This is a genomic window from Nocardioides salarius (assembly GCF_016907435.1).
GTDB classification, from domain to species: Bacteria; Actinomycetota; Actinomycetes; order Propionibacteriales; family Nocardioidaceae; genus Nocardioides; species Nocardioides salarius.
This window is the reverse complement of record NZ_JAFBBZ010000001.1, coordinates 2425889-2483559: the sequence shown is the minus strand read 5'-3', so window position 1 is coordinate 2483559 and position 57671 is coordinate 2425889. Positions and strand designations below refer to the sequence as shown.

The following is a 57671-nucleotide window of genomic DNA, read 5'->3' as shown; positions in this document are numbered from 1 at the left end:
GATCACCGGCACCGGCAGCCGCCGCCAGGCCCAGCAGGCCTCCTGGAAGGTGTTGGTGCCGCGCCAGGGCCGCGGCACGAAGGCCAGCGCCACCCGGCCCGGCGTGCGCATCACGGTGGCGAAGTCGAGACCGGCGCAGAACGCGTCGCCCTCGCCGGAGAGCACCACCGCCCGGATCGACCGGTCGCGGCGCAGCATCCGCGCCGTCGAGACCAGCTCGTCGAGCACGTCGAGGGTCAGCGCGTTGAGCTTGTCGGGGCGGTCGAGGCGCACGTGGGCGATGCCGCCCTCGATGGTGCAGGCGACGTGTCCGGGCCGGTGGGTCATGCGCTCATGATGCATGATGCACAGATGAGCCACGAGCGTGCCGGGACCACCGCCGAGCCAGCCGACCTCATCGACGTCGCGCAGGTCGTGACCGCGTACTACACCGGCGTCCCCGACCCCGAGGACCCCGACCAGCAGGTCGCCTTCGGCACCAGCGGGCACCGCGGCTCCTCGCTGCGCACCGCCTTCAACGAGACCCACATCCTGGCCACCACGCAGGCGATCTGCGACTACCGCCGCGAGCAGGGGTACGACGGCCCGCTGTTCATCGGCCGCGACACCCACGCGCTCTCGGAGCCGGCGTGGTCGACGGCGCTGGAGGTCCTGGTCGCCAACGACGTCACCGTGCTGGTCGACGACCGCGACGGCTACACGCCCACCCCGGCGGTCTCCCACGCGATCCTGCGAGCCAACGGGTCTCGACCGGCGGGGTCGGGATCGGGGCTGGCCGACGGCATCGTGGTCACCCCCTCGCACAACCCGCCCGCCGACGGCGGCTTCAAGTACAACCCGCCCCACGGCGGCCCGGCCGACTCCGACGCCACGAAGGTGATCGCGGCGCGGGCCAACGAGCTGATCCGCGGCGGCCTCGACGGCGTGCGGCGGGTGCCGTTCGCGCGGGCCCGGGCGGCAGCGACGGCGTACGACTTCCTGGGCACCTACGTCGACGACCTGCCCACCGTGGTCGACCTCGAGGCGATCCGCCGGGCGGGGGTGCGCATCGGCGCCGACCCGCTGGGCGGGGCGTCGGTGGCCTACTGGGGCGAGATCGCCGATCGGCACGGCCTCGACCTCACCGTGGTCAACCCGCTGGTCGACCCGACGTGGCGCTTCATGACCCTCGACTGGGACGGCAAGATCCGGATGGACTGCTCGTCGCCGTCGGCGATGGCCTCGTTGGTGGCCCAGAAGGACGCCTACGACATCGCCACCGGCAACGACGCCGACGCCGACCGGCACGGCATCGTCACCCCCGACGCCGGGCTGATGAACCCCAACCACTTCCTGGCCGTGGCGATCGGGCACCTCTTCGGCGGCGCCCGCCCCGGCTGGCCGGCCACCGCGCGGATCGGCAAGACGCTGGTCTCGTCGTCGATGATCGACCGGGTCGCGGCCTCGCTCGACAAGCCGCTGGTCGAGGTGCCGGTGGGCTTCAAGTGGTTCGTGCCGGGGCTGCTCGACGGCTCGTTCGGCTTCGGCGGCGAGGAGTCGGCGGGGGCCTCGTTCCTGCGCCGCGACGGATCGGTGTGGACCACCGACAAGGACGGCCTGCTGCTGTGCCTGCTCGGCGCCGAGATCCTCGCCACCAGCGGGTCGACGCCCTCGCAGCAGTACGCCGCACTGGTCGCCGAGCACGGCGACCCGGCGTACGCCCGGGTGGACGCCCCGGCGACCCGGGAGGAGAAGGCGGCCCTGGCCGCGCTGAGCCCCGACGCGGTGAGCGCCACCGAGCTCGCCGGCGAGCCGATCACCGGCCGGCTCACCGAGGCGCCCGGCAACGGCGCCGCGATCGGCGGGCTGAAGGTCACCACCGAGTCGGCCTGGTTCGCCGCACGCCCCTCGGGCACCGAGGACGTCTACAAGATCTACGCCGAGTCGTTCCGCGGCGCCGACCACCTCGCCCAGGTGCAGGCCGAGGCCCGCGAGGTCGTCGGCGCCGCCCTGGGCGACTGAGGGGCCCGTCGGGCCGTCAGCTCATGCCCATGACGAGCGCCGCGCCCAGCGCCATGCCGACGATCGTGGTCACGATGGAGCCGATGCCGACGTAGAGCCCGAAGGGCTTGTCGCCCTTGGAGTGGGCCACGAAGCCCAGCACGGCGCCGATCGGGCCGAGCACGATCGGAAGGACCACCAGCGCGAGGACGCCGAGGACGGCGCCGATGATCGACAGGGTGCGCCCGGGCTTGGTGCCGGCGGTGCTGGTCTGGGTCTGGGACATGGGTCTTCCTCTCGTCGGCGGTGGCGCCCGTGGGCGCCGCGTCCTGGCAGGCATGCCCGGTCGCGCCGACGTCTACACCTCACCCCCAGTCGCCTGGGGAGGGCGCGTCAGGTGCTGATGTCGGGGTAGGGCATCGAGACGTGCGAGAGCCGGGCCGCGTAGTCGAGCTGCATGCCGAGCGGCTCGTCGAAGTCGCGCTCGAACATCGCGATCCACAGCGTCAGCGTGAGGAACGGGTGCGCCCCCATCTCGAAGAGCCGCACGTGGTCGTGGGTGGCCAGCGCGTCGCGCTCCTCGTCGGTGAAGCGCAGCCAGGTGCTCTTCTCGGCGTCGATGCAGCTGAGGATCCGGTTGGCCTCCTCGGCCTCCCACCAGGCCACGGTGCCGGCCGGGTCCTCGCGGTAGCGCTCGGTCAGCGCGGCGTCGCGGTCGATGGTGAAGAGGAACTTGTCGACCAGGTACTTGCTCACAGCAGGGACCCCCTCGAGGTCAGCGGCGGGCCGTCCAGCAGGTCCGGCTCGGGATACCAGGTGAAGTAGGCCTCCATGGTGTGGAACAGGCTGAGGTTGTCGGCGTAGTCGGCGCGGGCGTGGCCCGCGATGCCCATCATCAGCATGAAGTCCATGAAGCCGTGGGTGGCGTTGCCCGGCTCGTGCAGGCTGTCGAGGCTGACCCCGGCCAGGCAGCCGTCGATGTCGCCCTGCGCGATCCACTCGACGGCCTTGGCGTCGAACTCGGGGTCCGGTCCGGTCGGGCCGAACTGGCGCGGCCCGCCCAGCTCGAGCGAGAGGTGACCGGTGCCGATGACCGCGACCCGCAGGTGGCTGGGCCAGGCCTCGATGACCTCGCGGATGGTGCGGCCCAGCTGCACGAAGCGCTCGGGACGGGGCAGGGGCGGGGCGAAGATGTTGGTGTAGATCGGCACGATCGGCAGGTCGTTCTGCGGACGCACGGTGAAGATCGGGCAGGTGATGGAGTGGTCGACGCGCAGCTCGTTGGAGAAGGCCAGGTCGAAGCCCCGGTCGATCCCCTCGCGCAGCATGTAGGCCGAGAGCTCCTCGTCACCGCGCAGCAGCAGCTTGGGCATCCCGAACTCGCGGACCTCGTTCTCCCAGTTGCCGTCGTAGAACGGCGCCTTGCCCACCAGGAACTGCGGCATGTTGTCGAGCCACAGCTGGTGGAAGTGGTCGGAGCCGACCATCACCAGCACGTCGGGCCGCGCCCGCGTCAGGGTCTCGCGGTAGGCCTCCACCCGGCGTACCCACTCGGCCGCGAAGGGCGGCGCCTCCTGCGGCGCCAGCTGGCTGGTGCGGTAGTAGAACGGGTGGTGGGTCGTGGCCAGGATGGCCACCAGCTTCGCCATCTCAGGCGCTCCTCTCGGCCGGCGTCCGCCGGGATCGTGTGGATCGTGTGGATCGTGTGGATCGAGTCGTACAGGTGTCCGCATGACGGTGCGGAAGGGCCGATCCTGGCCTCCTGAGCGTCCGCTGTGCGAACATCATCGGCACAGAGCTCGGGACACCAAGCACAGGAGGACGGTCGTGGCAGGTCGTGGCAGTGGACCGGACTTCGTCGAGGCCCTGGCCCGCGGGCTCGACGTGCTCAGCTGCTTCGACGCGCGGCACCGCGAGCTGACGCTCGCCGAGGTCGCCGCGGCCACCGACCTGACCCGCCCCACGGCCCGACGCCTGCTGCTCACGCTCGAGGAGCTCGGCTACGTGCGCGCCGGCGCGGGCCGCTTCGCGCTGACCCCCCGGGTGCTGCGCCTGGGCTCGGCCTACGCCAGCTCCCTGGGCCTGTGGGAGATGGCGCGACCGCACCTCGAGGCGCTGGTCGCGCGCACCGGGGAGTCGTCGTCCATGTCGCAGCTCGACGGCAGCGACATCGTCTACGTGGCCCGCGTGGCGGTGCCCAAGATCATCGCCCTGCGCGTCGACATCGGCACCCGCTTCCCGGCGGTCCACGCCTCGCAGGGCAAGGTGCTGCTCGCCGCCCTCGACGACGACCAGCGCGCCCGCGCACTGGCCGAGCCGACCCGCTCGGGCCTGCCCGAGCCGGCGTACGACGCCGCCGCCCTCGCCGACGAGCTGCGCACCGTCCGGGCGCGGGGCTGGGCGCTGGCCGACGAGGAGCTGGCCCGCGGGGTGCGCTCGGTGGCGGTGCCGGTGCGCGACGGCGAGGGGGTGGTGCGCGCGGCCATGAACGTCACCGTGCACGCCGCCGAGACCAGTCTCGAGACGCTCACCGACGAGCACCTGCCGAGGCTGCTGCACACCGCCAGCCAGGTGGCCGCCGACTGGGCGCTGTGGCAGGCCCGCCCCCAGGTCGGGGGCTAGGCGCGCGCGGAGGTCCATCGCCGGCTCAGCGGGTGTGCGTGGAGGAGTCGGCGTACTCGGTGTAGGTGTAGGGGTTGTCGAGGACCTTGGACTCGGGGATCTCGGGGTTCATCCCGGCGGCCCACTCCTCCTCCCCCAGGCTGGAGCGCAGGTGCTCGACGGTCTCCTCGATGACCCGGCGGGCCTTGCCCAGGTCGGCGCCGACCAGCTTGTGCTCGTGCTTGACCACGCGCCCGTCGACCAGCACGGTGTGCACGTCGCCGCGCTGGGCCTGCAGCACCACGTGCCCGAAGGGGTTGAGGATCGGGAACATCACCGGCGAGTCGTCGTTCTTGACCAGCACCACGTCGGCCTTCTTGCCCACCTCGAGGCTGCCGACCACGCTCTCCATGCCCAGCGCCCTGGCACCGCCGCGGGTGGCCCACTCGACGACGTCGGCGGCGCGGACCGCCAGGTGGGTCACGGTCTGGTTGGCCGACTGCGCCTCGTGGTGCTCGCGGGTGTGGTCACTGCCCAGGGTGGAGCGCATCGCGGAGAAGATGTCGGCGCTCTGCCACACGCTGGTGTCCATCGACAGCGAGATCGGGATGCCGTGGCGGCGCAGCGCCCAGCTCGACGGGTAGCCCTGCCCGCAGGTCGACTCGCTCTCCGAGGCCACCGAGGCCGTGCCGCCGGTGGCGGCGATGCGCTGGTAGGAGTCGTCGCTGAGGCTGGCGGCGTGGACGTAGACGGTCTCGGGGGTCATGAACCCGTGCTCGTGCATCAGCCGGATGCCGTCGTCGTTGGTCGCCCCCCACACGCCGGCGTGGGTGGTGACCGGGGCGCCGAGCTCGCGGGCGACCTCGAAGGCCGCCTTCTCGGGGAACGCCGGGTCGCCGGTGACGTCGAAGGCCATCTGGAAGCCGAGCATGTCGCTGCGGGTCATCCGCCGCTCGACGAAGTCGCGGAACTGCGGCGAGGCCGACCACTCCCACGGCCCGGCCTGGATGTTGCCGTAGGCGAAGACGAAGCGGCCCGGGACCTCCTCGAGCGCGTCGACGGCGGCGTCGGCGTGGTCGACGGTGTGCAGGTTGTGCGACCAGTCGACGCTGGTGGTGACGCCGGCCTCGAGCGCCTCGAGCCCGCTGAGCAGGTTTCCGGCGTAGACGTCCTGGGGGCGGAACTTGCGACCGTGCTCGAGATAGTTCCACACGAAGTACTGCGTCAGGGTCCAGTCGGCGCCGTAGCCGCGCACGGCGGTCTGCCACATGTGGCGGTGCGTGTCGATCATGCCCGGCATCACGATGCCGCCGGAGGCGTCGATCTCGACGGTGCCCTCGGGCACGGGCAGGGCGTGGCCGATCGCCTCGATCCGCTGCCCGACGACCAGCACGTCGGCTCCCTCGAGCACGGTGCGCTGCGGGTCCATGGTCAGCACCGTGCCGCCGCGCAGCACCACCGCGGGCGCCGCCGCGAGGTCGGCCTCGGAGAGGTGCGTGGACGGGCGGGCGGACGGGGTGGCTGACGTCATCTCGGGTGACCTCCGTGCTGGGTGCGGACATCTGTCCGTTGTGCCGCCAGCGTGGAGTAACGTGGGTCACGTGTCAACCCCCTCCGGGTACCTGGTCGCCACCCCTTGACACCAGCGCGACCGTCAGGACAGATTGGCGGACACATGTCCGCTAGACGGCAAACTCAGGAGCCACCGTGACGACCACCCGCACCGACACCCCGGGCGAGACGCCCCCGACGGGCCCGCTGGCCGGGCTCCTGGTCGCCGACTTCTCGCGGGTCCTGGCCGGTCCGTACGCGACCATGCTGCTCGCCGACCTGGGCGCCGAGGTGGTGAAGGTCGAGAGCCCGGCCGGCGACGACACCCGCCACTGGGTGCCGCCGCGGCGCGGCGACGTCGGCACCTACTACCTGGGCGTCAACCGCAACAAGCGCTCGATCGTGCTGGACCTCAAGGACGACGACGACCTGTCGGTGGCCCAGGAGCTCTCCCGCCGCGCCGACGTCTTCATCCACAACTTCAAGCCCGGCGGGCTCGACCGGTTCGCCCTGGGCTACGACGACGTCGCGGCGCGCAACCCCGCCAGCGTCTACTGCTCGATCAGCGGCTTCGGCTCCGCCGGCGGCGCCTCGCTGCCCGGCTACGACCTGCTGGTGCAGGGCATGTCGGGTCTGATGAGCCTGACCGGCAGCCCGGAGGGCGAGCCGTACCGCGCCGGCATCTCGGTCTTCGACGTGATGACGGGGCTGCACTCGGTGATCGGCATCCTCGCGGCGCTGCGCCACCGCGAGAGCACCGGCGAGGGCCAGCACGTCGAGACCAACCTGCTCTCGACCGCGATGTCCTCGCTGGTCAACCAGACCTCGGCGTACGTCGCCGGGGGCGTGGTGCCGCACCGGATGGGCAACTCCCACCTGAGCCTGTTCCCCTACGAGCCGCTGGCCACCGGTGACGGCGACCTGATCGTGGTCGCCGGCAACGACGGGCAGTTCCGGCGCCTGGTCGAGGCCATCGGCGCCCCCGAGCTGGCCGACGACGAGCGCTTCGCCAGTGTCGGCGACCGCAACGAGCGGCGCGAGGAGCTGCGCCCGCTGCTGCTCGAGCGCCTGGCCACCCGCTCGGCCCAGGAGTGGTTCGCGCTGCTGTCGGAGGCCGGCATCCCCTGCGGGCCCATCAACGACGTGCAGGGCGGCGTCGAGCTGGCCGAGTCGCTGGGCCTGGAGCCGGTGGCGATGGCCGGCGACGTGCCGACGGTGCGCAACCCGATCCGCTTCAGCGCCAGCCCGGCGCGCTACGACCTGCCCCCGCCGGGGCTCGACGAGCACGGCGAGGAGGTCCGCGCCTGGCTCGGCTTCGGACCCCACCCCCACCAGACCCCGCCGGCCGACCCGCCGGTCCCCTCGGCCTGAGGAGCTGACGTGAGCGACCCGACCCTCCCCTCCTTCCCCACCTCGCTGGGCACCTCCGAGGGCACCACCATCACGCTGATGGGCCAGGACCTGGCCACCGAGCTGATGGGCGAGGTCTCCTTCGGCGAGCTGGCCTACCGCCTGCTGACGCTGGAGGTGCCCACCCCGCAGCAGTCCCGGCTCTTCGAGGCCGTGCTCATCGGCCTGGCCGACCACGGCTTCACCCCGACCGCGATCGCGGCCCGGCTGACCTGGCTCAGCGCCCCCGACTCGATCCAGGGCGCGCTGGCCGCCGGCCTGCTCGGCGGGGGCTCCCGCTTCCTGGGCGTCACCGAGGACACCGGCCGCTTCCTCGGCGAGGTGCTGGCCGGGCTCGAGGAGCACCCCACCGACGAGGCCGGCTGGGACGCGGTCGCCGAGGCCGCCGTACGCCGCCGCAAGGAGGCCGGCCGCTTCGTGCCGGGCCTGGGCCACCCCGTGCACAAGGACGGCGACCCGCGCACCCCGCGGCTGGTGCAGATCGCCCGCGAGGAGGACCTCTACGGCCCGCACCTGGCGCTCTTCGAGGCGGTCGGGCGCACCCACGAGACCGTCCTGGGCCGGCGGCTGCCGCTCAACGGCGCCGGCGTCAGCGGCGCGGCCCTGGCCGACCTGGGCATCCCCCAGGAGCTGCTGCGCGGCACCGTGCTCCTGGCGCGGTGCGCGGGCCTGCTGGGCCACATCGCCGAGGAGATCCGCCGCCCGATCGCCAACGACATCTACATGAGCGTCGACCGCAACGCGGTCTACGTCGACCCCACCGAGACCGCACCGGAGGCCTGATGCGCGCCGCGCAGCTGCACACCTGCGGGGAGCCCCCGCACGTCGTCGACGCCGAGGCGCCCACCCGGGCGCCCGGCCAGGCGCTGGTGGCGGTCGGCGCCGCGCCGATCACCCCGCTCGACCTGCTCTGCGCGAGCGGCACGTCGTACTTCGGGCGGCCGGACACGCCCTACGTGCCGGGCGTGCAGGGCGTCGGCGTGGTGCGGGAGTCCGACACGCTGGCGGCGGGCACGCGGGTGTGGTTCCCGACCACCGCGGGCATGGCGCCCGGCGACGGCGCGATGGCCGAGCTCGCGGTGGCCGCCGACGACGAGCTGGTGCCGGTCGGCGACGCGGTCGACGACGTGCACCTGGCCGCGCTGGGCCTCTCGGCCATCGCCGCCTGGACCGCCCTGCTGCTGCGCGGCGGCCTGCGCGCCGGCGAGCGGGTGCTGGTGCTCGGCGCCAGTGGCGTGGTCGGCCAGGTCGCGCTGCAGGCCGCGCGGCTGCACGGGGCCGGGGCGGTCTTCGGGGCCGCGATGGAGGAGGGCGCCGACGACCGCGCCCGCGAGCTGGGCGCCGACGGGTTCGTGCGGCTGCGCCGCGACGACGACGCGGACGACCTGACCGGGCGGATGCGGGAGGTGGTCGGCGAGGTCGACCTCGTCCTCGACCCGCTGTGCGGGGTGCCGGCGAGCGCCGCCCTGGCCTGCCTGGCCCCGCACGGGCGCCTGGTCAACCTCGGCAGCAGCGCCGGCGCCAGCGCCACCTTCTCCTCCGCCCACCTGCGCAGCGGCAGCCGCTCGGTGCTGGGCTACACCAACAACGACCTGACCCCCGAGCAGCGCCGCGAGGCGCTGGCCCAGATCGAGGAGCACGCCGCGGCCGGCCGCCTCGCGGTGCCCTTCGAGGCCTTCGCCCTCGACGAGGCGGCGACTGCCTGGGCCCGCCAGGCCGCGGGCGAGGTCCGCGGCCGCGCCGTGCTCGTGCCCGGCGCACCGAGGGGCTGAGCCGTACCCGGCGCCGGTCGGGGAGAGTGGGCCCCATGACCCAGCAGACGATCCTGACGATGGGCGGGGGCGGCTTCTCGATGGCCGACGACCCCGCCGTCGCGACCCCCCTCGACGACTTCCTGCTCTCGCTGGTCGAGCGCCCGCGCGGCGCCGGCGGGCTGCCGCGGGTCTGCTTCGTGCCGACCGCGAGCGGCGACGCGGCGTCGTACGTCGACGGGTTCACGACCGCCTTCGCCGGGCGCGCCGAGACCAGCGTGCTGCCGCTCTTCTCCTACGACCAGATCCCCGGCGGCGACCTGAGGGCGCACGTGCTGGCCCAGGACGTCGTCTACGTCGGCGGCGGCTCCACCGCCAACCTGCTGGCGCTGTGGCGTCTGCACGGCCTCGACGAGGTGCTGCGCGAGGCGGCGGCCGCCGGCACGGTGCTCGCCGGCATCAGTGCCGGCATGAACTGCTGGTACGACGGCTCGGTCACCGACTCCTACGGCCCCCTCGCCGCCCTGCCCGACGGCCTGGGGCTGCTGCCCGGCAGCGCCTGCCCGCACTACGACGGCGAGGCCGAGCGCCGCCCCACCTACCTCGACCTCGTCGGCACCGGCGCCCTGCCCGCCGGCTACGCCGCCGACGACGGCTGCGCCCTGCTGTGGCGCGACGGCGAGCTCGTCGAGGCGGTCTCGGAGCGCGAGGGCGCCGGCGCCTACCGGGTGCACCGCGCGGGCGACGCCCTCGACACCGGCGACGCCGTGGAGTCCCTCGAGGTCGCCGAGAGCCCCCTCGAGGTCCGCCTCCTCCCCTGACCCCACCGCTGCGCGAGCAGCGAGGAGCCCCAGCGAGCCACCGCTGGTCGAGCAGGGAGGAGCGCCAGCGACGAGCGACGCCGAGACCCAGTGAGGACCGCGGCCGCCGTACGCCATGGAGTCGCCGGGTTTCGAGACGGTTGCTGCGCAACCTCCTCAACCAACGGCTCCGTTGGTCGAGCAGGGAGGAGCGCCAGCGACGAGCGACGCCGAGACCCCGTGAGCTGCCCACTCGTCGTACGCCATGGAGTCACCGGGTTTCGAGACGGTTGCTGCGCAACCTCCTCAACCAACGGCTCCGCTGGTCGAGCAGGGAGGAGCCCCAGCGACGAGCGACGCCGAGACCCCGCAAGCACCACGCCCGCCGTACGTCGCCGGACCGGGCCGACAGCAGAGTGGTCACTCCCGACAGTTCGTGCCCACCCGGCGGTGTCGTTCGTGACCACTGCACCGCCCGCGACCGCTCGCCGTACGCCATGGAGTCGCCGGGTTTCGAGACGGTTGCTGCGCAACCTCCTCAACCAACGTCGGCAACCACCGTTGGTCGAGCAGGGAGGAGCGCCAGCGACGAGGGACGCCGAGACCCCGTGAGCTGCCCACTCGTCGTACGCCATGGGCTCACCGGGTTTCGGCGACGCTCGAGCCTTCGGCCCTCGCTGCTCAACCAACGGCGGAGCCTTCGCTGCTCAACCAGCGGTGGGGAGGACCACCACGGGGTCGCCGGGGTGGGCGAGGCCGGGGCGGACGACGTGGCCGTCGACGCCGAGGGTGGGGGTGCCGCGCAGCGCGGTGAGGGCGGCGAGGACGCCGGGGCCGCGGGTGCCGGTGGCGGGGTCGAGGTCGAGCACCGCGCAGCGCGGCGTACGGGACGCGACCCGCACGACGGCGGAGCCGACGGCCACGTCACGACCCACCCAGCCGTCCTCGACGAACGCGCCACCGGCCTCGACCACGAGGTTGGCGCGCACGCGCGCGGGGTCGAGGTCGCCGAGCGCGGCGACCGACTCCGCGCCCACCAGGCTGACCGAGCCGCCGTAGACGACCCCGCCGACCGGCGCCCGCGCCAACCGCACCGACACTCCGAGGTGGACGGAGGCGGCCTCGGCGAAGGGCCCGTCGACCAGCTCGAGCGCCACCTCGCGGCCCCAGTAGTCACAGGTGACCGACTCCCCCGGGAACGACGCAGGAGCACGCAGAGGAGCACGACCCGGCACCTGCAGAGCCAGGTCGTCACCGACCTCGTCGAGCACCATCCCCACCAGCCCCGGGTGCGCCACGGTGCGCAGCACCCGCCGCGCGGCGACGTCGACGAAGCACCAGCGCCGGTCGCCGACCACGCCGTCCGCGGCGAGCACCAGGCGCTCGCGCGCGAGGTGGCGCGTGCCCTTCGCGGCGGCGTACCCGACCCTGCTCACCCTCACCCGGGCGAGCCTGCCAGACCCCGGGCTCGTCCAGACCAGTGCGGACTGGTGAGGTACGCATGTGACCCAGGACTCCTACGCCGCCGGCCCCACCGAGCCGGCCCTCCCGGACACCACCATCGGCGCCGACCTGTCGCGCACCGTCGCCGCCCACCCCGACCGCGAGGCGCTCGTCGAGGTCGCCAGCGGACGCCGCTGGACCTGGCGCGAGCTCGAGGACGACGTCGACCGGGTCGCCAAGGGCCTGATGGCCGCCGGCATCGCGGTCGGCGACCGGGTCGGGATCTGGGCGCCGAACTGCGCCGAGTGGACCCTGGTGCAGTACGCCGCCGCCCGCACCGGCGCCGTGCTGGTCAACGTCAACCCGGCCTACCGCACCCACGAGCTGTCCTACGCGATCAACCAGAGCGGGCTGTCGCTGATGGTGGCCGCGACGTCGTTCAAGTCCAGCGACTACACCGCGATGCTGCGCGAGGTCGCGCCGCAGTGCCCCGACCTGCGCCGAGTGGTGCACATCGGCACCGACGACTGGGACGCCCTGGTCGCCGGCGGCGCCGACATCACCGACGAGGCGCTGCGCGAGCGCGCGACCTCGCTGCACCCCGACGACCCGATCAACATCCAGTACACCTCGGGCACCACCGGCTACCCCAAGGGCGCGACGCTGACCCACCGCAACATCCTGGGCAACGGCTTCATGACCACCGAGCTGATCGGCCTGGGCCCCGACGACCGGCTGTGCATCCCGGTGCCCTTCTACCACTGCTTCGGCATGGTGATGGCCAACCTGGGCTGCACCTCCCACGGCACCACGATGGTGATCCCGGCGCCCGGCTTCGACCCCGAGACGACGCTGCGCACGATCGCCGAGGAGCGCTGCACCGGCGTCTACGGCGTGCCGACGATGTTCATCGCGATGCAGTCGCACCCCACCTTCGCCGAGCACGACCTGTCGTCGCTGCGCACCGGCATCATGGCCGGCTCGGTCTGCCCGGTCGAGGTGATGAAGCGCTGCGTCGACGACATGCACATGAGCGAGGTGGCCATCGCCTACGGCATGACCGAGACCTCGCCGGTCAGCTGCCAGACCCGCGTCGACGACGACCTCGAGCGGCGTACGGCGACCATCGGGCGGGTGCACCCGCACCTGGAGATCAAGGTGGTCGACCCGGTCAGCGGCGAGACCCTGCCCCGGGGCACCGCCGGGGAGTACTGCACCCGCGGCTACTCCGTGATGCGCGGCTACTGGGACGACGCCGACCGCACCGCCGAGGCGATCGACGCCGACGGCTGGATGCACACCGGCGACCTCGCGGTGATGCGCGAGGACGGCTACTGCACGATCGTGGGCCGCATCAAGGACATGGTGATCCGGGGCGGGGAGAACATCTACCCCCGCGAGATCGAGGAGTTCCTGCACACCCACCCCGACGTCGAGGACGTGCAGGTGATCGGGGTGCCCGACGAGCGCTACGGCGAGGAGCTCTGCGCGTGGCTGAAGCTGCGCGAGGGCGCCGAGCCCCTCGACGCCGCCGCTGTGCGCGCCTTCTGCGAGGGCCGCCTCGCGCACTTCAAGATCCCCCGCTACGTGCTGGTCGTCGAGGAGTTCCCGATGACGGTGACGGGCAAGATCCGCAAGGTCGAGATGCGCGAGGAGACCACGCGCCTGCTCGAGCTGTGAGCCCCGCGCCTGGCCTCAGCCGCTCGACGCCGCCGGCGGGGTGGGGCGCACCGAGCCGCCGAAGTACATCGCGGCGATCTCGGGGTCGTCGATGATCGAGGCGGCGGGGCGCTGGGTGACCACGCGCCCGCTCTCCATCACGATGCCGTCGGTGGCCATCCGCATCCCGAAGCGCACGTTCTGCTCCACGATCAGGATGGTCTTGCCGCTCTCCTTGAGCGTCATCACCGACTCGTAGAGCACCTGCAGCGCCTTGGGGTCCAGGCCCAGCGACGGCTCGTCGAGCAGCAGCAGCACCGGGTCGAGCATCAGCGACCGGGCGAACTCGACCATCCGGCGCTGGCCGCCGGAGAGGTTGCCGGCGTTCTCGGCGGCCCGGTCGGCCACGATCGGGAACAGCTCGGCGACCTGGTCGTAGCGACGCTTCACCAGGGCGCGGTCGCGGCGGATGATGTAGGCGCCCAGCATCACGTTCTCGCGCACGCTCATGTTGGGGAACAGCGCGTTCGACTGCGGCACCTGGGAGACGCCCCGCTCGAGGATCTCGGCGGCCGAGCACTGGTGGGTGGGCTGGTCGCCCAGGTGGATCTCGCCCAGCCGGGGGCGCAGCAGGCCGCTGACGGTCTTGAGCACCGTCGACTTGCCGGCGCCGTTGGGGCCCACGATGCAGGCCACCGACCCCTTCTCGACGGTGATGTCGACGCCCTGCAGCACGTCGCCGCCGCCGTAGCCGGCCACGACGCCGGAGATGTGGAGCATGGTGCTCATGAGCTCGCCGCCTTGTCCTCCAGCACGAAGTCGTCGCCCAGGTAGGCGTCGATCACGGCCGGGTCGTTACGGATCTGGTCGGGGGTGCCCGAGGCGATGGCCCGGCCCCGGGCCAGCACGTGCACGGGATCGCACAGGTTGAGCACGAACTGCATGTTGTGCTCGACGATGAGGAAGGTCTTGCCGTAGGAGTTGAGCTCCTCGATCATCTCCCCCATCCGCTCGATCAGCACCGGGTTGATGCCGCCGGCGGGCTCGTCGAGCAGGATCAGCTGCGGGTCGAGCATCAGGATCTGGGCGAGCTCGACCAGCTTCTGCTGGCCGTAGGACAGCGCGTGCGCCCGCTGGTCGCGGAAGGCGCGCATGCCGACGTACTCGAGCAGCTCCTCGGCCGCGCGCGCCTCGGCGCCGCTGACCGCGATCTTGCCGAGCTGGCCCAGCGAGAAGGAGCGCTGCGCGGCCACGACGTTCTCGAGCACCGTCATCTCCCCGAAGAGCCGGGTGATCTGGAAGGTGCGTCCCAGGCCCTGGTGGGCCCGCTTCCACGACGGCAGCGTCTCGATGCGCTTGCCACCCAGCAGGATCTCGCCGGAGTCGGCGCGGATGGTGTCGTCGATGAGGTTGAAGAGCGTCGTCTTGCCCGACCCGTTAGGCCCGATCAGCCCGGTGATGGAGCCCTCGGGCACGGTGAAGGTCGCGCCGTCGACGGCCCTGACCCCGCCGAAGCTCTTGCGCAGGTCGCGCACCTCGAGCAGCGCCCGGTCGGGGATCTCGGAGCGATCGACCAGCTGCACGCGGTCGGTGAGCGAGGCCAGGCTGCCGCCGCTGCCGATCCGGGCGCCGACCAGGCCGGCCTTGCCCGACGTACGCCGCCGCGAGAGCAGCGCCTCGAGCGAGGGCAGCAGGCCCTTGGGCAGGAAGATCACGACCAGGACCAGCAGCCCGCCGAAGAGGAAGAGCCGGGTGTTGCCGCCGCCGAGGTTGTTGTTGGCGTACTCGTTCATCAGCTCGATCAGGAACGCGCCGAGCACCGGGCCCCACAGGGTGGCCTTGCCGCCGATGAGCAGCGAGAGCACGATCTGCACGCTGAGCAGGATCGAGAACATGCCGCGCGGGTCGATGAAGGTCAGGTAGTAGCCGTAGGCGGCGCCGGCCATGCCGACGAAGACGGCGCTGGCCACGAAGGCGATGATCTTCTCGACCGGCAGGTTGATGCCGATCGTGGCCGCCTTGGTCTCGTCCTCGCGGATCGCGATCAGGCCCATCCCGAGCTTGGTGCGCCGGATCCACCAGGTCATCAGCAGCTGCATCGCCAGCACCGCGACCAGCACGTAGTAGAAGGGCCAGTTGATGATGTCGCGGTCCCACGAGGGCAGCGGCAGCGACAGGCCCGCGGTGCCGCCGGTGACCGAGACCCAGTTGACCGCGATCACCTGGACCAGGAAGAGGAACGCCACGGTGATGATCACGAACGCCGGCCCGCTCGAGCGCAGCGAGACCAGCCCGAGCAGCAGCGCGACCAGGGCCGCGACCAGGCCGGCGACGGGCAGCCACCACCAGGGGCTCACCGACTCGAACCGGCCGGCCAGCACCCCGATGGTGTAGCCGCCCAGCCCGATGAAGGCGCCCTGGCCCAGCGAGACGTACCCGGCGAAGCCGGTGATGATGTTGAGCCCGCTCGCCCCGATCGCGAAGACCAGCGAGAGGATGATCATGTTCTGGTAGTAGATGTCGTCGCTGAGGATCGGGAAGATCAGCAGCAGCAGCGCGGCGACGGCGGCGACGCCGCGACCGATCCACAGGGTCGAGGGCGTACGCCGGGCCGCGGGCGCAGCCTCGGCGGGCTCGGTGGTGGTGGCGGGGGCACTCATGCCATCACCGTGTCCTCTCTCAGGCGGGTGCCCAGCAGGCCCTGCGGGCGGATCAGCAGCACGGCGAAGACGATGGCGTAGGGCACGGCCGTGGCCCACGACGGCGAGACGTACGCCGAGGTCAGGGTCTCGGCGACGCCGAACATCAGCGCGCCCAGCACCGCCCCGTTGAGGCTGCCCATGCCGCCCAGCACGACGATCGCCAGCAGCCGGGCGATCCACTGGTAGTGCGAGCCGGGCACGAACGGGTAGAGCACCCCGGTGATCGCCCCGCCCGCGCCCGCGGCGGCGATGCCGAGGGCGAAGACGAGGGCGGCCACCGAGCTGACCTTGATGCCGACCAGGGCGGCCGACGAGGGGTTGATCGCCGCCGCGCGGATCGCCCGGCCCAGCCAGGTGCGGTTCAGGATCACCCACAGGGCCAGCAGCACGACGATCGCGAGGATGCCGCCGTACAGCTGGGCCTTGGGGATGAAGAGCGAGCCGACCGTGAAGGACTCGTCGGTGTACGACGGTCGCAGCGACGTCGAGTTGTTCCCCCAGATCTCCCCCATCGCACCCTCGAGCACCAGGGCCAGGCCGAAGGTCAGCAGGACCGTCGACGACATCGGTGCGGTGCGGATGGGCTTCACCAGCAGGTGGTAGGTCACCCAGCCGAGCCCGAAGATGACCGGGGTGGTGATGAGCACCCCGAGCAGCGGGTCGATGCCGAGCGAGCTCCACAGCGTGTAGGTGATGAAGGAGGCCAGGACCAGGAAGGCGCCATGGGCGATGTTGATCACCTTCATGACTCCGAAGATCAGGGTCAACCCGCTGGCTGCCAGGGCGTAGACCCCGCCCAGCAGCAGCCCGAGGAGGAGGTTCTGGAGGAGCTGGGTCATCAGCCGGCGCCGCCTGGCTTCCAGCCGAGCTCGATGTCGGAGGTCGCGGCGTCGGGGGGCAGCACGATCTCGGGCTGGCCGTCCTGCCACTGGCCGATCAGGAACTCACCGGTCGGGCTGCCGTCCTCGTTCCACGACAGCGGGCCCAGGATGGTCTCGACCTCGTTCTCGCGCAGCCAGTCGGCCATCGCGTCCTGGTCCTCGACGTTGCCGATCGCCTCGACGGCGGCCTGCATCACCTGGGCGGCGGCGTAGCCGTCGGCGGCGTCCTCGGGGACCTCCTCGGAGCCGTACATCTCCTCGTACTTGGCCACGAACTCGGCGTTGCCGGGGGTGTCGGCGTTGGGCGAGTGGCTCACCGCGTAGAGGACGCCCTCGGTGTTGTCGGCGCCCACGCCGTCGGCGTACTGCGAGCCGAAGGAGGGGGCGTTGGTCTCGTAGAACATCTCGGGCGCGAAGTCGGCCTTGAGCATCGAGCGGGTCAGGCCGATGCCGTCCTCGAACTGTGCGCCGTGCACGACGAGGTCGGGGTCGGCGCTCTTCATGGCGTTGACGATGGTGTCGAAGTTCTTGGTGTCGATCGCGTAGGTCTCCTCGTAGACCGTCTCGATGCCGGCCTCCTCGAGGATCGCCTGGATGCCCGCGACGTTGGGCGCCGCGAACGGGTCGTCGAGGGTCGGGAACGCCGCGGTCTCGGGGCGCTCGCCCTCGGGCAGCGCGGCGACCCACTCGGCGAAGACCTTGCCCTGCTTGTCGGAGGTCGCCTGCTGGGCGAAGAAGAGGTACTCGTAGCCGCGGTTGAACATGTCGGGGGAGCCACCGGCCGGCTCGACGAAGAGCATCCGGTTCTTCTCCGCGACCGCGGAGGCCGGGAGGTTGAGCAGCGAGGAGAAGGTGCCCAGCAGCATGTCGACCTTGTCCTGGCTGATCAGGGCGTTGTAGTCGGAGACGATGGTGTTCTGGTTGGAGGCGTCGTCCTTGATGACCAGGTCGACGTCGCGGCCCAGCAGGCCGCCGCTCTCGTTCACCATCTCCTTCCAGACCTGGTAGCCCTGCTCGGCCGCCTGGCCGGGCTGGGAGAACTCGCCGGTCAGGGGCAGGGACGTGCCGATCATGATCGGGCCGTCCTCCGCGGAGCCGCTGCCACCGTCGTCGTCACCGCAGGCGGCCAGCCCGAGTGACCCGAGTGCCAGGACGCCGATCAGGGCCGCAGCCTTGCGGCTGCGGCGGTTCGAGACGTGGGACATGATTCCTCCTCGGTCACCCCGCAATCGATTGCGGTTACCTCAGTGTTGTGAGTGGCGCCACACCTTGTCAAGCATCACGGCCACAGGTCGGTCTGCCGCTCTGGACCGCTTGCGATGTGCGCGCCGCCCAGGTCACAAATGCGTTGCAATCGGTTGTGGCCCATGCCAGCCTCGTCACCATGTCCACCGACCTGCCGCAGCACGCCGAGGTGGTCGTCGTCGGCGCCGGCCACAACTCCCTGGTCTGCGCCGCCTACCTGGCGCGTGCCGGGCTGGAGGTCCTGGTCCTCGAGGCGGGGCCGGGCGTCGGCGGCAACACCCGCACCGAGGAGCTGACCCTCCCGGGCTTCGCGCACGACTCGTGCAGCAGCGCGCACGTGCTGATCCAGAACAACCCCCTGATCCGCGACGACGAGCTCGGACTGCTCGCCGATCACGGCCTGACCTATCTCACCACCGACCCGGCCGTCGTGCTGCCACAACCAGAAGGTCGGCCCCTGGTGGTGCACCCCGACCTCGACGCCACCTGCGCCGAGCTGGCCCGCTACTCCCCCGCCGACGCCGAGGCGTTCCGCGCGCTGGTCACCGAGTGGCGCTCGGGGCTGGGGGCCGCGCACGGGCGGTGGAGCTCGCACCTGCCCCAGCCCGACGACGAGACGACCCGCGCCTACCTGGCGCTGCGCGAGCGCTCGGCGTGGGAGGTGGTGCACGAGCGCTTCACGCACCCGGTGGTGCGCTCCTTCATGGTGTGGATGGCGATGGCCACCATCCAGGACCCGCGCCGCCCCGGCACCGGGGCGCTGCCCTCGTCGCTGGCCGCGGGGCGCATCGACTTCGGCTGGACCACCCCGGTCGGCGGCAGCCAGGCGCTGCCCGAGGCGCTGGTGCGGGTGCTCGAGCAGCACGGCGGGCGGGTGGTCTGCGACGCGCCGGTGGCGGCGGTCGAGGCCGACGCCGACGGCGTACGACGGGTGCGCACGGCCGACGGCCGCGCGGTGCGGGTGGGGCGGGCGCTGGTGGCCGGCGGCCACCTGGCGCAGCTGGCGGGGATGCTGGAGGGCGTCGAGGCGACCCCCGACCTGGTGGCGGCGCGCGAGGCGTGGCGCCCGGGGCTGAGCGTCTTCGCGGTGCACGCGGCGCTGCGCGCCGACCTGGCGTTCGGCCCCGAGCGGATCGCCAGCGCGGCAGCGGGCTACGGCACCAGCGAGGGCATGGCCCGTCACCTCGACAAGCACGCGCGCGGCGAGCTGGAGACCGACGACCCGTGGCTGCTGGTGGTCAACCAGACCGCGGTCGACCCGGGCCGCGCCCCGGGCGGCGGCACCTTCAAGATCCTCACCATCGCCCCGCACGACCTGGCCTCGGGCGAGGACTGGGCCGACGTCAAGGACGCCTACGGCGCCCGCCTGGTCGAGCTGGTGCGCCGGCGCTGCGCGGGCCTCGAGCCCGACGACATCCTCTCGATGCGCTGCGAGTCACCGCTCGACGTGGCCGCCCACAACCCGCAGAACATCGGCGGCTCCTGCCACGGCGGGGAGTTCTGGCTCGACGGCACCAGCGACGGCGAGATCGTGCCGGGCTGGCAGCGCTACGACACCGACCTGCCCGGCCTCTTCCTCACCGGCGCCACCGTGCACCCCGGCGGCTCGGTCTCCGGGCGGCCGGGCCGCAACGCGGCGCGGGCCGTGCTCGGGGCGCTGGCGATCGACGTCGGAAGCGTGATGGGTCCGAGCTGACGCGCCCCGGTGCGGGTAGCCCAGTTCGCCCAGATTGACGCAGGTTCCAACGCGTCCCAGGGCTCCGCAACTGACCGGGAAGTTCATCTACAGTCGCTTGATGCAGTTTGTGTCACGCGCGACTTCCCCACGTGGCAGCATGTCCAAGTGAACCCTCCCCCCGCCGACACGACTTCTGAGGTTCTCGCCGGGTTCGAGAGCCGGTTCACAGAATTTGCGGACGCATTCGCGACCGGTCAATACGTCCTGTGGTTGGGGTCGGGCATCTCGCGAGACCGGATGCCGCCGGTGCCAGACCTTGTACGGGCTGTGCTGGAGTTGCTCCGGTCGAAGATCGACCCTGCGGACCCCGACTGTCGGTTCCAGGCAGCGCTCAACAAGGTGCTGGCGCTTTCATCGCTCTCCCACGAAGCGAAAGCAGCGTTGGACCTGACGGTGCCGGTTGAAAAGTGGCCGGTCGAAGGCGACCTTGTGCGGTCGTTAGTCAACAACTACTCCCAGGTTCTGGGCGTTCGAGTCGCAAACGAAGAGCCTGACTACCTGATGTGGACGGGTTTGGACGTGCCGAATACGTACGGCAACCGTGACATCGAACCTGATGTGGAGCACCTCTGCATCGGGATCTTGATGCTCGAAGGTGTCGTAGACTCGGCAGTTACCTCAAACTGGGACGGTCTCGTCGAGAAGGCGGTCCACGAACTTTGCCCTGATGCCGACAAGGTGCTGAGAGTCGTGGTCGACTCTGAGGACTTCCGTAGACCGAGTGGCCGCAGCGAGCTGATCAAGTTCCACGGATGCGCCATCCGCGCAGTTGAAAATCAGACGAAGTACCGACCGATGCTGATCGCTCAGGAGAAGCAGATCTCCGGCTGGTCAGTGCAGCCGGCCAACGCGTACATGCGAAACAAGCTCCAGGCCTTGGTCGGTGAACGCAATACGCTGGTCATAGGTCTTTCGCTGCAGGACGCGAACATGCACACGATGTTCGCCGCATCCGCCCAGGATCTGGGGCGCCACTGGCCGGCCCAACCCCCAGCGCTAGTGCTGAGCGAGCAAAACCTGCAGCCGCGTCACGAGATGGCTTTGCAGTTCATCTACGGTGACGACTTCGATCACAACGAGGGCGACATCGTCTCTTCTGCCGTACTCGGCTCTTGGGCCAAGCCGACCCTCTTGGCGCTGGTGCTGTGGACTCTGACCGAGAAGCTGGCCGCGCTGACCGAACACGTCCCGACTCCCGGACTCTCGAAGGCCGACGTCACACGGCTGAAGGTTGACCTTCGGAGGGCGCGTACGACTCTCGGTTCGCTTGTAGGCGAGGAACCGAGCGGGTTTCTCCCCACCCTAATCAGTGCGGTCACCGCGACGATGTCGATGTTTCGTGAGGGTCGGGCCGCCAACGGCGATCGTACGTACATGCCGTTGACCGTCTCTCCGGTCGCGCGCGCAGCTCACAGCCCGGACTTCCCGGCAGCGTCACTCGGTCGATTCGCGATCGCGTTGTCGATGCTCAGCCGAGGGCATCACGCATCTGATTGGGCGGCGGCCCCCGAACCCATGGCTGGATCGTTCCGTGTGAAAACAGGTGCTGGCGACCAGGAGGTCTTTCTCGTCCGGGATACTCGCGAATCTCTGGAACTGGAGCTCTCGCACGATTTCGACGCCGCCGTGGTCGTGATCCACGCTGATCGTGAAGTGCCTCGGTCTACCCGTTCTCCGCGTTCCGCGTACGGCCGCAACGGCAGCACCGGGGTCGGACGATTCAGCATCGAAGAACTTCTCGATGATTCGGGCTCAGCCGACGATCTGTATGTAGCGTTCAAGATGGCGGGAGGGTTCAAATGACGGGCGTGGAGACTGTCCTGGAAGTTCTCGAGGGCGCAGACTTCCTCCGCCTAGCGAAGCCGTTGACGGTTGCAGGCGTTGAGTTCGAGTTCGAGGCCGCGGCCCGCGGCACCGGCGCATCCCACGACCTGGTGGTCGTGGCCTCCTCGTCGATGCCCGCCCGTCGACTGCTGCGTCTGGTGGGAGTGCTAGCCAGGACGCTGGACATGGCACAGTCACCGCGGCCCGTGACCGTCATCGTCTTGGGACCGATGGCGGCATCTGACAAGTCGGATCTCGAACGCAGCGCCCGAGTCCTGATTCTCGACACCGAAGACCCGACGGTCGAGCAGGTGGAGCGCGCTGCCGCTGTCCTGTTGCCGATCCGGCTGCCGTCGGTGATGGACACCGGAGGCGATCCACTGGGCGAGGTGATCACCGTGCTCGGGCCAGATGCGACGGCTGAGCACACGCGCTTTGTGGATGCAGCAGTCGGTGGGCCAGAGCGAGTCCGGACCGTCTTGCTTGACTATGTGGACACAGCGGTCTCCGAAGGCGAGGGCATCGATGACTGAATGGCCACTAACGAGTCTCGCTGTCAGCGACTTTCGCCGGATCGAGGGCACTCGGACAATCCCGTTGGATGCCCCTATCGTCCTTATCCACGGTCCCAACGGCACCGGAAAGACAAGCATCCTCTCCGCGCTCGAGATGGCGCTGACGGGACGCGTTGAGTCGATGGCTCGGCAAGACAACCGCTATACGGCTCATCTGCCGTTCACGGGCCAGGAATTTGCAACTGTCCAAGTGGATGTCGCCAGCGCGTTGCGTCCGTCTCTCATGGAGCGGATGACTGTGGGCGGAAGCCGAGTGGCCGGGGAGCCTGCCCTGAACCGTGACCTGGCGCGGTTCTTCAGTGAGCGCTGCTATCTCGACCAAGCGTCCCTCGGTCGGTTACTGGAGTTGTACCAGTTGCGCGACGGCAAGCAGGAGTCACTGCTCGCTCGATTCGTGAACGAACTCCTCGGACTCGAGCACCTAGACGCGTTGCGAAGCGGACTTCATGACGCGACGGACCTTCGGCTCTTGAAGAATCTCGCAACCAATCTGGCCGAGGCCGACAACACCGCGAAGCGCGCGAGTGTCGAACTCAAGCAAGCCTCGTCGACGCGGGAGAACGCTGGGCGGGAGTTCGAGCAAGCCACAGCCGCAGTTGCCCAACTACTGACGGCTGCAGGGATCGATGTTGCTGAAGCAGACGTCGACCAGTTGCTGGAGTTGGCGCAGGACGGTGCCGGTGTACCGGATCCTGTTCTCCCCCGTGCCCTAGACGTTGACCGTGAGCTCGCCGCGCTACGTGGACGCATCGAAGCTGTAGCTGAGAGACCGACAAGTCAACGGCTCTTCGACGCGAGAACCGTCTTAGACGAGACCGTCGCGGCGAACGCTACGTGGCGGGAGCGCAGACAGCCTTCCATTCTGCGGTGGGCCGACGCTGCTTCCTCGGCGGGCATTGATCTGTCGAATGGCTGGTCCGAAGGCCTTGCAGGCGAGCTGACTAAGGTCTCCTCGCTCCTCTCACGTCAAGACCAAGTGCGTCGCGAACAGACCGCGGCCGAGCAGCTCCTTGCGTCGCACGAACGCGACTTGGCGGGTACGACCGAGCAGTTGACTGCCGCACAGGTTGAAGCATCCACGCTTGTGGAGGGGCTGGCGACGCTTAGTGGAGTCATCACCGACAACACGTGCCCGGTGTGCGACCGCGACTTCGCCGAGCTCCGGATCGGGCACCTAAGCGACCACCTCGACACCAAACTCGCTCGCCTAGCTGAACAAGGCGCCGCTCTCACTACACTGCGCCGCCGACGCGACGAACTCGCTCAAGAGGTTGGCCAGCTCGTACAGGCTCGAAATCTAGTCGCAGCGCAAGTGCTCGACGCCGAGGGGCTTGGTGCCCTCGAGAGCCGGCGCTTGCTGCTGGAATCGTTCGGCCGGCAATTCGACGAGCTCGATCCGATCATTCGCGAAGGTGAATCGGTCAACGCCGCCGAGCGGGACGCTCGGCGCGTCGTCGAACAACTCGAGACCGCCGACCGCGAGTATGCGCACATCGACGCCGAATTGGCCCGCTTCGCTGCCGATCTCGATACAGCCGTGGGCCTCGAGGAGTCGGCCCTGCAGGCCTGCCGGCGCCTTTCCGAGCTGTCGGCCGCGGCGATCGAGGCACTACAAGTTCGCGAGGTAGCTCGCCGTAATCTTGCTGAAGGGGCGAGGCGGCTCAACGCGGCCAAACTCGAACACAAGCGCCTTACGACGCTGGTGGCCGAAATTCTCGAGCGAAAGTCGAAGTGGGAGTCGCGCGTGACGGAGGCGAAGCGGCGCCAACGGGTCGCGCGCGAGGTCCATGACGCAGCATCGGCGGCACGCACCACCATCGTCCAACGCGTTTTTACGGAGTCCCTCAACAACGTGTGGGCTGACCTGTTCATGCGTTTAGCTCCCAGTGAGGAGTTCATTCCCGCGTTCGGCATTCCGTCAGCCACAAAGACGACGCTTGAAGTTTCATTAGAGACGAGGCTGCGCAACGGTGAACTGGGAGGTCCGCCGCAGATGATGCTGTCGGCAGGCAACTTGAATACCGCCGCGCTCTCACTGTTCATCGCACTGCACCTCGCAGTCGAGCCGCGCATGCGGTGCCTTGTTTTCGACGATCCGGTTCAGGCGATGGATGAGGTCCATGTTGCACAATTCGCCGCACTGATCCGAACACTGGCCAAGCAACTCAAGCGTCAGGTCGTTATTGCAGTTCATGAACGAGAGCTGTTCGATTACCTCACCCTCGAGCTAAGCCCCGCGTACGCGGGCGACACTCTTATCACCGTCGAGTTAGGCGACCGCGCCAACGACGTAGACCGCGGAATTCGACGCCGCGAATATAGCGAGGATCGGGCGATTACTGGCTGAGCGCCCTTATGTCATGCGTTTGAGCAGAAATGACCGCGTCCGGACGAGATCGACGAATAGCGCACGTTCTCCACGCGCGGCCAGGCGCGAGATACTCGTCGAGGCGCGCTTCAAGCCTGCCCTGACTCGTGCCACGTGACCGTGTATCGGGGAACTCGTCGGTGCCTTTGCAGGTGAGCGAGTTGCGGCGGCGCTGATCGACACACCCCGGGTCTCGGTAGGGTCCGGTCGGTGGTGTTCGTTCGGAGGTCCCCGGGGCGGTCGGGCAGCACGAAGGTGCAGATCGCGGAGCGTCGTGACGGGCGCGATGTCGTGGTCGAGCACGTCGGCACGGCCCGCACCGACGCCGAGCTCGCGGTGCTCATGGCCAAGGCGCGCCAGCGGCTGCACGAGGGTCAGGAGACCCTCGACCTCGAGGGCATCGGGCTCGAGGATGAAGGCGTGGCGCACCGGCCAGGCCTCATCACGAGCAAGCGCTCGGGGCTCTTGTGGCAGGCGCTGAGCGATGCGTACGCCCGGCTGGGGTTCGACGCCATCGGCGATGAGGCCTTCGCTCAACTCGTGCTGGCGCGGATCATCGAGCCGACCTCGAAGGCCGACTCCGTGCGGGTGCTGAACGAGATCGGAGTGGCATCGGCCTCGCTGCGCACGATGTTCCGTGCGCTGCAGCGCACCCAGGACCACGACTACCGGGGCCAGATCGCGACTGCCTGCTTCAGCCACGCCACGACTCACGGCGACGTGAGCCTGGTGCTCTACGACGTGACCACGCTGTACTTCGAGGCAGAGAAGGAAGACGAGCTCCGCAAAGTCGGCTACAGCAAGGAGCGCCGCGTCGACCCCCAGATCTTCGTCGGCCTGCTCGTGGACCGGCACGGGTTCCCACTCGAGATCGGCTGCTTCGAGGGCAACAAGGCCGAGACCTTGACGATCATCCCGATCGTCAAGCAGTTCGCCGAGCGCCACGGCATCGCGGACATGGTGGTCGTCGCCGACGCCGGAATGCTCTCCTCGTCTAACTTGAATGACCTCGATGAGGCCGGGCTGCGGTTCATCGTCGGATCGCGGGTCACCAAGGCGCCGAAGGATCTGGAGTCCCACTTCCGCTGGCACGGCAACGCGTTCACCGACGGTCAGATCATCGACACCATCACCCCCCGCGACCAGCGCGGCACCGCGGTCAAGGTCAGCGACCCGAAGGTGAAGGCCGAGCCGGTCTGGGACCCGGCCGTGCACGCGAAGTCCTGGCGAGCGGTGTGGGCCTACTCCCGCAAGCGGGGCGTGCGTGACAACGCGACGCTGACGCTGCAGGAGAACAAGGCCCGTGCCGTGGTGGCCGGGGAGAAGGCCGCCAGGACGCCGCGGTTCGTCAAGAACCGCAACGGCGCCACCGAACTCGACGAGGCCTCGCTGGCCAGGGCGCGCGACCTCGTCGGGTTGAAGGGCTACGTCACGAACATCGAGGGCGAGCTGATGTCAGCGACCGAGGTGATCGGCAGCTACCACGACCTATGGCACGTCGAGCAGTCATTCAGGATGTCGAAGACCGATCTGGCTGCGCGGCCGATGTTCCACCACACCCGCGAGGCCATCGAGGCGCACCTCACGATCGTGTTCGCCGCCCTCGCGATCGCCCGTCACCTACAGAACCTCACCGGACTGAGCATCCGAAAGATCGTCGCCACCCTGCGACCGATCCAGCAGATCACGGTCCGCATCGCCGGCCACGAACACGTCGCCGAGGACCCCATCACCCCAGCCGCCAAAGCGATCCTGGACGCGCTCAACATCAACCCTCAGTGACACACCCCGGCGGCACGAGTCAGGCGGCCTCGTGGATCACGACGTGCGGATCAAGGCCATGCACCGAGCAGTCGGACTCGTAGAGGTCATCCGTCATGGGTAGACCCTCTCACCGCCGGGCAGACGAAAGCCCCCTCGGCTGTCACTCCGAGGGGGCATTCTGGGTCTAGCTACTCGATCTCAGCGGGCGGCTCGGTCGGGGGGTCAGGCTCACTCGACTTGGCCTTGCGCCATGGGAACCACGAGCCGATGGCTTCCAGCTTCGAGACTCCCTCAGGCTGCTTGGCGATGCCGTAAAGCCCAGCCATAAAGACGCCGGCGATGAGTACGAGTCCACCGGCGAGCCACTTGGCACCGTCCCCTTCAATGTGAACGTGGGTCTCGTGCTTGGTCTCGATGGGCTCGTTCGCGTCTTGCTCCGACATGCTCAACAACTCCTTGACAGCGCGTCGACCACGGGACCGGAGTCTGAGTCGCGCACTGCTTCATCGGGTTGTTGGTGGTTAGGCGACGTCCCTCCGGTCGACGTTGCCTATTACTTGATCAAGGTCCACGGGTGGCCTCGCTACATAAGTCCGCTTGTGTATGGCGGATCACTTTGAATCGAGATCGCCTCCGGCGGAGGACGTCTCGGTCTTTCGGTTCGTGCAGAGCGAGCATACGGACGAGTTCACGCCTGACAACCCACCTGTGTAGCCCAACGTCTCGATCACGCGGTGAGGCCTCTTGACCGACGCCGATGGTAGGAACGATCCATGGCAGAGCGAACGATCACCGAAGACAACCTCGGGGCATGGGTGATTAAGTGCGACCCTGAGACGAAGTTTGACTTGCCGGGCGCTATCCACGATGGCCTTCAAACGATCGAGACATGGAGCGTCGTACCCGGCTACCGCTCAGACATGATGGCGTCGAATGACAAGATCATCCTCTGGGTTTCCCCTGTGCGTCAGGCTGAGGTGAGACACCGCTACTGAGTTCCTTCCCTCTGCACGGGCGAGAAGCGAGACACCTGATGACCATGACGTTGGCTGATGCTGCCCGGATCGATGATGGGGTGGTGAGCCCGAGAGCAGACCGTCCGAAGCGACGCACGTTCACCGCCGAGTACAAAGCGAAGATCCTGGCCGATTACGACGCCGCCGACCGCGGCGAGCGCGGTGCGATCCTGCGGCGGGAGGGGTTGTACTCCTCCCACATCGTGGAGTGGCGCAAGGCCGCCGAGTCTGGCGCCGCCTCAGCGCTGGCCCCCCAGGCCAAGGACCGTCGCGAGCGGCAGCGGGATCGGGAGGTCGAACAGTTGCGCGCCCGTGCGGAAAAGGCCGAGGCCGAGTTGGCCAGGACGAGGGCCGCGTTGGACATCGTGGGAAAAGCACACGCGCTCTTGGAGACGCTCTCCGAGAGCACGGGCACGCCGAAGCCGCCCGGACGGTGATCAACCCTGCCGTCGACGAGCTCGCCGAGCTGACCTCGGTGACCAAGGCGTGTGAGCTGCTGGGACGACCCAGGGGCAGCCACTACCGCGCCAAGCAGCCTCGGTTGCACGGCCCGAAGCCGTCGCGTCCGAGGCCGCCGAACGCGCTCACCGTGGCCGAGCAAGCCGAGGTGCTGGAGGTGTTGACCTCGCCGAGGTTCTGCGACAAGTCGGTGGCCCAGACCTGGGCGACGCTGCTGGACGAGGGCACCTACCTGTGCTCGATGTCGACGATGCACCGGCTGCTGCGCGCCCACGGTGCGGCCGGCGAGCGGCGCCGGCAGGCCACCCATCCTGCCAAGACGAAGCCCGAGCTGTTGGCCACCGCGCCGGGGCAGGTCTGGTCCTGGGACATCACCAAGGTCCGCGGCCCCCAGCGCGGGATCTGGTTCCAGCTCTACGTCGTGCTCGACATCTACTCCCGCTACGTCGTGGCCTGGACCGTGCAGGCTGTCGAGGACTCCGAGATCGCCAAGACGATGCTGGAGAAAGCGATGGGCGTGCACGGCATCCCTCAGGCGATCCATGCCGACCGCGGGACGTCGATGACCTCCAAACCCGTCGCCCAGCTGCTGCTCGACCTCGGCGTCGACCGCAGCCATTCCCGGCCGCGGGTCAGCAACGACAACCCGTTCAGCGAGGCCATGTTCAAGACCCTGAAGTACGCCCCGGTCTTCCCCGAGGCGTTCGGCTCGCTGGCCGACGCGAGAGCGTTCTGCGAGGACTTCTTCGGCTACTACAACCACGAGCACCGTCACTCCGGGATCGGGCTGCACACCCCCGCGTCGGTCCACCACGGCACCGCAACCGAGATCCGGGCCCAGCGGCAGCACACCCTGGACGCAGCCCACGCCGCTCACCCCGAACGGTTCGGCACCCGCCGACCCCAGGCCCCGAAGCTCCCCCAGGCCGCCTGGATCAACCAGCCATCACCGGAGGCCCTCATACAGACCGCGTGACGAGACGTGTCTCAGACTGCTTGACATCTTCCGTTCCGGCAACAGTCGGCGCATGACTCGAGGCATCTGGGGCGTCGGGCGGGTCACCGGTTCCGTTGAACCCGAGGACCAGGACGGATACTTCAGCGACCTTGGCTACTGGTTGGACAGGGACGCACGTGTAGCAGTCGAAATGTTCGTTCCGGTCGACATCCCGCTCTTCGGCGAAGCGGTGAGTGCCGAGGACATCAAGGCCGCCGGCATCGACGATCTGGAGGTCTTCCGGTCCCCTCAGGGGTCGAACCCGTCGTGGGTGTCGAAGGACCAGCTTGAACGACTCGAGGCACTCCTGCCGGACTGGACGGACGAGGAATCCGACGAGACGGTCACCGTCTCGGACTACGGCGCCGGGTTCGGCTCGCCCGCCAAGAACGCCGTGGTCGAAGCCATCGCCATGGCCGAGGTGATCCGGGTCTACGGGACCGACTGGAAGTACAAGGAAGTCAGCGCCGACAAGGTCGGCTGGGACATCACGTTCACCCACAAGAAGACCGGCGAGGTTGTTCGTGCCGAGGTGAAGGGCGTCAGCGGCACCCAACCGATCGTGTTGTTGACGGCCAACGAGATCAGGGCCGCCGAGAACCAAGCTGGCTGGTATCTCGCTGTCGTGACCTCAGCTCTCAATAAGCCCAGGATCACGGAGTACTCAGCTGATCAGGCGCTTGATGCAGCCAAGCCCTATGTCTTCAAAGCCCACCTGCCCGACGCGTAGCAACGACGGGCGCCGCTTCCCCAGCCGACGCCCGCCGATGTACTGCTAGATCAGCCCTGCTCCCTCAGGGAGCCCTTGGGGTTGCGCTCCGCCTGGGCGCGGGTGATGAACTCCCCGGACCCAGCGTTGCGGTAGTGCGTCCCGGAACTGCGATTGGCGCCGGCCTCACGGACCGACGTCTTGGGATGACGGGCTGCGGCGGCGTTGCTGATGTACCGCCCGGTGATCGAACTACGGTTTGCCACTAGGCCCTCCAAGGACCTCGTGCAGGAGCTTCATCAAGTAGTCTTCTCGATGCGACTCGTGATGGCTCTTCGACTGGCTCCTGCTGGTTGGGGAGCCACACACTTGCGGGGCTCCATCAGTTGGTCGTTGTGACCGCCTGACATCTCTGTGTAAGTGCCAGAGTTCGAGTTACCCCCCGAATTTCTTCGGACTCTTCGCCGTGAAGCGACCGCTCGCTGCGTTAGACACGATGCGTCGGGACACGTCGTTAGACACTGTCCGCCTCGCTGCTTTCGCCGATCGCGTTCCCAGTGAGCTGCGCTCCACCTGTGCCTTGATGTTCTTGCTTGTCACCCCAGCCCCTTTCGCTGAAGACCCTCGCGCGCACGCGCGAGCATCCGCTCCACCGCCTTGGTGGAGACACCCAAAACACGTGCAATGTCGGGCTGCGTGTAGCCCTCCGCCGTCATGAACATGGCCTTACGAACCCGGGGATCGGTGATCTCGGCCATGGCCTGCGACGACACAATCGCTGCGACCACCCGGCGGTCGACCCCTGTGCGTCAGGCTGAGGTGAGACACCGCTACTGAGTTCCTTCCCTCTGCACGGGCGAGAAGCGAGACACCTGATGACCATGACGTTGGCTGATGCTGCCCGGATCGATGATGGGGTGGTGAGCCCGAGAGCAGACCGTCCGAAGCGACGCACGTTCACCGCCGAGTACAAAGCGAAGATCCTGGCCGATTACGACGCCGCCGACCGCGGCGAGCGCGGTGCGATCCTGCGGCGGGAGGGGTTGTACTCCTCCCACATCGTGGAGTGGCGCAAGGCCGCCGAGTCTGGCGCCGCCTCAGCGCTGGCCCCCCAGGCCAAGGACCGTCGCGAGCGGCAGCGGGATCGGGAGGTCGAACAGTTGCGCGCCCGTGCGGAAAAGGCCGAGGCCGAGTTGGCCAGGACGAGGGCCGCGTTGGACATCGTGGGAAAAGCACACGCGCTCTTGGAGACGCTCTCCGAGAGCACGGGCACGCCGAAGCCGCCCGGACGGTGATCAACCCTGCCGTCGACGAGCTCGCCGAGCTGACCTCGGTGACCAAGGCGTGTGAGCTGCTGGGACGACCCAGGGGCAGCCACTACCGCGCCAAGCAGCCTCGGTTGCACGGCCCGAAGCCGTCGCGTCCGAGGCCGCCGAACGCGCTCACCGTGGCCGAGCAAGCCGAGGTGCTGGAGGTGTTGACCTCGCCGAGGTTCTGCGACAAGTCGGTGGCCCAGACCTGGGCGACGCTGCTGGACGAGGGCACCTACCTGTGCTCGATGTCGACGATGCACCGGCTGCTGCGCGCCCACGGTGCGGCCGGCGAGCGGCGCCGGCAGGCCACCCATCCTGCCAAGACGAAGCCCGAGCTGTTGGCCACCGCGCCGGGGCAGGTCTGGTCCTGGGACATCACCAAGGTCCGCGGCCCCCAGCGCGGGATCTGGTTCCAGCTCTACGTCGTGCTCGACATCTACTCCCGCTACGTCGTGGCCTGGACCGTGCAGGCTGTCGAGGACTCCGAGATCGCCAAGACGATGCTGGAGAAAGCGATGGGCGTGCACGGCATCCCTCAGGCGATCCATGCCGACCGCGGGACGTCGATGACCTCCAAACCCGTCGCCCAGCTGCTGCTCGACCTCGGCGTCGACCGCAGCCATTCCCGGCCGCGGGTCAGCAACGACAACCCGTTCAGCGAGGCCATGTTCAAGACCCTGAAGTACGCCCCGGTCTTCCCCGAGGCGTTCGGCTCGCTGGCCGACGCGAGAGCGTTCTGCGAGGACTTCTTCGGCTACTACAACCACGAGCACCGTCACTCCGGGATCGGGCTGCACACCCCCGCGTCGGTCCACCACGGCACCGCAACCGAGATCCGGGCCCAGCGGCAGCACACCCTGGACGCAGCCCACGCCGCTCACCCCGAACGGTTCGGCACCCGCCGACCCCAGGCCCCGAAGCTCCCCCAGGCCGCCTGGATCAACCAGCCATCACCGGAGGCCCTCATACAGACCGCGTGACGAGACGTGTCTCAGACTGCTTGACATCTTCCGGACCGGCGACGAGTGCTCAGTGTGGAAGTCCATCTCCGTCACATCGTCGGTGAAGCCGTGCAGCCAGTCAGAGTCCAGGTCGTTCAGGAAGTCCCGGTAGATGTTCGGGAACTGGAAGACGCATTGGCCGATGAAAAAGGTGCGGAGCGAGGCGCCCTTAGTCGGGTCCCACCTGCGCTTCATCAGCACCTTGTCCCGGAAATACTTGAGGGCCATGGCCACCGTGTAATTGGCCAGACCCTCGATCTCCTGCTGGGTGAAGTCCCGCTCCAGGACCCGCAGCCCGTATCCCTTCTGCTTGCACCGCTCGAAGACGATCTTCTTGGCGATCCAGCTCTTCAGCACGGCGTAGCCATACTTCGCCAGCTCATTCGCGAAGTAGTCGTAGAGGTTCCCCTCGTACTTCGCCAACGCCAGCGCCGTCACAAGGTCGACGTCGCCCTGCAGCCGGTCGACGCTGTCGGCCAGGTTCTGATGGTCAGACTCCACCAGCCACGCCTCGGGCACCTGATCCCTCGGATGCCGTTCTAGTGGCTCGCCGAAGCGTCCGGGCTCCCCCGGCTCCCGCTCCGGCTTGGCAGCCATGCGTCTCTCCTCATCGGGCAACGGCAGCTCGCAAGCTCCCTGTCGTTCCCCTCTTAAGTGCCGCCTCGGGCGTATCCCCCCGTACTTTCTCGATTTTTTTCTTGGGAAGGTCGCTGGCCCGCAGTCTTAGTGTGGCGCCCGCCTCCGACAGTCTGCTGAAACACCGCCTGTGTGTCGTCGCGCCAAGGTCTGGAGACTGGACGCATGACACTCGTCCCGACCTAGACGTCCGACGTACCGATGTGACGGCGGTCTCGCTCTACCGGACGCGCTTCGGCACTGGAAGCAGGCGCAACCGCTACCTGAGCAATGCACGTTCATGATGCCGCGATCCGCGCGTTTAGCAGACGCGTCATACCGCCGCTTTCGCTCTGTCGGAAGGCGGCGCCGATTGCGCACACGACGCCGAAGGCGAAGTCGAAATCGGCGATCACCCGGACGTTCTTGGCGCTAGACGCGGGCAGCGAGGCAGGTCATCTCCTCCTCGGTGATGACGCGAAGGTCGAGCAAGGCAGCCAGCAGAACTCCCGGTGCCGCGTCGGATGCCCCGAGGGCACCGGGCCTGACCGGCCGGATACGGTCGCTCAGGTTCTGAAACGCGTTCCGTGCCAGGTAGCCGCGGGTGCGGAACTGGACGAGGTCCGCATCAGCGCGGGGGCCGTCCACTGCGGGCTCGAGAGAGCTGAGACCTGACTTGGTGTTGCTGGCCAGCGTGATCCCTCGGCCGCCGCGCAAGCGACAGGCATCCCCGGCGCCAGGGGACAACAGTGCGGACGTCTAGCGACGCTTGCTCCGCGTCACGTCAAGGGTGCTCGCTGGGTGCAATGTCGGAAGCGCGTGTAGGCGCACCTCGTGCTCGACGTCGGTCACCAGGTAGAGCACGGCTGGACCGAGCACTATGAAGGAAACGAAGGAGATCGCGCCCAACGGCTGGATGCTGACCGCCTCAAGGCGGTCGGGATCCTGCTGCGCAAGCCACGTGAAGGTGCCAATCATCATGCCGAGGGACGCGCAGAACAATCCGGGACAGACCGCGAGTGCGATCGGGACAACCACATTTCGCAGCGACGTGGCGAACCGCTCGCGGAGTGTGCCCTTCGGCCCCTCCTCAGTGGCCTGAAGGCGCTTCGGGGGGTTGTAGTGCGCCTCGACCGATCGGCTCATGTGAGTGCGCGGGCGCTCGATCGACTTGCCGTCGTAGAAGTTGCGGGTCACCTCGGCCCTACCCACCAGCGTTAAGTACTGGCTGAGGAAGACCTCGCTAAGCCCAAAGAAGACTGGGATCGCGGCGATGAGGTAAAAGGGATCGCCTAGGACGTTAAGGGTGAAGTCTCCCCAACTAGTGGCGCGGATTTGAAGTCGTTGGACGGTTTGCCTTCTTGAGGATCTCCTCTGCGGTCTTGGTCCAGACGAAGGGGTGGGAGCGGTCGTTCCAGCCGTCGATGAAGGCGCGGATCTTGGTGTTGAGGTCACGCACGGACTTGAAGACGCCGCGGCGGATGGTTTGTCGCTCGACGATGCCGAACCAGACCTCGACCAGGTTCATCCACGAGGCGTGGGTGGGGGTGAAGTGGATCTTGAACCGCGGGTTCTCCTCCAGCCACGCCCGGACGTTCGTGTGCTTGTGGGCGGCGTAGTTGTCCATCACCAGGTGCAGCGCGACCGGGTCGCCGTCCTGGTCGACCACCTGACTCGTGCCACCGGGGTGTGTCACTGAGGGTTGATGTTGAGCGCGTCCAGGATCGCCTTGGCGTCTGGGGTGATGGGGTCCTCGGCGAGGTGTTCGTGGCCGGCGATGCGGACCGTGATCTGCTGGATCGGTCGCAGGGTGGCGACGATCTTTCGGATGCTCAGTCCGGTGACGTTCTGCAGGTGACGGGCGATCGCGAGGGCGGCGAACACGATCGTGAGGTGCGCCTCGATGGCCTCGCGGGTGTGGTGGAACATCGGTCTCGCAGCCAGATCGGTCTTCGACATGCGAAAGGACTGCTCGACGTGCCACAGGTCGTGGTAGCTGCCGATCACCTCGGTCGCTGACATCAGCTCGCCCTCGATGTTCGTGACGTAGCCCTTCAACCCGACGAGGTCGCGCGCCCTGGCCAGCGAGGCCTCGTCGAGTTCGGTGGCGCCGTTGCGGTTCTTGACGAACCGCGGCGTCCTGGCGGCCTTCTCCCCGGCCACCACGGCACGGGCCTTGTTCTCCTGCAGCGTCAGCGTCGCGTTGTCACGCACGCCCCGCTTGCGGGAGTAGGCCCACACCGCTCGCCAGGACTTCGCGTGCACGGCCGGGTCCCAGACCGGCTCGGCCTTCACCTTCGGGTCGCTGACCTTGACCGCGGTGCCGCGCTGGTCGCGGGGGGTGATGGTGTCGATGATCTGACCGTCGGTGAACGCGTTGCCGTGCCAGCGGAAGTGGGACTCCAGATCCTTCGGCGCCTTGGTGACCCGCGATCCGACGATGAACCGCAGCCCGGCCTCATCGAGGTCACTCAAGTTAGACGAGGAGAGCATTCCGGCGTCAGCGACGACCACCATGTCCGCGATGCCGTGGCGCTCGGCGAACTGCTTGACGATCGGGATGATCGTCAAGGTCTCGGCCTTGTTGCCCTCGAAGCAGCCGATCTCGAGTGGGAACCCGTGCCGGTCCACGAGCAGACCGACGACGATCTGGGGGTCGACGCGGCGCTCCTTGCTGTAGCCGACCTTGCGGAGCTCGTCTTCCTTCTCTGCCTCGAAGTACAGCGTGGTCACGTCGTAGAGCACCAGGCTCACGTCGCCGTGAGTGGTCGCGTGGCTGAAGCAGGCAGTCGCGATCTGGCCCCGGTAGTCGTGTTCCTGGGTGCGCTGCAGCGCACGGAACATCGTGCGCAGCGAGGCCGATGCCACTCCGATCTCGTTCAGCACCCGCACGGAGTCGGCCTTCGAAGTCGGCTCGATGATCCGCGCCAGCACGAGTTGAGCGAAGGCCTCATCGCCGATGGCGTCGAACCCCAGCCGGGCGTACGCATCGCTCAGCGCCTGCCACAAGAGCCCCGAGCGCTTGCTCGTGATGAGGCCTGGCCGGTGCGCCACGCCTTCATCCTCGAGCCCGATGCCCTCGAGATCGAGGGTCTCCTGACCCTCGTGCAGCCGCTGGCGCGCCTTGGCCATGAGCACCGCGAGCTCGGCCTCGGTACGGGCCGTGCCGACGTGCTCGACCACGACATCGCGCCCGTCACGACGCTCCGCGATCTGCACCTTCGTGCTGCCCGACCGCCCCGGGGACCTCCGAACGAACACCACCGACCGGACCCTACCGAGACCCGGGGTGTGTCAATCAGCGCCGACGCAACTCGCTCACCTGCAAAGACACCGACGAGTTCCCCGATACACGGTCACGTGGCACGAGTCAGGCCGGACGTTCGTGTGCTTGTGGGCGGCGTAGTTGTCCATCACCAGGTGCAGCGCGACCGGGTCGCCGTCCTGGTCGACCACGTGCCGGTAGGTGCGTTCGATCTGCTTGAGGAACGCCAAGAACTCCTGATGGCGGTGTCGCGGCTTCAATGCGGCAGTGACCTGGCCGGTCGCGACGTCGAGGGCGGCGAACAACGTCGAGGTGCCGTGACGGTAGTAGTCGTGGGATCTGCGTTCGATCCGGCCTTCCTGCATCGGCAGGATCGGCACGGTGCGATCGAGTGCCTGGATCTGGGACTTCTCATCCACGCACAACACGATCGCGTTCTCGGGCGGGGCCAGGTAGAGCCCGCAGATGTCGGTGACCTTCCCGACGAGCTCGGGGTCGGTGGAGAACCGGAACGATTCGGCCTTCCACGGCTTGACCCCATACGAGCGCCACGCGCGGGCGACCGAGGTGTTGGAGATCCCCAGCCGGTCCGCGAGCAGCCGCGACGACCAGTGCGTGACACCGAGCCTCTTCGGCGGCGGCTTCAACGTCGCGGCCACGATCTGGCGCTGATCCAGCCTCCGAGGCCGACCCGGGCGCGGGGCATCGGCCAGCCCGGCCAGTCCCTTGGCCTGGTACCGGCTACGCCACGACAACACTGTGGTCACCGTCGAGTCGACCAGCTCCGCGATCCGTGTGTTCGCTACGCCGTCCGCGGCCAGCAGCACGATCCGCGCACGCTTCGCGGCTGCCGCCGGAATCGTGGAAGCGCGAGTCCAGCGCTCGAGCTCATCTCGATCACCAGGTCGAAGAACCAAGGCAGGAGCAGGACGATTTGCCATGCCCCATGATTTCAGACCGAACCCTCTACTGACTTCCGCCACGCGGCACTAGGGTCCTTCTCGGTCGCCAGATATTCCGCCGCGAGCTTTGCGGGCTCGATGTGGAAGTAGATGACAGTGAGCCACACCAGCCAGGGCCAAGCGACCCGCCAGGCTGAGGTCAACTGCCGACCGACCAGTTCGGCGACTGCAGCCCGATGGAGGTCGCCGAGGATGGCGTACTGCTTGGACCCGGCATCAAGCGCGGTCATCGCTTCGCGGAGGGTGCTCTCTCGACGCCGAAGGCGCACGGTCTTGGTCAGACCAAGGATGAGACCGGTCGCGGCAGCGAGCCCGGCGAGCAATGGTCCGACGGCAAGGATGGATTCGAGCACGGCTGATCTTCTCGCAGCCGTCCGACGCGTTGGGCTAACGGTGACTTCTTTTCGCCGCGAGCCGGTCGCCAGGGCAAGAGCGGCGACGAGGACGCCGTGGGCGTTTCAAGGACGCCGTGGGCGTTTCAGTCTCGGAAGTGAGCCCGGACCTGAGCCGCTTGATCAGGTGTTAGCTCCCAGCGGGCATAGGGAACGCTCTGCCAGCCTTGATCGCGGAGCCACCTGCGGATTGCTCTGTCGCTCACGCCCAGCTCGGCAGAGAGCTGCTTAGGTGTGGCCGGCTCGTTCATTCCTCGAACCTAAACGTCGGATCGCCGCCCTGTGAAGGTAATGCCAGTTCGGGGCCGCACCTTCGCGGCCCGCGTTCAGGCGGCGGTCGACGAGTACGTTGGCTCGGTGACCACGACGATCGCCTTCGAGAATTACCACTTCAACCTCGAAGACCTCTACAGCCGAATGTGGGAACTCGCCGTTGACGATGCCGGGAACGGCACACGGCTCTTCAAGCCACGCCCCGGAGGCCGCGAGGCGCTCAAGTGGCTCATCGAGGACCTGTGCGGCGCGACGGCTGACCCAGTACGCACGACCCGAGCGAACAACGCCCTTAGGCAACAGGTCCATCGAGCCCTCGTCGATACCGCCTGGGCAGAGCGAATCAACCAGGTCTCCTTCCGCCTTTTCAGGACTCCCGATGATCTAGCCCGAGCCGATTCCCAGGACCGCCACCTTCCCATGAGCGACGCAGCTGATGAAGCCGCTGCCGATGGAGTCCCGATCCTCGACGTACCCGCGGATGACGTCTCGACCGAGAGCGACACGCTGCGTCTGGCGGACCTCGAATGGTCCGCGTGGCATCCGCTCGATCAAGCCGCGAAGGAAGCAACAACGAGGCCCGGCGTCTATGCCGCACGCAGCGATGGTCAGATCGTCTACATCGGCATGGCGGGAGAGCGCCGAGGCCTCGGCGTGCGCGGACGATTGCAGATCTACGGGCGAGGCCGCGGCGCGGTATCAGGGCTCGGTGAGGCCGCACTCGACCGAGCGTTGGCCGACCCAGCCTGGTTGGCACAGCGGCTAGCAACGCTCTTGACCGAAGGCCCATCACGGAGCAAGCACTGGGCGGTCGCCGCGCTTCAGCGTGCCGAAGTCGAACTCTGCTGGGTCGCAGCACCAGACGGTGCGACAGCACGCGAGTGGGAGACACAGGTCCTGCAGGAGCTTGAGGACGTCGCCCTTTGGAACCGGGCGCGACCAAGCGCTCGGGAGCACAGTCATCGCACCTGAGTCATTCCGCCGCCTGCGGGACCGTCCTCTCGCTACCTTCTGTCTTGTTCTCGCACTACCGCCGCCCGCGCGTGGCAACGTGACCTCCACGCATCAGCGTTGAGGAGGACCCGATGAACTCACACCCAGTGGCCTTGAGTCGCCTCACGACGGTCGCCGTCAGAAGTATTTGGAAGCACGAAGCTCACGACTTCACGTTATGGCTTCTCGAGAACGCCGATGTCCTGGGTGACGCTCTCGGGATGGAACTGCAACTCACCGAGGCCGAACGCAGGGTCGGCGGCTTCGCGCTAGATCTCATCGGCACAGACCTCGCCACGAACACCGTGGTGATCGTCGAGAATCAACTGGAGCAAACAGATCACTCACATCTCGGCCAGCTTCTTACCTACGCTGGCGGCACCGACCCGTCGACGATCGTGTGGTGTGCCCCTACCTTCCGAGAAGAGCACCGAGCGGCGCTTGACTGGCTGAACGAGCACACCGACGAAGAAACCCGGTTCTTTGGAGTCGAGATCTCTGCCGTACGCATCGACGAATCGCGCCCGGCGCCACTCTTCCGCGTGGTCGCGAAACCCAACGACTGGACCAAGCAGTTACACACCGAGCGATCGGCCGTCACTCTCTCGCCCAAGTCCCTGGCATACCAAGAGTTCTGGGGCGAACTGCTAGGCCGAATCCGCTCCGAGCACCCAACCTGGACCAGGTCCACCGCAGGTTCGTCGCAATCGTGGATCACGCTGCCCTACGGCACATCAACGATCTGGTACGGAATGGCGTTCACCGTCACCGGCCCACGCGTAGAGCTGTACTTCGGCGGCCCGGATGCCTCAGTCAACCTCGCCGAGTTCGAACGGTTTGTGGAACACCGCCTCTTGCTGGACAACGAGTTCGCGGGATCGATCAAGTACGACCCGCTTCCTGGCAAGAAGGCTTGCCGGATCCACGTCGACCGACTGCAGGGAGACGTACTTGATGCCGACTCGCGGATCGAGTTCCTCGACTGGTTCATCTCAACAATGGCGAGATTCCGTCCGCTGACGCAGCAGATCCGAGCGACCCTCGAGTCAGGCGCCTGAGCGAACGCGTCGTGGTCGTGAGTCACTCCGCCGCGATTCACTGCGCACTCTGCGTCATGGTGTGCGCGCGGGGGAAGGTTGAGCAAAGATTGCAGCATGGCTGAGGAGAAGAAGTCGTGGTGGCGAGACACGAAGGGCAAAATTGAAGCCCAGGTTGACAGCAAGAAGGCACAGGCAGCCGACGGCGCAGTAGCGGCGGGCGACCGAACGATCCAGAAGGAATTCGGCTTCACCAAAGTCGAGATCTACGACAACGGGTTCGTCCGCGTCAGCAAGATGATGACGCCCCTCACACCCTACGAGAAGCTGCACTCGATCAAGTTCCAGCAGCAGACGCAGGATCGAAGCGGCGTCGGTCAGGTATGGGCCGGTGGACCGCTCTCATCCTCTCAACGGCGGACCCTCTCGCTCACGATCGCAACTGACGGGACTGCTGCACGAGTAGGTGACATCTGATCTGTGGTGCCGAGAGGTGCCGCTGGAAGGATGTACACCGTGCCCAAGCCCTATCCCCAGGAGTTCCGTGACGACGTCGTGCGCGTCGCGCGCAGCCGTGAGCCAGGCGTCCACCTCAAGCAGATCGCTGCTGATTTCGGGATCAGCGAGTCCTGTCTGACGGGGTGGATGAAGAAGGCCGACGTCGAGGACGGCGCCAAGCCCGGCCCGACGAGCGAGCAGGCTGCTGAGAACCGCGAGCTTCGTAAGCGGTTGCGGCTGCTGGAGCAGGAGAACGAGGTCCTGCGCCGCGCGGCGGCCTATCTCTCCCAGGCCAATCTGCCGGGAAAATGATGTACCCGCTCGTCCGCGAGCTGGCCGCCAAGGACACCCCGATCCGGGTGCCCGTGACGGTGACGTGCCGGGTGCTCAAGATCGCTCGTCAGCCCTACTACCGCTGGCTGGCCAGCCCGGTCAACGACGCCGAGCTGGTCGAGGCCTACCGGGCCAACGCGCTGTTCGACGCCCACGGCGATGACCCCGAGTTCGGCTACCGCTTCCTGGTCGATGAAGCCCTCGAGGCGGGCGAGTCGATGGCAGAACGCACCGCGTGGCGGATCTGCTCGAGCAACGGCTGGTGGAGCGCGTTCGGCAAGCCCAAGCGCGGCAAGGCCAAGAAGCCAGGCCCGCCGGTCCACGACGGCCTATGCGCCGTGGTCGACAAGCACGGCGTGACCCGCCACGAGTTCGACGCCGACGCTCCCAACGAGTTGTGGCTGACCGACATCACCGAGCACCGCACCGGCGAGGGCAAGCTGTACCTCTGCGCGATCAAGGACGTCTACTCCAACCGGATCGTGGGCTACTCCATCGACTCACGAATGAAGTCCCGCCTGGCCGTCGCAGCACTCAACAACGCCGTCGCCCGACGAGGCGACGTCGCCGGCTGCGTGGTCCACAGCGACCGCGGATCCCAATTTCGAAGCAGAAAATTCGTCCATGCACTGAACCGCCACGCCATGGTCGGATCGATGGGCCGCGTCGGCGCCGCCGGCGACAACGCCGCCGTGGAGAGCTTCTTCGCGCTGCTGCAGAAGAACGTCCTCGACCGGCGCACCTGGGCCACCCGCGAAGAGCTCCGGATCGCGATCGTGACCTGGATCGAACGGACCTACCACCGACGCAGACGACAGGCCTCGCTCGGCCGATTGACCCCCATCGAGTACGAGACCATCATGACCACGAACGAGACCACGACAACCACTCAGGCTGCGTGACCTGACCTGTCACCTACTCGTGCAGCAGTCCCGACCGCAAAGTTCATGCCCTCGTGACGGAGCACCAGATGCTCAGCGGCGACGAGAAGGCGGGCCTGGCGCTAGAGGCGGCTGGCAACGCCGTCCTTGGAGTGATCAAGAACGCCACGCCGATGCAGGTCAGCATCACCAACCCGCCTCCGCCGACCGTGGCCGACATCCCCGATCAGATCAAGAAGTTGGCCGACCTCCACGCAGCAGGCGTACTCACCGATGAGGAGTTTGCTGCCAAGAAGGCGGACCTTCTCGATCGCATGTGACCGCCCCGCCTGACGGCTCAGGCGGTGGCCTCCACCGCCGCGAGCGAAGCGCGTCCTTTCGCCGCGAACTTGGCGGCGCCCATGTCCACCTGAGGCAGACCTAGCGAGCGACGACCGACCGTCTCCCGCAGCCAATGAGCGGGTACCGGTCGAACAGATCAGATCAGACCACCGGCCGTTCTCACTGGACGTCGGGGCCAGCCGTGTGCGCGGCGCGGCTGGACGCGTCCTGGGCGCCCGCGGTTACTGCTGCATCAGCAGCAGTGGAGGCAGGCGCCGGCCGTCCCGAGTGCCCGGTGCCCTGCTTCTGAGAAGCGACGCAGCCACTCTTTTCGTTCTCGCTCATCACGGGCTGTCGAAGTCCCCTGCGCCTGTCGGCGAGTCCCTTTACCGTGCGTGGAGACGTTAACGGCCGAACCGGCCACTGATGGCAGGAGGGGAGGACGCATGCAGCAGCGCAACGTCGCGCACCGCGACAGCTCGCGTGCGCCCAGCGTCCACGCAAGAAGGTCGCGCGCATGAGCGAGATCCACGGCGAGTTCGCTGACATCGAGGGCGCCTTCGAGCGCCCCATGCTCAAGCTCCTGAACCGCTCCGACCGGCAGGTGCTGTTCGCGGTGCTGCGGCTGGCGTTCACCCGCGAGCACCAAGGTCTCGAGGCGCCGGTCCTGCACAGGCGCGTCGAGCAGTACCTGGCCGACCTCGACTCGGTCGGCATCGAGGTCCCCAAGTTCGGGTCACCCCCGACCATCGACGGCAAGCTCACCTGTCGCCGCTGGATGGACGCCGATGCCCTCGACAAGCGACGCGACGTCAAGACCGGCGTCGACTTCTACTTCATCGCCTCTCCGACGCTCACCGCGCTCTCGCACATCGGCACCATGACGCGCGACCGATCCGGGGTCTCCGAGCACCGGGTCGGGACGATCATGGATGCGGTCTCGAAGTTGAACCGCAACATCAACCCGGACGTCAACGAGCGCATGCGGATCCTGCAAGCCGAGATCGACGAGCGCGCCGCGGAGCTTGATCGCCTCGACAAGGGTGGTGAGCTCGAGCCCGTCGACGACGACTACATCATCGACGGCTTCGACAACCTGCTGCGCCTGTTCAGCGCGCTCCCTGGCGACTTCGGTCGGGTCATCGAGCGGATGGCGGACCAGCGTCAGGTCGTGGTGAACAAGTTCCACTCCGACACCGGCCGCCTCGGCGACCACCTCATCGAGTACCTCGACATGGCCAACGGCCTGATGAACGGCACGCCGGAGGGCCGCGCGTTCATCGGAGCTATGGAGCTGCTGCGCGACGATAAGGCCAAGGTCGACTTGCGTCGCAACATCGAGTCTCTGCTGAACAACCCGCAGGCCCAAGCGCTGCTGCGCGAGACCGAGCAGCGCGACCTGCGCAACCTCCTGCTCCTGATGATGCAGGGCTTCGACTCCGTCCTCGACGCCCGCGACTCCATCTCCACCGTCCTGCGCGAGCAGATCCTTTCCCACAACCTCGACCGCGACATCGCGATGGACGCGGCGCTGCGGTCGCTGGAGAAGTCGGTGACGTTCTCGTTCAAGGTCGGACGAGCCCAGGACAAGATCGCGTGCGAGGTCCTCCCGCACGGCAACGACGTCGACGACTTGCCCAACTCTTTCTTCGACCCCGCCGACGATCTCCCGCCCGAGCCGCTTCCCGAGCGCAAGCAACGGCAGCTCGACCCGGCAGCGACGTTCGCGAAACTGCTCTCCCAAGGCGGCCCGTCGCTGCGCGCGCTGCGCTCGGCATTGATCACCGCCGCCGAGGACCTGGACCTGGACAACCTCCCGCCGGACGCCCCGGTGCCCACCGTCGGGGACGTCTTCGGGTCGCTGCCCGACGACCTGCGCCGTCCCGTCGAGGTCATCGGGCTCATGCACCTCTCCGGTGCTGCTTCGAAGGCGCACCGGGCACGCCGAGCCATCGCCAACAGCGGGGCTTCGACGTCCGCGCTCGACGCGGACATGTCGGTGCCTGCGGATCTGACCGAGCTCGACCCGAACGGTGCCATCGAGCGCGAGCGGTTCCGCTGCGTCCGACCCGACGGCACCGAGGTCGTCCTGCTCGGCCCGCGGGTCCGCCTGAACCGCAACCTGATCGACCGACTGCGCAAGACCGAGAAGAAGGCCGGAGCTGCCTCGTGACCATGAACGACCTGGACCGCGACGACGAGTCCGTGCTCGAGGACGAGAGCGTCGAGCTCGACGACTCCGAGGAGGACTCGGACGAGGCGGTCGACGCCATCATCACCGCTGGCCTGGACCCGGACGCCGACCCACTGGACCGGCCGCCGCTGTTCGACGAGGACACCGGCGTGCTGACCTTAGAGCAGCGCAACACCATCAACGCCCTGGTCAAGGCCCGCTTCATCACCCGCGACGAGCGTCCCGAGGTGTGGCGCACCCTCATGGAGCACCGCAAGATCATCACCTCGCGGCTGCACGAGCAGTTCAAGCACCTGCACGTCTATCCCGAGCGCGGCATGGCGTACGCCGCGGATGTGTCCCAGCCCGAGGACGGCCGCAAGTTCGTTCTCCTGGGCACCGGACGGAAGTTCACGCGCGAGGAGACCGCCATCCTGGTGTACCTGCGGCATCGCTACAACGTCGAGATGGCCGCCGGTCAGCCGGTCGCGGTCGTGGAGAAGTCCGAGATCATCGAGCACGTCGAGCAGATGCAGCCTCAGTGGGGCAACAAGTCCGCGGCCACCAAGCGCATCGTCTCCTCGCTGGAGCGCGTGAGCTCGAAGTTCGGTCTGCTGCCCAACGTGCCCGGCTCGCCGGACACCTACCGCATCCACCCCGCCATCGAGATGTTCTTGAGCCTGGAGGATGTGCGCAGGCTCGACGAGGCGTTCCGCACCTTCTACGCCGACTCCAGCACCAACCCCGAAGACCACCCTGAGGCGTTCTCCGCGGGCGCTTCACTTGGTGACACCGACGACGAGGACGAGGTGCTGCTCGATGAGTGAGCTGACTGACGAGCAGATGCGCGTCGACATCGACACCAACCTCGACCGCGAGGACACCGACCTGCACGTCGATGAGGAGGCCGAGCCGAGTCTCGACCTGGGCGTGAGCGCCACAGCGCTGCGCAACGGCGAGCAGTGGCGCGCCGAACGTCTCCAGCTGTGCAACTGGGGCGGCTTCGACGGACACCACGAGATCGACATCGACTGGGCGACCACCCTGCTCACCGGCGGCTCGGGCACCGGCAAGTCCACCATCGGCGACGCATGGCTGGCGCTCGTCCAGCCCGGGGCCACGCACTTCAACGCCGCCTCGAACCCATCGAAGTCCCGAGCTCGCGGTGAGGGCAGCCGAAGCAACATCTCCTACGTCCGCGGACACCTGGACCGCAAGACCACCGAGTCAGGCACCAAGGAGATCCGCAAGCTGCGCGGCGCCAACGGCGCTGTGTGGGGCGGAATCGCCATGACGTTCCTGTCGACCTCCGGCCGACGCTTCACCGCGCTCAAGCTCATGCACATCCCGCCCTCGGCGCGCGTGGACTCCGACGCGCCGCCGAAGATGTTCACCATCGACGGGCCCGTGGATCTGGAGAGGCTCGCCGCTGCCGCACCTGAGCGCTTCAACGCCATCGCGGTCAAGAGCCTGCTCCCAGGCGCCCAGGGCCACAAGAAGCCCGGCCAATTCCAGGACACGATCGCGGCCAAGCTCGGCATCGGGGGAGCCGACGCGAACGGCGCCAAGTACGCGCTGCGGATGCTTGAGCGCATCCAGTCCGGCGAGCAGGTCCGCAACATCAACGACCTGTTCACCAAGTTCGTCCTCGATGCACCCAAGACCCTCGCCGACGCCGACAAGGCACTGTCGGAGTGGGACAAGCTCGAGGAGGCTATGGAGGTCCTCGACCTGAACCGGCGCAAGTTCGAGGTCCTGTGTGACATCCGCGACCTGCACGCCAAGGTCGAAGCAGCCCAGGGGGACCAGCGCACGTTCAAGGACCTCGGCCTGGACTCGGAGTCGTCGCCGTGGGCACTGTGGTGCGCCCGCGAGGAGGAACGCGCCCTCGACGAGGCGTGGGACGCGAACCGGGAGCGCCGCGCAGCGCTCGAGGAAGATCTCTCGGCAGCCCAGGCTGTCGAGAAGAACACGAAGATCGCGCACGACACCGCTCGGCGTGCGCTTGATGACTACAGCCGCGGCGAGCTCGGCGTCCTGCGGGACGACGCAGCCCGCGCAGAGGCTGCGCTCGCAGAGACGATGAGCCGTCGCAGCGCACTGGCCGCGCGGATCGCCCCGCTGGGACCGCTGCCCGATGACGAGGCGAGCTTCAACGCCCTGCGCCTCCAGGCGCAGACCGAGCGTGAAGCGTTCGCTGCAGCGAAGAAGAAGCTCGACGACGACAAGTACGCCGCGATCTCTGACAAACGGAACATGGAGGCCGCGGTCGAGACGCTGCGCCAGGACAAGGAGTCGTTCGGATCCCGACAGGGCCGTGTTGACCCCGGCATGGACATGGTGCGCAACCAGGCCGCTCAGATCGCGCGCATGGACCCTGCCGACCTCCCGTACGGCGCCGAGCTCATCGACATCGCCGAGGGCCAGGAGGAGTGGCGCGAAGCGATCGAGACGATCCTGTGGCCGGTCTCCTCGTGCATCCTCATCAACGAGGAGAAGCTCGAGGAGTTCTCCAAGGCGATCGACAACGCAGGTCTGCGCGGGCGGATCAACTTCGAGGGCGTGCCGCTGTTCGAGATGTCGCAGGCCCGCCCCGATGCCGACCGGGTCGGCGGGAAGCTGGTCTTCAAGGACTCACCCTTCGAAGGCTGGCTGCGCGATCGGCTGGCCAAGCCGGACCTGAACGCGCTGTGCGTGCGCACCCCCGAGGAGTTGCGCTCACCTGACCGCACCGAGGTGCGGGTGACGCTGGCGGGTCAGACCCGACGAGGCAAGCGCGGGTCGGCAGGTAAGCGCAACCGGCGCGCCATCATCGGCTTCAGCAACGAGCTGGACCTCGAGGCCATCGACCTGGAGATCGCCGAGCTCGAGCCGCTCATCGAGAAGGCCGCGGCACGCTTCGACGCGCTCGACACCGAGCAGAACCGCCTTATGAGGCGCCACGAGGCGTCCGGCGCCTTGCTGCACGAGGACTGGGCGAATCTCGACGCTGCCGCAGCTGAGACCAAGCGGGACACGCTGGCCAAGATGCTCTCGGACGCCACCACCGGAGACTCCAAGCTGGCTGTGTTGCAGCTCGAGGCACAGACCACCGAGGGCGAGTACTTCTCTGCGCGCGACCTGCGCAGTGAGGTGGAGAAGGAGCAGGAGGACGTCGAGGAGGATCGGGAGAAGATCCGGCGACGGAAGGACAACACCGTCACCCCGCGACTGGAGCGCCTAGACCGCGCGGGCCTGGAGGTCACCGAGGCCCAAGATGAGCTGCTGCGCCGGTTCGCCCGCGGTCTGGATGAGCACTGGTCGCTGCTGCCCAAGGCGCACGCCGACCTCCGGCAGAAGCTGGTCGCGGAGCAGCGGACCGTGAACGCCCAAGCCAGCGAGCACGAGATGGCCCTGCTGGGCTGCTTCCGCCACTACCTGACCCAGTGGGGCGAGAACCACCCGTCGCTGGAAGCGGACCTGCGCTGCTACCCCGACTTCGTCGCCATCCTCGAGGAGATCGAGTCCTACGGTCTGCACCAGGCCGAGGCCCGTTTCCGCAAGGACCTGGCGCACTGGTCGGGGCAGCAGCTGCTGCGGCTGCACAACGCCTTCGACACCTCGTGGGACGACATCACCTCACGGATGTACTCCATCAACAAGCTGCTGGAGGACCTGCCGTTCGGTGTCCGCCACGAGCGTCTCGACATCCGCGTCGACCGGGCCCAGCCCGCCGAGGTCACCGACTTCCGCCGCGATCTGAAGACGCTGGCAACTCGCCGCACCGAGGAGCTAGAGCAGTCCGAGGTCATGCCGTACTTCGAGTCGGCTCGCGTGCTGCTCGCCAAGATCCGCAAGCCCGAGGACGTGCGCTACAAGGCGGTGCAGGGTGCGCCGTCGCGTGCTGCTCTGCTGGATGTGCGCAAGCACTTGAACATCGAAGCCGACCGCATCGACGCCACTGGGGCCGTCGGAGGCACCTACGACACCCTTGGCACGCAGTCGGGTGGCGAGAGCCAGGAGCTGTTGGCGTTCATCCTGGGCGCTGCGTTGCGGTACCAGCTCGGAGACAGCACCTCGAATCGCCCCTCGTTCGCTTTCGTGGTCCTCGACGAGGCGTTCGTGAAGGCCGACCCCGAGTTCGCGGGTCGCTCGATGGAGGCGTGGCAGAAGCTGGGCTTCCAGCTGCTCGTCGCGGCGCCGGTCGACAAGTTCACCGCCCTCGAGCCGCTGGCACAGCGGTTCCTGCTGACCGAGAAGGAAGAGGACGAGCGCTCCTACGTCACCCCCATCGACCGTGAGGAGGCGATCCGGTACGCGGAGGCCGCAGCGGAGCGAGGAGACCACATCGGCGACCCTGAAGACGACCCCGACGAGGACGCCGAGGACGACCCGGCGTGAGCACCAAGTCCACGAGCAAGAGCCGCGTCGCCGAGCGCTTCACCGCCGCGGCCGTCACTGACGCCGTGCGGTCGTCGCTGACCAACCACTGGGCCACCCACGCGGTGTCCGGTACGGCGTGGCCGCGGGAGGTGTCGTTGGGCCGCCACGGTTCCGCGGACGTTGAGACGCAGTGGGATGAGGTCTTCCCGGCCATCCTCACCCTGAGGTCCTGGGCTCGCGAGCAGGGCCTGGTGCTGCGCGGAGAGGCTCAGCGGATCCTGCGGACCTCCCAGGAGATCCCGCGCGCGGTGCTCATTCCGTCCGTCGAAGACGCCGCACGTCTGGCAGGCGCGCCCTGGCCCGCGCAGGTCGACCGCGCAGCGGCGCGAGCCGCAGCCCTGCGTGAAGCTCTCGCCCGCCGCACTGACCTCGAGGACGACGAAGCCCAAACCACCGCGACCCGACTGCTGAAGAAGGTCATCGACTGGCCCGATGTCGACTTCGACCTCCTACTGCGCGTGGCCGCATGGATCACAGCGAACCCGCAGGTCGCGGTGGGACTCACCCGCCGTCAGGTGCCCATCCCGGGCGTCCACGGCAAATGGCTGGAGTCCAACGAGACACGCCTGCTCGAGCTCACCGGACTCACCACCCTGGGTCTGACCCCCAGCCACCCGCCCAGGATCCACTTCAACTACCTCGACGCCGCCTATCTCGCCGACCCCGGCAACCGTCGCCACGACTCGCTCACCCACCGCGACTCAGCCCGGCCCGCCTACCAGCCCCAGGTCATCATCATCTGCGAGAACAAGGACTCGGCCATCAACTTCCACCCCGTGCCTGGCGGGATCGCGGTCGAGGGCGACGGTACGGGTGGCGGCACGATCGCTGCGATCGACTGGATCCGAAACGCACCCACGCTGATCTACTGGGGCGACATGGACGCCGCGGGTCTGGAGATCCTCTCGGGCTTCCGCGCCTGCGGGCTCGAGGTCAATTCCGTCCTCATGGACGTGGCCACCTACGAGACCTACCGGGAGTTCGGGACGAACATGCAGCCCAACGGCACGCCGATCAAGGCGCTGGGGCCCAAGCCGGACCGGCTCCTGACCGCCCCTGAACGGGACCTGTACGAGCGCGTCGCCGACCCCACTTACACGGGCGTGCGGCGCGTCGAGCAGGAACGAATCCCGCTCGCCGTAGCTCGCGCCGCAGTCCAGCAGATGCTTGACCGAACCGCTTAGCTCACTGGCCACGAGCACGGATCTGCTGCACAGATCGCGGGTCAGTCTGACCTGCCCCATTCCGCCGCAAGAGAACGACCACGAGTGCCCGGTCATCAGAGAAGAGCAAGTGCGACCTGCTGGCGGCAGCGAACCCGTCCCGTCGTCCTTGATGCGTCCGCTGGCGACTCACTCCCGCTACGCGGACTGCGTGCCCGACGGAGAGGCCGGGACGGCCCGGGCCACGGCGTTGCGCAGCGCGTCACTGAGGCTCGCCGGGTGCTCGTGCACCTCCTGGGCCGGGGACCGGCCCTCCAGATTGGCGTTCGGCGCCGCGGCCCAGGCGAGCACGTCGGCGTCGCTCCAGCTGGCGGGCGCCAGCAGCTCGCGTAGCGTCGTCCATGCGGGCGCGACGGCGACGCGGTCCTCAGCGACCCGGACGAACTGGAAGCCGGGGTAGAGCAGGCCACCGCGGCGCTTGACCCCGGCCATGCCCTTGCGCCGCCGAAGGTTCGCGGTGAGGGAACGGGCCGACTCGGGACGTGCACCCGTCAGGAGCGCGACCTGGACGGCTGCGAGCATCCCCCACTCGCGCTCGACGTCGCGCCAGCGCTCCTCACGCAGCGCGGCCTGGGCCAGGTGACCCGGACCGACGTGAGCCGAGGAGTCAGCCAGGACCTTCGCGACGAGACCGATGGTGGCGACCTCGTCCATGGCGCGCAGCGCCCGCGGCGCGCCGTGTCCTTGTCGACACCAGCCGGGACCGGGACGTTGACAGTGCTCACGGCGTCCACCCTTCTGACGACCACGATAGTCCCCACGCCGACGTGGTCATCGTGTGTCGGCGGCCACGAGAAACTGCCCGGAGACGGCCACGAGGCTGCCCGCTGGCGGACATGAGAACTGCCCGCTGACGGTCATGGGATCTGCCCGACACGACGTCGTCTGCCTGACCGCCTTGCGCGGTTAAGGCCCCTTCCTCGGGTGCGATGAGCGGTGCTGAAGCGCCCCATTGCCCCCGAGGAAGGGACACCGTGAAGTCTGCCGAGGAGATCATGAAAATCTTGGATGCCTACGACCTGACCGGGTCGTTGCGCGATGCCGGCGAGCTGGCCGGCTGCTCGCACCACACCGTGAAGCACTACGTCGAGCGCCGCGCTGCGGCCGGCGTGCTGGACAAGGCCGCGGCGCGCCCGCAGTTGATCGATGCCTACCTGGACAAGGTCGAGGAGTGGGTCGAGCGGTCCCAGGGCAAGGTCCGCGCCGACGTGGCCCACGAGAAGCTCGTGGCGTTGGGCTACACCGGCTCGGAGCGCACCACCCGCCGGGCGGTCGCGAAGGTCAAGACCGACTACCGCGCCGGTCGGGTGCGGGTGCACCGGCCGTGGGTCACCGAGCCGGGGATGTGGCTGCAGTACGACTACGGCGACGGCCCGGTCGTCGATGGTGTGAAGACGGTGCTGTTCGTGGCCTGGCTGGCCTGGTCGAGGTTCCGGGTCGTGCTCGCGCTGCGGGACAAGACGATGCCCAGCGTGTTCGCTGCCCTGGATCAGACGTTCCGGCGCCTGGGCGGGGTGCCGACCTACGTGCTGACCGACAACGAGAAGACCGTCACCGTCGAGCACATCGCTGGGATCGCGGTCCGCAACCCGCAGCTGGTCGCGTTCGCCGAGCACTACTCGGTGGTGGTCCACACCTGCGTGCCGGCTGATCCGGCGTCCAAGGGCGGCACGGAGTCGTCGGTGAAGATCAGCAAGGCCGACATCGTGCCGAAGGACACCAACCTGCGTGAGGCCTACACCAGCTTCGCGGAGCTCGAGGCGGCGTGCGAGGCGTTCTGCGCCAAGGTCAACACCCGGGCGCATCGGGTGACGAAGCGACCGCCGGACCAGATGCTCGCCGAGGAGCGGGCCCGGCTGCACCCGGTGGCGGCGGCACCGCACACGGTCGCGTTCGGGACCACCCGCATGGTGCCGGGCAACACGCCGATGGTGACGTTCGAGTCCGGGCAGTACTCGGTCCCGCACACCCTGCTCGGGGCGACGGTGTGGGTGCGCGCCCAGGGCGTCGGTGATGGTGAGCAGGTCGTGATCGTCCACGTCGGCGAGGCTGGCCCCCTCGAGGTCGCGCGCCACCGACGGGCCACTCCCGGCAGCCCGCAGCTGATCGATGAGCACTTCCCGGCTCAGCCGTCCGGGCCGCTGGATCGACGACCCCGCGCGAGGAACACCGCGGAAGCAGACTTCCTCGACCTGGGCGAGGGCGCGAGGTTGTGGCTGGTCGAGGCCGCCGCCGCAGGTACCACCAAGATGCGGGTCAAGATGGCCGAAGCACTCAGCCTGGCCAAGCTGTTCGACCCCGTCGAGGTCGACTGGGCGCTGGGACATGCCGCCGTGCACGGCCGGTTCGCCGAGGCCGACCTGTCCTCGATCCTCGACCACCACGCCCGAGCCCCGAAGACCGGTGAGCACCGGGCCAGCGAAGACTCCTCGCTGACCCAGGGCACCAGCGCGTGGGCCCGACTCGGCCAGCCCGACGACCACGATGACCACGACGCCCACGACGGCCACGGCGTGGATGGGGTGACTCGATGACGACCACGACAGCGGCCGCGCCGCCGCTGCCCACCGAACTCGAGGACCTGCTGCGCAAGCTGCGGCTGCCCCACGTCCGCCGCCACGCACCCGAGGTGGTGGCAACCGCGAAGGCGCAACGCTGGGAGCCGGTGGAGGTGTTGAAGGCGCTGTTCGGTGAGGAGGTCGCCGGCCGGGAACGCTCCGCCCTGGCCACCCGCCGCGCCGCGGCGGGGTTCCCGACCGGGAAGACGTTCGATGCCTGGCAGCCCGAGATCTCCTCGATCCCCGCACCGACCCAGCAGGCGCTGCGGACCCTGGAATGGGTGCACCGCCGCGAGAACCTCGTGCTGTGCGGGCCATCGGGGACCGGGAAGACGTTCCTGCTCGAGGCGCTGGGCCAGCAGGCCGTCGAGGCCGGGCTGAAGGTCGCCTGGTTCACCCTGGAAGACCTCGGGGTGCTGCTGCGTCGCCATCGTGCCGACGACACCGTGTCCAAGGCCATCGCCCGCATTCTGCGAGCCGACCTCGTCATCGTCGACGACATCGGGCTACTCCCGGTGGCCACCGACGCCGCCGAGGGGCTCTACCGCCTCGTCGATGCCGCCTACGAGAAACGCTCGGTGGCGATCTCCTCGAACCTGCACCCAGCCGGGTTCGACGAGCTGATGCCCAAGACGCTGGCCACCGCCACCGTCGACAGGCTGCTGCACCACGCCCACGTCTGCCAGACCTCAGGTGAGTCAGTCCGACTCACCCAGGCACTCGCCGGCCAGGGGGTGAACCCCTTGAGCTGACCACCCTGGACCGGGTGGTGGCCGCAGCCCCCGTGGGCAGATCCCATGGCCACCACCGGGCAGATCTCGTGACCGTCACCGGGCAGGTTTCATGACCGCCCCCGGGCAGTTCTCACTGGCCCTTGACAATCGTGGTCAGCAGGCGCACCAACTCGTCACCGGCGGAGCCAACCTACAGTCCATCCATGGATGCCATCCAGCTGACAGCACTCCTTCCCGCCGGGCCGAGCCCCACAGACTTCAAGGTGCACTTCGCGGTGTGGAACGGAGTGAGGCACCCGATCGACGTCCTGGCGACCGATCAGGAAGAGTGGCAGGGCTGGAACTCGTGGCGCAGCGTGAAGGACGACTTCAACCGGGAGCTCATCTTCTCGGTCGCCCAGGACAAGCACGACCCGACGCTGTGGCTCTTCGGCGGGATCTGGCAGGTGCTGGAACGCCGGCCGGAGCCGCACGCGCGCTCGTACACCGTGGCGCTGCGTGAGGACCTGATGGGCCCGTTCATCCGCCGCCTGTACATCCGCCACAGGCGGACCGGGAGGAACATCCGACGCACCATGGAGTCGGTGCTGCCCACGATGACGGTCTCGTCCATCCTCGAAGAGCCGTTCGCCGGCGACCCCTTCCCGGGGCACGACCGCATCAACCACAGCCTCGCCGACCTGCAGGCCGTCGTCGCCCAGTCCAGAGCCGACTGGCGGATCGCGCTCGAGAGCATGAAGGGCGTCTACGTCATCCACGACAAGGAGACCGGGCAGCGATACGTCGGGTCCGCCTACGGCGACACCGGCGTGTGGCAGCGCTGGTCGACGTACGCGGCCACGCTGCACGGCGGCAACGTCGGGCTCAAGGAGCTCGTCGACGAGAAGGGCGAGGAGTACTACCGCACCAACATGCGGTTCGCACTCCTGGAGTACTGGTCGATGCGGACGGACGACGACCACGTGCAGGAGCGGGAGTCGTACTGGAAGGACGTCCTGCACGCCCGATCGCTCGGCCACAACAAGAACTGACCCGGCGCTACCGTGCCAGTCATGCCCATCAAGCTCGAGAACGTCGGGATCGCCGTGCGCGACCTCGACGCGACGATCGCCTTCTTCACCGACCTCGGCCTCACCCTCGTCGGCCGCGACACGGTGAGCGGCGAGTGGGCCGACACCGCGGTCGGTCTCGACGGCAACCACGCCCACATCGCCATGCTGCAGACCCCCGACGGCGGCGGTCGCCTCGAGCTCTTCGAATACATCCACCCCGACGCCATCGAGACCGAGCCCACCCGGCCCCACGAGATCGGCATGCACCGCGTGGCCTTCTCGGTCGACGACATCGACGAGGCGCTCGAGATCGCCGCCAGGCACGGCTGCCACCCGCTGCGGGGCGTCGCGACGTACGGCGACGTCTACAAGCTGACCTACCTGCGCGGCCCCAGCGGCATCCTCGTGATGCTCGCCGAGGCTCTGCAGAAGGACTGAGCAGAGCCCCAGGCTGCGCGGCCCCGCCCCGGTGTCAGGCGAGGATGCGCAGCGGGTGCTCCACCAGGTCGCTGAAGGCGGCCAGCCACTTGGCGGCCACCACCCCGTCGACCGGCCGGTGGTCGACCGACAGCGTCACCCGCATCACCTGGCCCACGACGAGCTGGCCGTCCTCGACGACCGCCTCCTCACGGGCCGCGCCGACCGCGAGGATCGCGGCGTGGGGCGGGTTGATGATGGCGGCGAACTCCTCGACGCCGTACATGCCGAGGTTGGTGACGCTCATCGAGCCGCCCTCCAGCTCGTCCTGCTTGAGCTTGCCCTCCCGGGCGCGGGCCGCCAGGTCGGCGACGCGCGCGGCCAGGGCCGTCACGCTCAGCGACCCCACGTCGCGCACGACCGGGGTGAGCAGGCCGCGGTCGGTGGCGACCGCCACCGCGATGTCGGAGGTGCTGAAGGCGCGAGTGGCCTCGGCGGTCCAGACGACGTTCATCTCCGGCACCCGCTCGTGCGCCGCCGCGACCGCCTTGACCACCAGGTCGTTGAGCGAGACCCGGGTGGTGGCGCCGTCGTTGAGCTCGGCGCGCAGGGCGATGAGCTTGTCGACGCGCAGGCTCGCGCGCAGGTAGAAGTGCGGGGCCTCGCGCTTGCTCTCCTGCAGGCGGTTGGCCACGGCGCGGCGCATGCGGGAGTGCGGGGTGTCCGTGTACGCCGCCTCGGTGGTGGGGGGCGGTTGCTTCGTGGGTGCGGGGGTCTCGGCGACGCTCGCTGGCGCTCGCTGCTCGACCAACGGCGTGGTGGGGGTCTCGGCGACGCTCGCTGGCGCTCGCTGCTCGACCAAGGGCGTGGTGGGCTGGTCGGCGCGGGCCGCGACGGCGGCGTCGACGTCGCGGCGCAGGATGCGGCCGCGGGGGCCGCTGCCGTGGATCTCCTCCACGGGGATGCCGGCGTCCTTGGCGATCTTGCGGGCCAGGGGGCTGGCGAAGATGCGGCCGTTGTTTGGTTTCGAGACAGGCGCTGGCGCGCCTTCCTCAACCACCGTGGGGGCGCGTTCCTCTACCGCCGGGGCGGAGGGCTCGGCGAGGGGGGCACCGGACTCGGGGTCGGTGGGCACGTCGCGGCGCTCGGGCACGACCGGGTCGGTGGCCTCGGCGACGCCGAGCTCGGCCAGCAGCGCGTCGAGGTCGTCGACCTGCTCGCCGGGGGCGCCGAGGACCGCGATCGGGGAGCCGATCTCGACCTGGGCACCGGGCGGCACCAGGGTGTGCAGCACCACGCCCGCGTCGTCGGCCTCGATATCGACGGCCGCCTTGTCGGTCTCGACCGTGGCGAGCACGTCGGAGCCGGCGAAGTCGGCGCCGACCTGCACTATCCACTCCGCCAGCACCGCCTCGGTGTCGTTGGCGGCCACGCCGGGCATCCGCAGCACGTGGGCCATGTCAGTACCTCGCGATCTCGTGCAGCTCGGCGACGACCTCGTCGACCTGGGCGATGGCGGCGCGCTCGAGCACCTTGCTGATGCTCGGCGAGGCCTCCGCGCCGGTCACCCGGCGCACCGGGGCGTCGAGCAGGTCGAAGAACCGGCGGGTGATCTCGTCGGCCAGCCACCCGCCGTACGACGTGCCGACCGCGCCCTGCTCGGCGATCAGCACCTGGTTGGTCTTGGTCAGGCTCGCCTCGATGGTCTCCCAGTCGATGCTGGCCCGGTCGAGCCAGCGCAGGTCGATCACCTCGGCGTCGACCTGGCCGAACTCCTCGACGGCCTGCAGCACGTACTGGGTCATCCCCAGGTAGGTCAGCACCGTCACGTCGCTGCCCTCGCGGCGCACCGCGGCCTTGCCGACCGGCAGGCAGTAGTCGAGGTCGTCGACCGGGCCGGGGCCCTTGGAGGTGTAGAGGTCGACGTGCTCGAGCACCACCACCGGGTCCTGGCAGCGCAGCGCGGTGTTCATCAGGCCCACGTAGTCGTAGGGCGTCGAGGGCGCCACGATCCGCCAGCCCGGCGAGGTCGCGAAGATGCCGGCCGGGTCCATCGAGTGCTGGGAGCCGTAGCCGGTGCCCATCGCGACCTTGGAGCGCAGCACCAGCGGCACCGCGCCGGTGCCGCCGTACATGTGGCGCGCCTTGGCGATCTGGTTGAACAGCTGGTCGGCCGCGACCCACATGAAGTCGGCGTACATGAACTCCACGACCGGCGTGCAGCGCCCGTCGATGGCGATGCCGCCGGCCAGGCCGGCGAAGGCGTTCTCGGAGATCGGGGTGCCCAGCACCCGGCCGGGGAACCGGTCGGTCAGGCCGCGGGTGGCGCCGTTGGTGCCGCCGTTGAGACGGTGCACGTCCTCGCCCATCACCACGATGCCCGGGTCGGTCTCCATCCGGCGCCCCATCACGGCGGCGACCGCCTCGATGAAGGTGGTCTCCTCGGTGGCCACGCCCTCCGCGGAGGGCGCACCCTCCATCTCGGAGAGGTCGCCGCGCACGCCGACGTCGACGAAGGTGGGGTCGGGCCACTCCGCGGGGCGGATGCGGCGCTGGCCGGGCTTGCCGTCGGGGTCGGGCTCGAGGATCACCTCGCCGAGCTCCTCCATGACCGCCTTGGCCTGCGAGCGGGCGCGGGCCAGCTCGTCGGCGTCCATCAGGCCGCGCCGCTCGAGGTGGCCGGCCACCTGGGCCAGCGGGTCGCGCTCGCGCCAGGCCTTCTCCTCGGCCTTGTCGCGGTAGCCGAATGCGGAGCCGGCGAAGCCGCCGTTCTGGTGGAAAAAGCGGTAGGTGTCGACCTCGACGACGGTGGGCCCCTCGCCGCGGCGCATGTGCTCGACGGCCTCGCTCATCGCCAGGTAGACCGCGAGCGGGTCCATGCCGTCGACCTTCCAGCTCGCGATCGCGAAGCCGGGCCCGCGCCCGGAGAGCCGCGGCTCGGCGGTGGCCTCGTGCACCGAGGTCGACACGGCGTACTGGTTGTTCTCGATGAAGAAGCACACCGGCAGCGCCCAGGCGCCGGCCAGGTTCATGGTCTCCAGGGTCGAGCCGATGTTGATCGCGCCGTCGCCGAAGTAGGTCACCGAGACCGCGTCGGTCTCGGACTGGCGGTGCGACCACGCGAAGCCGGCCGCCTGCGGCACCCCGCCGCCGACGATGGCGTTGGTGCCCATCGCGCCGGCGTCCTTCCACTGCAGGTGCATCGACCCGCCGCGCCCGTGGGTCCAGCCCCGGTCGAGGCCGCAGATCTCGGCGAGCGTGCGCAGCAGCACGTCGCGCAGCTCCTCGGTGGCCGGGGCGAGCGGGTCGAGGCCCTTGGGCTCGATGTGGTGCAGCGCCTTGGCCAGGAACTGGTGGTGGCCGCGGTGCGAGCCGTTGACGGTGTCGGCGCTGGTCAGCGCGAGCACCGAGCCGACCGCACCGCCCTCCTGGCCGATGGAGGAGTGCGCCGGGCCGTGCACCAGGCCGGCGGCGGCCAGGTCGAGCACGTACTGCTCGAACGTGCGGATCCAGACCAGCTGGGCATACATCGTGCGCAGCAGCTCGGGGCTGGCGGCGTCCCAGTCGTCGGTCGTGGCCACCAGCTCGGTCCACGGTGCGGCGGGCAGCAGGGGGTGGTGCTCGGGCATGTCGCCTCCTTCGGCTCGAGACGCAGCGTGACACAGGATTGGATCCAAAATCTAGAGATACGACCCTGGACATGCCTCGATCTGAGTGGTTTGCTCGCTTTTGGCG

At 68.6% G+C, this 57671-nt stretch carries 50 protein-coding genes (1 of these 50 cut by a window edge); 29 read left to right on the top strand and 21 right to left on the bottom strand.

From position 1 onward, the window contains the following. On the bottom strand, positions 1 to 327 hold the beginning of the coding sequence (locus JOE61_RS11885) for a crotonase/enoyl-CoA hydratase family protein (RefSeq protein WP_193668394.1). It extends 480 nt beyond the left edge of the window; 327 of the gene's 807 nt are visible here — the first part of the coding sequence; the start codon lies at positions 325 to 327; its stop codon lies off the left edge, out of view. Positions 328 to 351: 24 nt separating this feature from the next. Here JOE61_RS11885 and pgm point away from each other — a divergent pair, with 24 nt between their 5' ends. After that, complete coding sequence (gene pgm / locus JOE61_RS11880; RefSeq protein ID WP_193668395.1) at positions 352 to 2001, top strand: phosphoglucomutase (alpha-D-glucose-1,6-bisphosphate-dependent); 1650 nt, start codon at positions 352 to 354, stop codon at positions 1999 to 2001. 16 nt (positions 2002 to 2017) lie between these two features. On the opposite strand, the gene JOE61_RS11875 is transcribed toward pgm, so the two are convergent. From JOE61_RS11875 to JOE61_RS11865, 3 genes are all read right to left on the bottom strand, one after another. Next, positions 2018 to 2266, bottom strand: coding sequence for a hypothetical protein (locus JOE61_RS11875; RefSeq protein ID WP_193668396.1), 249 nt, complete (start codon positions 2264 to 2266; stop codon positions 2018 to 2020). A 107-nt stretch (positions 2267 to 2373) separates the two neighbouring features. Next, a complete protein-coding gene (locus tag JOE61_RS11870; RefSeq protein ID WP_193668397.1) occupies positions 2374 to 2736 on the bottom strand; it encodes a hypothetical protein in 363 nt (120 codons plus the stop codon). Then, on the bottom strand, positions 2733 to 3629 hold the full coding sequence (locus JOE61_RS11865) for a DODA-type extradiol aromatic ring-opening family dioxygenase (RefSeq protein ID WP_193668398.1): 897 nt from the start codon (positions 3627 to 3629) through the stop codon (positions 2733 to 2735). The genes JOE61_RS11870 and JOE61_RS11865 overlap by 4 nt, the downstream gene beginning before the upstream one ends. Positions 3630 to 3807: 178 nt before the next feature. Between JOE61_RS11865 and JOE61_RS11860 the strand changes: the two genes are divergently transcribed. Continuing rightward, the gene (locus JOE61_RS11860) at positions 3808 to 4602 is read left to right on the top strand and encodes an IclR family transcriptional regulator domain-containing protein (protein ID WP_193668399.1); all 795 of its coding nucleotides are present in this window, start codon (positions 3808 to 3810) and stop codon (positions 4600 to 4602) included. 25 nt (positions 4603 to 4627) lie between these two features. Here JOE61_RS11860 and JOE61_RS11855 read toward each other — a convergent pair whose 3' ends face one another. Beyond that, on the bottom strand, positions 4628 to 6112 hold the full coding sequence (locus tag JOE61_RS11855) for an amidohydrolase family protein (protein WP_193668400.1): 1485 nt from the start codon (positions 6110 to 6112) through the stop codon (positions 4628 to 4630). A gap of 176 nt (positions 6113 to 6288) precedes the next feature. On the opposite strand from JOE61_RS11855, the gene JOE61_RS11850 reads away from it, so the two are divergent. The 4 genes from JOE61_RS11850 to JOE61_RS11835 are packed head-to-tail and all read left to right on the top strand — an operon-like array spanning position 6289 to position 10114. Then, positions 6289 to 7503 carry a CaiB/BaiF CoA transferase family protein gene (locus JOE61_RS11850; protein WP_193668401.1) on the top strand — a complete coding sequence of 405 codons (1215 nt, stop codon included), beginning with the start codon at positions 6289 to 6291 and terminating at the stop codon, positions 7501 to 7503. Positions 7504 to 7512: 9 nt separating this feature from the next. Continuing rightward, positions 7513 to 8325 (top strand): citryl-CoA lyase, encoded by an 813-nt coding sequence (locus JOE61_RS11845; RefSeq protein WP_193668402.1) that lies wholly within the window; start codon positions 7513 to 7515, stop codon positions 8323 to 8325. Beyond that, positions 8325 to 9314 (top strand): quinone oxidoreductase family protein, encoded by a 990-nt coding sequence (locus JOE61_RS11840; protein WP_193668403.1) that lies wholly within the window; start codon positions 8325 to 8327, stop codon positions 9312 to 9314. The genes JOE61_RS11845 and JOE61_RS11840 overlap by 1 nt, the downstream gene beginning before the upstream one ends. Before the next feature lie 35 nt (positions 9315 to 9349). Further along, positions 9350 to 10114 (top strand): Type 1 glutamine amidotransferase-like domain-containing protein, encoded by a 765-nt coding sequence (locus JOE61_RS11835; protein ID WP_193668404.1) that lies wholly within the window; start codon positions 9350 to 9352, stop codon positions 10112 to 10114. 686 nt (positions 10115 to 10800) lie between these two features. Here JOE61_RS11835 and JOE61_RS11830 read toward each other — a convergent pair. Next, the gene (locus tag JOE61_RS11830) at positions 10801 to 11535 is read right to left on the bottom strand and encodes an MOSC domain-containing protein (RefSeq protein ID WP_193668405.1); all 735 of its coding nucleotides are present in this window, start codon (positions 11533 to 11535) and stop codon (positions 10801 to 10803) included. A 61-nt stretch (positions 11536 to 11596) separates the two neighbouring features. Between JOE61_RS11830 and JOE61_RS11825 the strand changes: the two genes are divergently transcribed. Next, on the top strand, positions 11597 to 13216 hold the full coding sequence (locus tag JOE61_RS11825; protein ID WP_193668406.1) for an AMP-binding protein: 1620 nt from the start codon (positions 11597 to 11599) through the stop codon (positions 13214 to 13216). A 15-nt stretch (positions 13217 to 13231) separates the two neighbouring features. On the opposite strand, the gene JOE61_RS11820 is transcribed toward JOE61_RS11825, so the two are convergent. From JOE61_RS11820 to JOE61_RS11805, 4 genes are read right to left on the bottom strand one after another with little or no spacing between them, the layout of a single operon-like run. After that, a complete protein-coding gene (locus JOE61_RS11820; RefSeq protein ID WP_204797226.1) occupies positions 13232 to 13984 on the bottom strand; it encodes an ABC transporter ATP-binding protein in 753 nt (250 codons plus the stop codon). Further along, on the bottom strand, positions 13981 to 15855 hold the full coding sequence (locus JOE61_RS11815; RefSeq protein ID WP_193668407.1) for a branched-chain amino acid ABC transporter ATP-binding protein/permease: 1875 nt from the start codon (positions 15853 to 15855) through the stop codon (positions 13981 to 13983). Before JOE61_RS11815 ends, JOE61_RS11820 begins: the two co-directional genes overlap by 4 nt. Continuing rightward, complete coding sequence (locus tag JOE61_RS11810; RefSeq protein WP_193668408.1) at positions 15852 to 16736, bottom strand: branched-chain amino acid ABC transporter permease; 885 nt, start codon at positions 16734 to 16736, stop codon at positions 15852 to 15854. The genes JOE61_RS11815 and JOE61_RS11810 overlap by 4 nt, the downstream gene beginning before the upstream one ends. Next, the gene (locus JOE61_RS11805; RefSeq protein WP_193668409.1) at positions 16736 to 17983 is read right to left on the bottom strand and encodes an amino acid ABC transporter substrate-binding protein; all 1248 of its coding nucleotides are present in this window, start codon (positions 17981 to 17983) and stop codon (positions 16736 to 16738) included. Before JOE61_RS11805 ends, JOE61_RS11810 begins: the two co-directional genes overlap by 1 nt. A gap of 179 nt (positions 17984 to 18162) precedes the next feature. On the opposite strand from JOE61_RS11805, the gene JOE61_RS11800 reads away from it, so the two are divergent. From JOE61_RS11800 to JOE61_RS11780, 5 genes are all read left to right on the top strand, one after another. Then, entirely contained in the window at positions 18163 to 19719 is a 1557-nt protein-coding gene (locus JOE61_RS11800; RefSeq protein ID WP_193668410.1) for a phytoene desaturase family protein, read from the top strand. A gap of 147 nt (positions 19720 to 19866) precedes the next feature. Beyond that, positions 19867 to 21564 (top strand): SIR2 family protein, encoded by a 1698-nt coding sequence (locus JOE61_RS11795; RefSeq protein ID WP_193668411.1) that lies wholly within the window; start codon positions 19867 to 19869, stop codon positions 21562 to 21564. Continuing rightward, positions 21561 to 22118: a hypothetical protein gene (locus tag JOE61_RS11790; RefSeq protein ID WP_307822966.1), complete on the top strand. Its 558-nt coding sequence runs from the start codon at positions 21561 to 21563 to the stop codon at positions 22116 to 22118. The genes JOE61_RS11795 and JOE61_RS11790 overlap by 4 nt, the downstream gene beginning before the upstream one ends. After that, positions 22027 to 24507, top strand: coding sequence for an AAA family ATPase (locus JOE61_RS11785; protein WP_307822965.1), 2481 nt, complete (start codon positions 22027 to 22029; stop codon positions 24505 to 24507). Before JOE61_RS11790 ends, JOE61_RS11785 begins: the two co-directional genes overlap by 92 nt. Positions 24508 to 24738: 231 nt before the next feature. Further along, positions 24739 to 26310: an IS1634 family transposase gene (locus tag JOE61_RS11780; protein ID WP_204797225.1), complete on the top strand. Its 1572-nt coding sequence runs from the start codon at positions 24739 to 24741 to the stop codon at positions 26308 to 26310. Positions 26311 to 26480: 170 nt separating this feature from the next. Here the strand turns inward: JOE61_RS11780 and JOE61_RS11775 are convergent, their stop codons facing one another. Beyond that, on the bottom strand, positions 26481 to 26735 hold the full coding sequence (locus JOE61_RS11775) for a hypothetical protein (protein ID WP_193671199.1): 255 nt from the start codon (positions 26733 to 26735) through the stop codon (positions 26481 to 26483). A gap of 330 nt (positions 26736 to 27065) precedes the next feature. Between JOE61_RS11775 and JOE61_RS11770 the strand changes: the two genes are divergently transcribed. The 3 genes from JOE61_RS11770 to JOE61_RS11755 all read left to right on the top strand — a co-directional run bounded on the left by JOE61_RS11770 (position 27066) and on the right by JOE61_RS11755 (position 29494). Then, complete coding sequence (locus tag JOE61_RS11770) at positions 27066 to 27287, top strand: hypothetical protein (protein WP_193671200.1); 222 nt, start codon at positions 27066 to 27068, stop codon at positions 27285 to 27287. 38 nt (positions 27288 to 27325) lie between these two features. Next, positions 27326 to 28743, top strand: a protein-coding gene (locus JOE61_RS11760) for an IS3 family transposase (protein ID WP_372440070.1) whose coding sequence is annotated in 2 segments (ribosomal slippage) — positions 27326 to 27566 and positions 27566 to 28743 — 1419 coding nt in all. Because the reading frame shifts where the segments join, the coding sequence is not laid out codon by codon here. A 52-nt stretch (positions 28744 to 28795) separates the two neighbouring features. After that, entirely contained in the window at positions 28796 to 29494 is a 699-nt protein-coding gene (locus tag JOE61_RS11755; RefSeq protein WP_193671194.1) for a protein NO VEIN domain-containing protein, read from the top strand. A gap of 575 nt (positions 29495 to 30069) precedes the next feature. Here JOE61_RS11755 and JOE61_RS11750 read toward each other — a convergent pair. After that, positions 30070 to 30231, bottom strand: coding sequence for a sigma-70 region 4 domain-containing protein (locus JOE61_RS11750; RefSeq protein WP_193671193.1), 162 nt, complete (start codon positions 30229 to 30231; stop codon positions 30070 to 30072). 117 nt (positions 30232 to 30348) lie between these two features. Between JOE61_RS11750 and JOE61_RS11740 the strand changes: the two genes are divergently transcribed. Further along, positions 30349 to 31766 (top strand): IS3 family transposase gene (locus JOE61_RS11740; protein WP_372440070.1). Its coding sequence is split into 2 segments (ribosomal slippage): positions 30349 to 30589 and positions 30589 to 31766, totalling 1419 coding nucleotides; the frame shifts between segments, so codons are not numbered across the junction. Here JOE61_RS11740 and JOE61_RS11735 read toward each other — a convergent pair. From JOE61_RS11735 to JOE61_RS11710, 6 genes are all read right to left on the bottom strand, one after another. Further along, positions 31737 to 32384 (bottom strand): hypothetical protein, encoded by a 648-nt coding sequence (locus JOE61_RS11735; RefSeq protein WP_193671189.1) that lies wholly within the window; start codon positions 32382 to 32384, stop codon positions 31737 to 31739. The genes JOE61_RS11740 and JOE61_RS11735 overlap by 30 nt on opposite strands. A gap of 777 nt (positions 32385 to 33161) precedes the next feature. Continuing rightward, positions 33162 to 33599, bottom strand: coding sequence for a hypothetical protein (locus tag JOE61_RS11730; RefSeq protein ID WP_193671188.1), 438 nt, complete (start codon positions 33597 to 33599; stop codon positions 33162 to 33164). Positions 33600 to 33723: 124 nt separating this feature from the next. Continuing rightward, a complete protein-coding gene (locus JOE61_RS11725; RefSeq protein WP_307822962.1) occupies positions 33724 to 34098 on the bottom strand; it encodes a transposase in 375 nt (124 codons plus the stop codon). Continuing rightward, complete coding sequence (locus JOE61_RS11720; protein WP_204797224.1) at positions 34095 to 35666, bottom strand: IS1634 family transposase; 1572 nt, start codon at positions 35664 to 35666, stop codon at positions 34095 to 34097. The genes JOE61_RS11725 and JOE61_RS11720 overlap by 4 nt, the downstream gene beginning before the upstream one ends. 54 nt (positions 35667 to 35720) lie before the next feature. Beyond that, positions 35721 to 36608, bottom strand: coding sequence for an IS630 family transposase (locus JOE61_RS11715; RefSeq protein ID WP_227491945.1), 888 nt, complete (start codon positions 36606 to 36608; stop codon positions 35721 to 35723). A gap of 11 nt (positions 36609 to 36619) precedes the next feature. Beyond that, positions 36620 to 36982: a hypothetical protein gene (locus JOE61_RS11710; protein WP_193669614.1), complete on the bottom strand. Its 363-nt coding sequence runs from the start codon at positions 36980 to 36982 to the stop codon at positions 36620 to 36622. 396 nt (positions 36983 to 37378) lie between these two features. On the opposite strand from JOE61_RS11710, the gene JOE61_RS11705 reads away from it, so the two are divergent. The 9 genes from JOE61_RS11705 to JOE61_RS22530 all read left to right on the top strand — a co-directional run bounded on the left by JOE61_RS11705 (position 37379) and on the right by JOE61_RS22530 (position 49136). Beyond that, positions 37379 to 38266 (top strand): hypothetical protein, encoded by an 888-nt coding sequence (locus JOE61_RS11705; RefSeq protein ID WP_193669613.1) that lies wholly within the window; start codon positions 37379 to 37381, stop codon positions 38264 to 38266. 242 nt (positions 38267 to 38508) lie between these two features. Then, positions 38509 to 39345 (top strand): DUF4268 domain-containing protein, encoded by an 837-nt coding sequence (locus JOE61_RS11700; RefSeq protein ID WP_193669612.1) that lies wholly within the window; start codon positions 38509 to 38511, stop codon positions 39343 to 39345. A 96-nt stretch (positions 39346 to 39441) separates the two neighbouring features. Then, on the top strand, positions 39442 to 39801 hold the full coding sequence (locus JOE61_RS11695) for a hypothetical protein (RefSeq protein WP_193669611.1): 360 nt from the start codon (positions 39442 to 39444) through the stop codon (positions 39799 to 39801). A gap of 39 nt (positions 39802 to 39840) precedes the next feature. After that, a protein-coding gene (locus tag JOE61_RS11690) for an IS3 family transposase (RefSeq protein WP_193669610.1) occupies positions 39841 to 41057 on the top strand; the annotation gives its coding sequence in 2 pieces (ribosomal slippage) (positions 39841 to 40125 and positions 40128 to 41057; 1215 coding nt in all). Positions 41058 to 41110: 53 nt separating this feature from the next. Further along, on the top strand, positions 41111 to 41356 hold the full coding sequence (locus tag JOE61_RS22535) for an SHOCT domain-containing protein (RefSeq protein WP_307822960.1): 246 nt from the start codon (positions 41111 to 41113) through the stop codon (positions 41354 to 41356). Positions 41357 to 41874: 518 nt separating this feature from the next. Further along, the gene (locus JOE61_RS11680; protein ID WP_193669609.1) at positions 41875 to 43530 is read left to right on the top strand and encodes a DUF3375 family protein; all 1656 of its coding nucleotides are present in this window, start codon (positions 41875 to 41877) and stop codon (positions 43528 to 43530) included. A 2-nt stretch (positions 43531 to 43532) separates the two neighbouring features. Next, positions 43533 to 44357, top strand: coding sequence for a DUF4194 domain-containing protein (locus tag JOE61_RS11675; protein ID WP_193669608.1), 825 nt, complete (start codon positions 43533 to 43535; stop codon positions 44355 to 44357). A 16-nt stretch (positions 44358 to 44373) separates the two neighbouring features. Beyond that, complete coding sequence (locus tag JOE61_RS11670) at positions 44374 to 47910, top strand: ATP-binding protein (protein WP_193669607.1); 3537 nt, start codon at positions 44374 to 44376, stop codon at positions 47908 to 47910. After that, positions 47907 to 49136 (top strand): DUF3322 and DUF2220 domain-containing protein, encoded by a 1230-nt coding sequence (locus JOE61_RS22530; protein WP_193669606.1) that lies wholly within the window; start codon positions 47907 to 47909, stop codon positions 49134 to 49136. The genes JOE61_RS11670 and JOE61_RS22530 overlap by 4 nt, the downstream gene beginning before the upstream one ends. Before the next feature lie 177 nt (positions 49137 to 49313). Here JOE61_RS22530 and JOE61_RS11660 read toward each other — a convergent pair whose 3' ends face one another. After that, positions 49314 to 49829, bottom strand: coding sequence for a hypothetical protein (locus JOE61_RS11660; protein ID WP_193669605.1), 516 nt, complete (start codon positions 49827 to 49829; stop codon positions 49314 to 49316). Positions 49830 to 50149: 320 nt separating this feature from the next. On the opposite strand from JOE61_RS11660, the gene istA reads away from it, so the two are divergent. From istA to JOE61_RS11640, 4 genes are all read left to right on the top strand, one after another. After that, entirely contained in the window at positions 50150 to 51709 is a 1560-nt protein-coding gene (gene istA / locus JOE61_RS11655) for an IS21 family transposase (protein WP_193669604.1), read from the top strand. Then, positions 51706 to 52485, top strand: a complete 780-nt coding sequence (istB, locus tag JOE61_RS11650) for an IS21-like element helper ATPase IstB (protein ID WP_193669603.1) — start codon at positions 51706 to 51708, stop codon at positions 52483 to 52485. The genes istA and istB overlap by 4 nt, the downstream gene beginning before the upstream one ends. Before the next feature lie 185 nt (positions 52486 to 52670). Beyond that, positions 52671 to 53498 (top strand): GIY-YIG nuclease family protein, encoded by an 828-nt coding sequence (locus JOE61_RS11645; protein WP_193669602.1) that lies wholly within the window; start codon positions 52671 to 52673, stop codon positions 53496 to 53498. A 21-nt stretch (positions 53499 to 53519) separates the two neighbouring features. After that, the gene (locus JOE61_RS11640; RefSeq protein WP_193669601.1) at positions 53520 to 53957 is read left to right on the top strand and encodes a VOC family protein; all 438 of its coding nucleotides are present in this window, start codon (positions 53520 to 53522) and stop codon (positions 53955 to 53957) included. Between the two features lie 34 nt (positions 53958 to 53991). On the opposite strand, the gene JOE61_RS11635 is transcribed toward JOE61_RS11640, so the two are convergent. Both JOE61_RS11635 and JOE61_RS11630 read right to left on the bottom strand, forming a co-directional pair. Next, positions 53992 to 55395, bottom strand: coding sequence for a 2-oxo acid dehydrogenase subunit E2 (locus JOE61_RS11635; protein WP_193669600.1), 1404 nt, complete (start codon positions 55393 to 55395; stop codon positions 53992 to 53994). Position 55396: 1 nt separating this feature from the next. Beyond that, positions 55397 to 57565 (bottom strand): alpha-ketoacid dehydrogenase subunit alpha/beta, encoded by a 2169-nt coding sequence (locus JOE61_RS11630; protein WP_193669599.1) that lies wholly within the window; start codon positions 57563 to 57565, stop codon positions 55397 to 55399. Between the last annotated feature and the right edge of the window lie 106 nt (positions 57566 to 57671).

What these genes read in the sequence shown, in the direction of transcription:
- pgm (WP_193668395.1), top strand. Translation starts at nt 352, where the DNA reads ATGAGCCACGAGCGTGCCGGGACCACCGCCGAGCCAGCCGACCTCATC.
- JOE61_RS11875 (WP_193668396.1), bottom strand. Translation starts at nt 2,266, where the DNA reads ATGTCCCAGACCCAGACCAGCACCGCCGGCACCAAGCCCGGGCGCACC.
- JOE61_RS11865 (WP_193668398.1), bottom strand. Translation starts at nt 3,629, where the DNA reads ATGGCGAAGCTGGTGGCCATCCTGGCCACGACCCACCACCCGTTCTAC.
- JOE61_RS11855 (WP_193668400.1), bottom strand. Translation starts at nt 6,112, where the DNA reads ATGACGTCAGCCACCCCGTCCGCCCGCCCGTCCACGCACCTCTCCGAG.
- JOE61_RS11840 (WP_193668403.1), top strand. Translation starts at nt 8,325, where the DNA reads ATGCGCGCCGCGCAGCTGCACACCTGCGGGGAGCCCCCGCACGTCGTC.
- JOE61_RS11835 (WP_193668404.1), top strand. Translation starts at nt 9,350, where the DNA reads ATGACCCAGCAGACGATCCTGACGATGGGCGGGGGCGGCTTCTCGATG.
- JOE61_RS11820 (WP_204797226.1), bottom strand. Translation starts at nt 13,984, where the DNA reads ATGAGCACCATGCTCCACATCTCCGGCGTCGTGGCCGGCTACGGCGGC.
- JOE61_RS11815 (WP_193668407.1), bottom strand. Translation starts at nt 15,855, where the DNA reads ATGAGTGCCCCCGCCACCACCACCGAGCCCGCCGAGGCTGCGCCCGCG.
- JOE61_RS11810 (WP_193668408.1), bottom strand. Translation starts at nt 16,736, where the DNA reads ATGACCCAGCTCCTCCAGAACCTCCTCCTCGGGCTGCTGCTGGGCGGG.
- JOE61_RS11805 (WP_193668409.1), bottom strand. Translation starts at nt 17,983, where the DNA reads ATGTCCCACGTCTCGAACCGCCGCAGCCGCAAGGCTGCGGCCCTGATC.
- JOE61_RS11800 (WP_193668410.1), top strand. Translation starts at nt 18,163, where the DNA reads ATGTCCACCGACCTGCCGCAGCACGCCGAGGTGGTCGTCGTCGGCGCC.
- JOE61_RS11790 (WP_307822966.1), top strand. Translation starts at nt 21,561, where the DNA reads ATGACGGGCGTGGAGACTGTCCTGGAAGTTCTCGAGGGCGCAGACTTC.
- JOE61_RS11785 (WP_307822965.1), top strand. Translation starts at nt 22,027, where the DNA reads ATGCAGCAGTCGGTGGGCCAGAGCGAGTCCGGACCGTCTTGCTTGACT.
- JOE61_RS11775 (WP_193671199.1), bottom strand. Translation starts at nt 26,735, where the DNA reads ATGTCGGAGCAAGACGCGAACGAGCCCATCGAGACCAAGCACGAGACC.
- JOE61_RS11770 (WP_193671200.1), top strand. Translation starts at nt 27,066, where the DNA reads ATGGCAGAGCGAACGATCACCGAAGACAACCTCGGGGCATGGGTGATT.
- JOE61_RS11755 (WP_193671194.1), top strand. Translation starts at nt 28,796, where the DNA reads ATGACTCGAGGCATCTGGGGCGTCGGGCGGGTCACCGGTTCCGTTGAA.
- JOE61_RS11750 (WP_193671193.1), bottom strand. Translation starts at nt 30,231, where the DNA reads ATGGCCGAGATCACCGATCCCCGGGTTCGTAAGGCCATGTTCATGACG.
- JOE61_RS11735 (WP_193671189.1), bottom strand. Translation starts at nt 32,384, where the DNA reads ATGGCTGCCAAGCCGGAGCGGGAGCCGGGGGAGCCCGGACGCTTCGGC.
- JOE61_RS11715 (WP_227491945.1), bottom strand. Translation starts at nt 36,608, where the DNA reads ATGGCAAATCGTCCTGCTCCTGCCTTGGTTCTTCGACCTGGTGATCGA.
- JOE61_RS11700 (WP_193669612.1), top strand. Translation starts at nt 38,509, where the DNA reads ATGGAACTGCAACTCACCGAGGCCGAACGCAGGGTCGGCGGCTTCGCG.
- JOE61_RS11695 (WP_193669611.1), top strand. Translation starts at nt 39,442, where the DNA reads ATGGCTGAGGAGAAGAAGTCGTGGTGGCGAGACACGAAGGGCAAAATT.
- JOE61_RS11680 (WP_193669609.1), top strand. Translation starts at nt 41,875, where the DNA reads ATGAGCGAGATCCACGGCGAGTTCGCTGACATCGAGGGCGCCTTCGAG.
- JOE61_RS11675 (WP_193669608.1), top strand. Translation starts at nt 43,533, where the DNA reads ATGAACGACCTGGACCGCGACGACGAGTCCGTGCTCGAGGACGAGAGC.
- JOE61_RS11670 (WP_193669607.1), top strand. Translation starts at nt 44,374, where the DNA reads ATGCGCGTCGACATCGACACCAACCTCGACCGCGAGGACACCGACCTG.
- JOE61_RS11660 (WP_193669605.1), bottom strand. Translation starts at nt 49,829, where the DNA reads ATGGACGAGGTCGCCACCATCGGTCTCGTCGCGAAGGTCCTGGCTGAC.
- istB (WP_193669603.1), top strand. Translation starts at nt 51,706, where the DNA reads ATGACGACCACGACAGCGGCCGCGCCGCCGCTGCCCACCGAACTCGAG.
- JOE61_RS11645 (WP_193669602.1), top strand. Translation starts at nt 52,671, where the DNA reads ATGGATGCCATCCAGCTGACAGCACTCCTTCCCGCCGGGCCGAGCCCC.
- JOE61_RS11640 (WP_193669601.1), top strand. Translation starts at nt 53,520, where the DNA reads ATGCCCATCAAGCTCGAGAACGTCGGGATCGCCGTGCGCGACCTCGAC.
- JOE61_RS11635 (WP_193669600.1), bottom strand. Translation starts at nt 55,395, where the DNA reads ATGGCCCACGTGCTGCGGATGCCCGGCGTGGCCGCCAACGACACCGAG.
- JOE61_RS11630 (WP_193669599.1), bottom strand. Translation starts at nt 57,565, where the DNA reads ATGCCCGAGCACCACCCCCTGCTGCCCGCCGCACCGTGGACCGAGCTG.